The sequence below is a fragment of the Streptomyces sp. NBC_01750 genome (genome assembly GCF_035918095.1).
Taxonomy (GTDB): domain Bacteria; phylum Actinomycetota; class Actinomycetes; order Streptomycetales; family Streptomycetaceae; genus Streptomyces.
The window spans coordinates 7,261,233-7,318,273 of the sequence record NZ_CP109137.1 but is presented as its reverse complement, the minus strand read 5'-3'; the positions used below and the strand labels follow the sequence as shown (position 1 = coordinate 7,318,273).

The following is a 57,041-nucleotide window of genomic DNA, read 5'->3' as shown; positions in this document are numbered from 1 at the left end:
GCGGCCGGTCGCCGCGCAGCCGCGCCCGCGTCGACTGGCCGATCTCGCGGGCGACTTCGGCGACGAAGGACATCGCGGTGCGGACGGCGTTGGCTGGATCGGAGAAGTACGCGAAGTAGCCGGCCCTGGAGCGGTTGGCCCGGCCGCGCCTGACGGCCACCGACAGAACGAGGGCGACCTGGTCGGCGCCGCCGCTGAAGAGATTGCCGCGGCTGGCGCCATCGACGGTGAGCAGCCCCCCGTCGCCGGTGCGCTCGACGGCACGGCGCTGCAGTTCGGCGGCGCTCGAGGGCCGGTTGCTGACCATGACCCGGCCGCTGTCCTTCTCGTACCAGCGGAAGGCGGGCACATCGTGGTTGGAGCCGTGCAGGATGCCGAGCTGGCCGGCGCCGGTCTGGCTGGACCAGTCGGTGCGCCAGGGCGTGAGCCGGTGGTTCTCGTCCATCCAGGCGGCGACGGTCGGCATCACGCCGTCCTTGGCCGCACGCCGCAGCACCTCGTACCCGACGCCGTCGAGCTGCAGGAAGACGGTGCCGGGTGTACCCGCGCGGCCGTCCTCGCCGCGTCTTCGCCGGCGGCGGTCGGCGAGCCGGGAGAGCCTGCGCCGGTAGGCGTCGTCGTCCCCGACGGCGAGAGCCGTGGAGGTCGCCGACGCCACGGCGGACATCACCGCGGCGACGACCACCGCAGTCACCGGGTCGGCCGCGCCGCGCCCGTCGGGAATCAGCCAGAGGGCGATCAGCAGCAGTGAACCGTTGAGGAAGAAGACCAACAGGCCCAGCACCAGGGCGGATACCAGCAGCAGCGCCCGTACGGCGACCGGCCAGACGAGCGCGCTCAGCAGACCGAAGGCGCCCGCGCCCAAGGCGGCGGTGACCGCGGTCCTGGTGATGCTGTCCCCGTCGTCGGACTGGAGCTGGAAGTCGGGCAGCAGCCCGGCGAGCGCCAGCATCGTCAGCGTGGAAACCGCCCACACCACGATCACGCGCAGCAGGGCCCTGCCGGACGTACGCCATCGCCGTTCCACCACGCCGCTTCACCTCACCCCTGGAGCAGATCTCCAGCGTGGCACAGCGGCGGGCGCGACCCGGTGGAGCGCCGTCGGGCCCTGGACAGGGCGGGCGGCGGGCGGTCAGCAGCCGTCGTAGCCGGCCGTCGGCATCGAGAGCCTGCGATGGACGTTGGCCTTCATCGCCGCGTCGTAGACGGGCTCGTCCAGGCCCGCAGTCTCCAGCCGGACACTTCTGCGCCCGCATTCGGCGATGAAGTCGGACACCGAGGTCAACGCCCGTGACAGCACTCGTTGGTTGGGGGCGACGAAGAGGTCGACCTGGCCCGCATCGACATCGGACCAGAGTCCGCGGTGGTCGGGCCGCAGGCCGTAGAAGAGCAGGTGACGGGTGACGACATAGCCCTTGTCGGCCGCCCAGCGGGCGCACATGGCGTGCTGACTGCGGGTGTCGACCAGGAAGGGGTGGCGGTCCAGTTCCTCGAGAGGGGTCAGGCTGGCGATCGCCGCCACTCGTACGCCGTCCATGGCCGTCCCCCGGTGCTCGATGTCCCGCCGACCCTACTCCCGGTCGCCTGCGCCCGAGGAGGCGCGCACCGGCGCACTCAGCCCGCTTCGGCCGCGCTTCGGCCCGCGCTTCGGCCCGTTTCAGGGCGCCTCACTGCGCTTCTCGGCGGGGAGGAGCAGGCGCGGGAGCGGGCAGATCGTCCAGCCGTCCTGGCTGCCGGAACACCGCCGCAGCGCGGGCACATCTACGCTCGTACGGGAACAGGGGAACGGGAGCGGGGAGCGGGAACGAGGAGGCGCCGCGTGCCGGTGGAGATCACCTGGTGGGGCCATGCCACCTGCACCATCGAGGACTGCGGGGTCCGGGTGCTGACCGACCCGCTGTTCGTACGCCGACTCGCGCATCTGCGCCGACGGCGCGGTGAGCTGCCACCGGTCGAGGCCGCGGCCGCCGATGCGGTCCTCGTCTCCCATCTGCATGCCGACCATCTCCATCTGCCGTCGCTCGCAAGGCTCGCGCCGGGTACCCGGCTGCTGCTGCCGAGGGGCGCGCGCCGCTCCGTGCCGGGGCTGAACAGGCTGGCGAGCGCGGCCGGGCTGCGGGTTACCGAGCTGGCGCCCGGCGACGAGGTACCGGTCGGCGAGCTGCGGGTGCGGGCCGTGCCCGCGCTGCACGACGGGCGGCGGCTGCCGCTGGGGCCGCACCGTTCGCCGGCGCTCGGCTATGTGATCAGCGGCGATGCGCGTACGTACTTCGCAGGGGACACCGGGCTCTTCGACTCGATGGCCGAGGAGGTCGGCCCGGTCGATGTGGCGCTGCTGCCGGTCGGCGGCTGGGGGCCGTATCTCGGGCAGGGTCATCTCGACCCGGGCCGGGCGGCGCGGGCGCTCGCCGCACTCGCACCGCGCGCGGCCGTTCCGGTGCACTTCGGCACCTACTGGCCGATCGGCATGGACTGGATCCGGCCGCACGAGTTCTACGCGCCGGGCGAGGAGTTCGTACGGAAGTCGGCGCGGCTGGCTCCGCAGGTGGCGGTGCATCTGTTGGAGCACGGCGAGCGGGTCGGACCGGAGGCCGCCCGATGAGCTCGCAATTGTCGCGGGCGCTCGCGCACCTGTCCGAGGTCGTGGGGAGGCTGCCGCCGGAGTCAACACAGCAGGCAGTCGGCTACCCGTCGCTGTTTCTGCTGGTGGCGCTGGGTGCGCTCGTGCCGGTGGTGCCGACGGGAGCACTGGTGAGTTCGGCCGCGGTGGTGGCCCTCCATCAGACGGCTCCGCTCTCGCTGCTGTTCGTCTTCCTCGTGGCTTCGTCCGCCGCCTTCCTCGGGGATGTGGGGCTGTACTGGCTCGGGCAGCGTGGAACCCGGTCCAGGAGCGGTTCGCGCTGGCTGGCGGCGCTGCGGGGCCGCGCCGCACCCGACCGCCTCGAGCAGGCGCAGCGCAAGCTGGAGGAGCACGGCGTGACGGTGCTGGTGCTCTCCCGGCTGATGCCCGCCGGGCGGATCCCGGTGATGCTGGCGTGTCTGCTCAGCAAGATGCCGCTGCGCCGGTTCGTACGCGGGGACATCCCGGCGTGTCTCGCCTGGGCGGCGACGTATCAGCTGATCGGGATCCTGGGCGGTTCGCTGTTCGACGAGCCGTGGAAGGGCGTGGTCGTCGCGGTGGCGCTCACCGTGGTGATCAGCGGGGCGCCGACGCTCTGGCGCAGGGTGGGACGAGCGCCGCGGGCCGGGTCTTCCGGCTCGTCCGGCCCGTCAGATTCACCCGGCCCGTCAGATTCACCCGGCTCATCCGATTCACCCGGCTCATCCGATTCACCCGGTCAGCACGCGTGAGCCGCCGACGGGCAGGTCCCACAGCTGTCCGCGCGGGCGGCCGGTGCGTTCCCAGGCGGCACGCAATCGGGTGAGCGGCTCAAGGACCGGCTCTGCGGAGAGCACGAACGTCGCCCAGTGCATCGGTGCCATGTACCGCGCGCCGACGTCCTCGAAGGCGCGCACCGCCTCCTCCGGATCGGTGTGCACATCGCTGAGCCACCAGCGCGGTTCGTAGGCCCCGATCGGCAGCAGCGCCAGATCGAGGTCCGGGTGACGGAGGCCGATCTCCTTGAACCAGTGGCCGTAGCCGGTGTCACCCGCGAAGTACACCGACTGGCTGTGCTGGTCCGTCAGAACCCAGCCGCCCCAGAGGGAGTGGCAGGTGTCGGTGAGGGTGCGCTTGGACCAGTGGTGGGCCGGTACGAAGTCGAAGCGGACACCCCTGAACTCCGCTCCCTCCCACCAGTCGAGTTCCGTCACCCGGGTGAAGCGGCGGCGCCGGAACCAGCGTCCGAGGCCGGCCGGGACGAAGAGCGGGGTGCGGCGCGGAAGTTTTTTCAGGGTGGGGGCGTCCAGATGGTCGAAGTGGTTGTGGCTGATGACCACGGCGTCGACGGGCGGCACATCCTCCCAGCGGACGCCGATGGGAGTGATCCGGACCGGAGTGCCGAGGATCCGGCGCGACCAGACGGGGTCGGTGAGCACGGTGAGCCCGCCGATGCTCAGCACCCAACTGGCGTGTCCCGCCCAGGTGACGGCGACCGTTGCGGTGTCCACGGCGGGCAGCGGTCCCGGCGCGAACGGCAGCAGCGGAATGTCCTGGAGCCCGTCGGGGCCGGGGCGTACGGCGCCTTCTCTGGCGAGGCGGGCCATGGCGCGTACACCGGGGAGCGGAGCGGTGAGGCGGTCGGCGAAGGATCTGGGCCAGTGCCGGATCTCGCCGAGAGGACGGGTGCGGGGGCGGGGCCGTACACCTGCGGTGGTGCCCTCGGAGGGGCTCGCTGCCGCGGTGCGGCGCGTCACGCCCGCTGTACCCGCCGCTTCCGCCGTACGCTCCGTTTCCGCCGTACCCGCCGCTCCTTCTTGCCCTGCGTGCCCTGTCTGGCCCGACTGTCCCGAGTGCTCCGCCTGCTCCGTCATCCGGGGCTCCGTTCAACGCAGTTCGTCGAAGGCCGTTCCGAAAATCCTCAACGCCTCCGCCACATGCGGCAATTCCAGGGGTGCCGGAGAGGTGAGAGATTCCAGGCGCTGCTCCGGAGTCGTTCCCAGCAACGGCCCGGTGGCCAGCCGTACGCGCAGCGCGCCCAGCTCGTCGCCGAACCGGTGGCCGCCGGGCACCGGGGTCCCGAGGCGGTCCGTCAGATACTCCTCGAGCTCCATGGAGTCGCTCACGCCCCGTTCCGCGAGACGGGCGCGCAGCGGTCCGAGGTCGGCATACAGATGGCGGCCCGCCTGCGGCGGTCGGGCCAGGGCTCCGGAGGTGAGCACCGCGCGGTGCGCCGCGGCCGCCACGCGCGCGTGCAGTTCGGCGGCCTGATCCGTCCTGGCGGTGACCTGACCGGGCTCGCCGAGTGCGTGGGCGGCGGCCTCGGCCACCGGCGCCGACAACACCGCGCCGAGGGCGGTCAGGATGTCGAGAGTCCTCGCGCGGCGGACGATCCCTTGCTGGGTGGGCGGGAATCGGGCGACGGCGACCGGCCAGGAGGCGGGAGTGAGCGCGCCGGCCAGGTCGCTGATGACGGTCACGTCCGCGGGCCACATCTCGGCCGGACTGAGCAGCACCGTCTCCTGCGGCCGGTGCAGGGTGTCCCGCCAGGTCTCGTCGCTGATGATGTGCAGACCCTCGCCGACCGCGGCCTCACATGCCTCACTCACGGTCTCGGGCGGCGCGACGGTCGCGGTGGGGTCGTCGACGACGGAGAGCAGCAACAGCCGGGGCTTACCGCCCTCGGCGCGCACTCTGCGTACGGTCTCGAGGAGCGCGAACGGATCCGGCACGCCACCGCACTCCGCCGGGGTCGGCACATGGTAGGCGGGGCGCCCCAGCAACCGCGCCTGCGGAGTCCACCAGGCGGGGCACGGACGGGGCATCAGCACATCCCCGCCGTACGCGCCGAGCAGGGCGAACAGCAGCGGCTGCGCGCCGGACGCGGCGGCCAGCTCGTCGGGCCTGCTGCGCAGACCGCGCCGCCACCAGTAGCCGCAGGCCGCCTCGCGCAGCTCGGGACCGCCGCCGGGCGGCTCCCCCTCGGCACGGCTCGCGGCGGACGCGAGCACGGTGGCGAGCTCGGGCAGCACGGGCAGTCCCGGCTCGGGCGCGGGCGGACCGTAACGGACGGGACCACGGCCTTCCGGAGCCGTCCGCTGCATGCCGTCACCTCCGCCGCTCGGTCCCGGGACCTCTGACCCGGCCCACGAGCCCTTTATACGGAGGTTTGGGTGAGCTCGCCGCGCGGGAGCGGCAGGCGGCCGGGCCTGGGACCACTGCGACCCGGTGGCGGACCACGGCACCGAAGAGAGCGCCCGGCTGTTGTGGACCGTACGCCCGGCCGGTGTTGCCGGCCCGGTCCGTCGTACGGGCCGTCCGGCCGGGCCTGGCCGGGCTCCTGGCACGGTCGCCCCTTCGGCGGCAGCGGCGGGAGCGGCGGCCCGCGACGGCGGGGGGCGTCGCGACCGACGGGTGGCAGCCCTTCCCCGGCCCCGCCTCGGGCGCCGCGACAGTCCCCGTTTGGTCCTCGTCCCGAGTGGCAGCCGGCTCCGCTGGGTACCCGCGATGCATGTCAGACGCTTACACACAGGGAAGTCCGCAGGTCCGTGCACGGGTCACGGCGCTGCTCAGTGGCTGGGACCGGCAGATCCTGCACACCGTCGCCGCCCGGCGATGGCCGGGCGCGGAGCCGGTGCTGCCGCGGCTGAGCCGCAGCGCCAACCACGGGCTGCTGTGGTTCGGCGTGGCCGCCGGAATGGTGGCGCTGGGGCGCGGGGCCCGCTCGCGCCGGGCAGCCCTACGGGGTGTGGGGTCCCTCGCACTCGCCTCCGCCACCATCAACACCATCGGCAAGCGCTCGGTGCGCAGGGCACGGCCCGTGCTCGACACGGTGCCGGTGATACGGCGGCTGAAGCGGCAGCCGTTCACCACGTCCTTCCCTTCCGGGCACGCCGCCTCGGCTGCGGCCTTCGCGACCGGCGTCGCGCTGGAGTCGAAGAGCTGGGGCGCGATCGTCGCACCGGTGGCCGCCTCGGTCGCCTTCTCCCGCGTCTACACGGGCGTGCACTACCCGAGCGACGTGCTGGTGGGCGCGGCGCTGGGCGTGGGTGCGGCGTTCGCGCTGCGCGGGGCCGTGCCGACCAGGTCGCAGCTGCCCGCGCCGGGCCGGCCGGCCGCCGAGGCGCCTGCCCTGCCCGGCGGCGAGGGCCTCGTGGTCGTGGTCAACCAGCGGGCGGGCACGGCGGACTCCGCAGCTGTCGTGCGTCAGGCGCTGCCGCTCGCGGAGGTCGTGGAGTGCGCTCCTGACGAACTGTCGGCGGAGCTGGAGAAGGCGGCGAGCCGCGGCCGGGCGCTGGGCGTTCTCGGCGGAGACGGGACGATCAACCGGGCGGCGGCCGTCGCCGTCGCGCACGACATCCCGCTCGCCGTCTTCCCCGGCGGCACGTTCAATCACTTCGCGTACGACCTGGGCATCGAGTCGGTCGACGACACCTGCCGGGCCCTGATCGGCGGCGAGGCCGTCCGGGTCGATCTGGGACGCTTCGCACCGGGACCGCAGAGCGGCCCGGACAGCGGCAAAGAGTCGGGGATTTTCCTCAACACCTTCAGCCTGGGCGTCTATCCGGAGCTGGTGCGGATCCGCGAACGCTGGTCGCCGCGCATCGGCGGCTGGCCGGCCGGGGTACTGGCGGCGGCGCTGGTGCTGCGCGGCGAACACCCGCTGGAGGCCGAGGTCCAGGGCCGGCGCCGCCCCATGTGGCTGCTGTTCGCCGGGAACGGCATCTACCAGCGGGTGGGGCCGACGCCCGGCCACCGCCTGGATCTGGCGGATGGCCTGCTGGATGTCCGGGTGGTGCACGGCGGCAGGTGGCCGGGGGTGCGGCTGCTGGCCGCGGCGCTCGCTGGACCGCTGAGCCGCTCACCGGTGCACGCGGCGCAGAAGCTGCGGCAGCTGCGGATCGGCGGGCTGGCACCAGGGACGCCGATGGCGTATGACGGTGAAGTGGCCACGGCCCCACGGGAGTTGCTGGTGGACAAGGCTCACGAGGCCCTCACGGTCTACCGTCCGCAGGCCCTGCTCTGACGGGGCCCTTCCTCGAGAAGGGCCTGTCGGAAATCTGATCGACGGGCCGCGGTCGCATCCCGCACCATGAGCGCATGCAGATCCGGCGCGCGCAGAGTCATGACGCGGCCGGGATCGCCGCGGTCCACGTACGGTCCTGGCAGGCGGCGTTCCCCGGTCTCGTACCGCAGCACCATCTCGACGCGCTCGACCCGGGACAGAAGGCGCTGGCCTGGGCGGGCCGGCTCACCGAGCCCCGCAGGCCGGCCGCCGGTGTGCTGGTCGCCGAGACGGGCGAGGGGATCGTGGCCTTCGCCGGTTACGGGCCGACCGGGCACGCGGGCATCGTGGAGATCGGCGCTTTCTACTCGCTGCCCGAGGTCTGGGGCACCGGAGTCGGCACACGTCTGCTGGCGGCCGTCCTCAAGGAGCTCATCGCGGCCGGCTGCACCCGGGCGACCTTGTGGGTGCTGGAGGCCAATGAACGTGCGCGGCGGTTCTACGAGGCCGCGGGCTGGCGTCCGGACGGCGCGATCGAGGTGGAGGTGACCGGCGGCCGCCCGCTGACCAAGCTGCGTTATCAACTCCCGCTCCTCGGAGCCGTCACCGCCGGGCCCATCCACACCGACCGGCTTGTGCTGCTGCCGCTCGCTGTCGCGCACGCGGAGGAGATGGCCACGGTCCTGTCCGACCCGGTCCTGCACACCTTCATCGGCGGTGAGCCCGACACTCCTGAAGCCTTGCGCTCGCGCTACGCCCGCATGCTGGCGGGCGCGCCCCATCCCGCCGTGTCCTGGTGCAACTGGGTCATCAGACTTCGGGACGAGTCCTGCCTCGCGGGCACTGTCCAGGCGACCGTCAGCCCCTCCGGGCGCGGCCGCAGCGCCGAGATCGCGTGGCTGGTCGGCACGCCGTGGCAGGGGCGGGGCATCGCCACCGAGGCGGCGCGCGGCCTCGTCGGCTGGCTCGCCCGGCAGTCGGTGCACACCGCTGTGGCCCATGTGCACCCGGACAACCTGGCCTCCGCGGCCGTCGCCGCGGCGGCCGGGCTCACCCCCACCGACCGGGTGCAGGACGGCGAGGTGCGGTGGGAGGGGCGGCTCGGCGTGAGGTGCAGGGCCTAGGGGTATTGCTCCGGAGCTCGACGCTCTCCCCCGGCTCAGCAGGTACAGCCGCTCGCCGACCGGCCGCTCGCCGGGACCGGCCGCGGCGAACGCCTCGGTGAGCGTCTGCGGGCCCCGGCCGAAGTGCCCCCGCTTGCTCCCGGCTCCGGCACCGCCTTGTTCCCGGCCGCCGGAGCTTGTCCATATAGCAAGATGATGGTCTCGCCATACGAAACGTCGGCGTACGCTGGCCGCACTCGCCTCAGGAGAAGGAGCTCGGCCATGTCGAAGGAGACCGCCGTCTACACCCACGGGCACCACGAGTCGGTGCTGCGCTCGCACCGCTGGCGGACCGCCACCAACTCCGCGGCGTATCTCATCGGTGAACTCCACCCGGGCCTGGATCTGTTGGACGTGGGGTGTGGTCCCGGCACCATCACCGCCGATCTGGCCGAGCTGGTCGCACCGGGGCGGGTGACGGCGGTCGACGCCGCCGAGGACGTACTGCGCCAGGCACGTGAGACCGCCGTCGAACGCGGCCTCGACCATGTTGGCTTCGCGGTCGCCGATGTCCACGCACTGGACTTCCCCGATGACTCCTTCGATGTCGTCCACGCCCACCAGGTGCTGCAGCACGTCGGCGATCCGGTGCAGGCGCTGCGCGAGATGCGGCGGGTCTGCCGGCCCGGTGGCATCGTCGCGGCACGCGACAGCGACTACGGCGCGTTCACCTGGTTCCCCGAAGTCCCGGCCCTGGACGGGTGGCAGAGCCTGTACCAGCGGGTCGCGCGTGCGAACGGGGGCGAGCCGGACGCCGGTCGCAGGCTGCTGTCCTGGGCCCGCGCCGCGGGCTTCAGCGACATCACCGCCACCGCCGCCACATGGTGTTTCGCCACACCCGAGGAGCGTGCCTGGTGGAGCGGACTGTGGGCGGACCGCACGACCGCTTCGGTGTACGCGAAGCTCGCGGTGGACGGCGGCCATGCCAGTGCGGAGCAGCTGGCCGCGGTCTCCGACGCGTGGCGCGAGTGGGGCGGCGAGGACGACGCCTGGTTCATGGTCCCGCACGGCGAAGTGCTCTGCCGGGCGTGACGTCCGGCGTGAGTGAAATGACGCTGATCAGGACCTTGGGGGCAGGAGACCGGACGACTGGGCCGTTCACGCCGGGACCATCGCAACCCGCCCACAGTCGGGCAACCGATTTCGCGTCCGGTCACCGCGAACTACGCTCGCCCGTATGGAGATCCTCGGAACCACGCTCCGCATCTGCGTCGACGACCTGGAGGCCGCTGCCGCCTTCTACGAACGGCTCACCGGTGCCACGCCGCTGCGCTTCGAACGCGCCGGGGTCTCGGTCGCCGCGGTCGGCTGCTTCCTGCTGATGAGCGGCCCGGAGTCGGAACTGGAGGTGTTGCGCAAGGTGACTGCAACCATCGCGGTGAAGGACGTCGACGACGCGTACGCCACGCTCACCGAGGTGGGCGCACGGATCATCGCGGGCCCCGTGCCAACGCCGGTGGGCCGCAATCTGATCGCCGTCCACCCGGACGGATCGGTCTTTGAGTACGTCGACAGGAAGGCAGCCGAATGAGCGGCCGAACGGCGGGGCGCGCAACACCGCTGACAGAGCTGCACCGGCGCGTCATGGATGTCACCACGGCCGTCGTGAACACCGTCGGATCCGGCCAACTGGCCCTGCCCACACCGTGCGCGGCCTGGAACCTGGGACAGCTCCTGGCGCATATGACCGGCCAGAACCACGGCTTCGCCGCGGTGGCGCGCGGCGAGAAGGAGGACGCGTCGGTCTTCGCCGACCGGCCGGTCGGCGAAGATCCGGCGGGCGTCTTCGCCGCCTCCGCGTGCGAGGTGACCGCCGCGTTCGCCGAAGAGGGGGTACTGGAGCGGGAGTTCTGGCTGCCCGAGATCCGCAAGGACGGCGGATTCCCCGCCCGCCTGGGGATCGGCTTCCACTTCATCGACTACGTGGTGCACGGCTGGGACGTCGCCGTGTCCATCGGTGCCGGTATCCGCTTCGACGACGAGGTGCTGACCACGGCGCTCCCCATCGCCGAGGCCGTCCCGGACGGCAGCCTCCGCACCCTGGCGGGCGCCGCCTTCGCCCCGGGCCTCGCCACTGCCCCGGACGCGGTCCCGCTGGACCGTGTCCTCAGGCTGCTGGGCCGCGACCCGCTTTGGGCAGCGCCTCAGCTCTGAGGGGCCGCTGATCCGTTGCCGGTGGCAGCAGCACCCGTGCCCGCGAGCTCTTCCGGACGCAGCAGGGCAGCGAGCCGGTCGGCCGGGAGCAGCCCCCGCTCCAGCACCAGTTCGGCGACGCCGCGCCCGGTGGCGAGGGCCTCCTTGGCGATACCGGTGGCCGCGGTGTAGCCGATGTGCGGGTTGAGGGCGGTGACGAGCCCGATGGAGTTCTCCACGGTCGCCCGCAGCGTCTCGGTGTTGGCGGTGATGCCGGATACACAGCGTGCGGCGAGGGTGAGGCAGGCTGCCCGCAGGTGGGTGATGCTCTCCGACAGCGAATGCAGGATGATCGGTTCGAAGGCGTTGAGCTGCAGCTGCCCCGCCTCGGCGGCCATGGTGATGGTGACGTCGTTGCCGATCACTTCGAACGCGACCTGATTGACGACCTCGGGGATCACCGGGTTGACCTTGCCGGGCATGATGCTGGAACCCGCCTGGACCGGCGGCAGGTTGATCTCCCCGAACCCGGCGCGCGGGCCGGAGGAGAGCAGTCGCAGATCGTTGCAGATCTTGGAGAGCTTGACGGCGATGCGCTTGAGCACGCCGGACAGATGAACGAAGGCGCCGCAGTCCTGGGTGGCCTCGACCAGGTTGGCCGCGGTGACCAACGGCAGGCCGGTGATGGCCGCGAGGTGGCGGCGGGCGGCTTCGGCGTAGCCCGTGGGGGCGTTGAGGCCGGTGCCGATGGCGGTCGCGCCGAGGTTGATCTCATGGATGAGAAGGACAGCCTCGGCCAGACGGCTCTGGTCCTCCTCCAGCATCACCGCGTACGCGGAGAACTCCTGGCCCAGGGTCATCGGTACGGCGTCCTGGAGCTGGGTACGACCCATCTTGAGGATGGTGCGGAACTCCTCGGCCTTTGCGGCGAAGGCCTCGCGCAGGACCGCCATCGCCTCGATCAGTTCATGCACGGCGATGATCGTGGCAACGTTGACGGCGGTCGGGTAGACGTCGTTCGTCGACTGGCTGAGGTTGACGTCCTCGTTCGGATGCAGCCGGCCGTAGTCGCCCTTGATATGCCCCAGGATCTCCAACGCCCGGTTGGTGATCACCTCGTTGGCGTTCATATTGGTCGACGTACCGGCACCGCCCTGGATCACGTCGACGACGAACTGGTCGTGCAGCCGTCCGTCGTCCCGGATCTCCCGGCAGGCGGCGGCGATGGCGTCGGCCTTCTCCGAGGTGAGCAGCCCGAGGTCCTCGTTGGCGCGGGCCGCGGCTTCCTTGACGGCGGCGAGCGCGTTGATCAGGTGCGGGTACGCGGCTATCGCCGTACCGGTGATGGGGAAGTTCTCCGTGGCGCGCAGGGTGTGGACGCCCCAGTACGCGCCTGCGGGGATGTCGCGGTCGCCGAGCAGGTCGTGTTCGCGGCGATGTCCGGCAGTCATGGCGCAGGTGTTCCTTCGTGAGGTGGTGAGAGTGGGAAGCTGCGGATACGGAGGGACCGCGTCGCTGTGCGCGGCGCTAGGCGACGGAGGAGGCCGCCGATCCGGAGAGGCGGGCCAGCGCACCCACCGCCCGCAGGCACCCGACCGCCACGCCGCCTCCGATGACGGGCACTTCGGCGAATCCGGCCAGGATCTGCGGGTCGACTCCGCACAGCGCGAGGGCCGCCGCCGTCACGGGCATCCGGGCGCGGTCGGCGCCGTCGGCTATCTTCACGCCGACAGCCCGCCCGTCCGGGAGCGCCGCGACCTGCACGCCCTCGAACCCGTCCTTGGCGAGCAGGCCCGGCACCGCGCGCATCAGGCGCGCGACGTCCCGCCCGCTGCCGGAGACCATCTCCGGGTGCTCGCGCATGGCGTGCGCGACCCGGCCCTCCTGGGTGCCGGGCGCGGCCGTCGCCAGCCGGGCGACGGCCCTGGTGAGGCCGTGCAGCGATACGGAGAACAGCGGCGCGCCGCATCCGTCGACCGTCACCCCGGCGATGCCCTGCCCGGTGAGCTCCTCCACGGTCGCGGCGATCGCCCACTGCAGCGGATGTCCGGGATCGAGGTAGTTCTCCAGGGACCAGCCGCGGGCCCGCGCCGTCATCAGCATGGCGGCATGCTTGCCCGAGCAGTTCTGGGCGAGCCGGGTGGGTCCGAGGCCACGGCTGATCCACTCCTCGCGCACCGCCGGGCCGTACGGCAGATCGGGGACATTGCGCAGGTCGTCCTCGGTCAGCCGGGCGGTGTGCAGGATGCGCAGGGCCGCGGCCAGATGCCGGTCCTCACCGGAGTGGCTGGCAGCGGTGAGAGCCATCGCCTCGGCGTCCAGCGGCGGCAGTCCCGCGCGCAGCAGACCGACCGCCTGGACCGGCTTGAGCGCCGAGCGCGGGTAGAAGGCGACCTCGATGTCGCCCGCGCTGAACTCCACGCTTCCGTCCGCCGCCAGCACGACGACGGAGCCGTGGTGGACGCCCTCGATGACGCCTCCGCGCACTACATGGGCGAGCGGGACGTGCGCGGGTGGGCGAACGGCGGGCGGCTCCGCGGGGGTGCGGCGGAACGGGGTGGTGTGGGTCATGCTCAGCTTCCGGTGTTCTCGTCGCTGTCGCGCCGGATCTTCTCGTCTCCGTCGCGCCTGGTGCTCTTGTACTCAGGAGGCTCTTGCGCGCCGCTCCGGTGGGGCGGCCGCACGATGGTGGTCAGCGTCGACTCGACGCGTGCCAGATGGTGCGTCATGGCTTCCACGGCGTCGCGCTCGGAACTGTCGAGAAGCGCCTCCACGATCGCCCGGTGCTCTCTGTTCGACTGCTCGCGCCGGCCGCCGAGCTCGTTGAGGAACGCCGACTGGCGGGCCAGCGCGTCGCGGATCTCCTCGATGACTCTGCGGAAAACCGGGTTCTGGGCCGCCTGGGCGATCGCGAGGTGGAAGAGCGTGTCCATCGCCACCCACGCGGTGGTGTCCGTCTCCCGTTCCATCCGCTCCAGCAGATGAGAGATGTGGTCGAGGTCCTCGGGGGTGCGCCGCAGAGCCGCGTACCCGGCCACCGGGATTTCCACGTGCCGGCGGACCTCGAGGAGGTCGCTGGCCGAGTAGTCGCCGAAGGTCGGGTCCTCCACCGGACCGTTGGAGAGGACAAAGGTGCCCTTGCCGGTACGCGAGACGGTGAGGCCCATCGTCTGCAGAGCACGCAGAGCCTCACGCAGTACGGGCCTGCTCACTTCCAGACGCCGGCAGAGTTCCGCCTCCGAGGGCAGCTTCTCCCCCACGGCGTAGTCGCCCCGCTCGATGGCGCCGCGCAAGTGCGCCAGCACCGCTTCGAGCGCGCTGATCCGCCGGGGCACATCGCCAGCTGTCTGGCTGTCTGACAGGTTCACCCTGGAATCGTCAACCGTGCAGGGGGCAACTGTCAAGGGGCGGTACGACTCGCCGCGGCCGGATCGCGCGCGGCGCCACCGGGGACGGGCAGGCCGGACACCGCCCGCCCTTCCGTCCCCGGCAGAACCCGGAAGTCACCGCGGCCGCCCCCGACGCCCCCGGGCTAACTCGCGCGCGGCCGCTGAGGCCGCATCCGGTAGTCGTACGCGTCCGGCAGCGGCTCGTCGGTGAGCGCCGACCACACCTCGTCCAGGATCTCCGTCCCCTCGCGCAGGTCCGCCACCTCGAAACCCGCCTCGAAGACGGCGCGGGCCTCGTCCGTGCGGCCCTCGGCGATCAGCAGCTGGGCGTCGATGAGACGGAAGCGGCCGCGCTGCTGCACCGCCGGACGCAGCCGGGACCAGACCGCGCGGGCCTCGACGGTACGGCGGACTGCGAGCAGTGCGGCGATCGCCTCCCGGCCGAGGGCCGCCGTCGCCGCCGTCCAGGACTCGCCGTCGTCGCGGCGCTCCTCGCAGAGGTCGTCGAAGGCTTCGGCATAGCGCTCGGCGGCTCGTACGGCATTGCCGCCCTCCTGGTCGGCGACGGCCAGGCAGCGCAGCAAGGGCCAGCGGGACGGGGCGAGTTCGAGGCCGCGTTCCCAGCTGCGGACGGCCTGGGCGAGGTCGCCCGCTTGCCACTGGGCGATGCCGAGGTGGTACTCGGTCAGCGGGTCGGCGGGGGCGGTTTCCAGCATGTCGCGCCAGTGCTGTGCGACGAGCGAGGGTCCTGGCGGGGCGACCCTGCGGGGCGCGGGGAAGACACCGGTCATCAGCAACTCCTGCCAGGGCGCCTGCTCTTCGCCGAGCGTCGACGCGGCGAAGGGCGTGCCGGGCAGCTTGTGCCGTTCACGCAGCACCTCGAGCGCGCCCCAGCCGGAGCCGGTGGCGAGCCAGTCGGTCGGCTCGGTGTCCGCATACGGCCGCCATGCCTCGTACGCGGCGTCCACCGCCGCGCGGGGCAGCGCCTCGGACAGCCGGGTCTCGACCTCGGCGCGCGCCGCGCCCCAGTCCTCGCCGTGCACCGTCTCCGGGTCGGCGTCGAGCGGTCCGTACGACTCCAGCCAGCTGAACTCCTCGCCCCCGTCCAGGCGTAGGTGCTCCAGCTGGGTGCGGGCGAGCCCGGCCTGGATCTCGGCGTAACCGGTCGAGCCGGGCTCGGTCAGCCACCGCTGCCAGCGGCGTCCGCCGCGCCCCGAGCCCCAGAGGAAGAGCTTGCGGCCGCGCAGCACATCGGTCGAGGTCTGTACGAGCCCCTTCCCGGCAGCGTCGAGCGAGGCGATCCACTTTCGGGCCTCGGCCGGCACCTCGTAGAAGTAGTCGGCGGGATACTCGCTGCGCAGCGGGTACGTGCGGTCCTCACCCTCGAACTCCGGCACCGGAACCCGGCGCAGGCTGCGCTCGTATCCGAAGTGCCAGGCTTCGTCGGCGGGTGCGAGCACGCGAGTCGTCCCGTGCTCCTCGACGGCGATGTTGGACCACCAGTAGACGGGCGCGGGGCGTTCGTGCGGATTCCGGATCCGCACGCCGACATGGAGGAACTCGGAGTCCGCAGGCAGCCACAGATCGACCTGGAACGGCAGATCGCGCAGCCGCTCCCACTCCCAGAGCCGGACCATCCGACCGCCGTCGGGGGCCGGGACGAGTGCGGCATGCAGCGGGGCACAGGAGAGCGTGGTGTGGCCGGTGGCGCCGATGTTCCACTCGATGCCACCGGAGAACCAGGCGCCGTTGAGCGCGAAGTCCGCGGGCTGGAACACCGGGTTGCGGTAGAGGAGTTCACGCCCGGTCGGCTTGTGGTGCAGCGAGTGGATCCGGCCGCCGAGGCCCGGCAGCACAGTGGCCCGCAGCCGTTCGTTCTCGATCACGATCGCGTCGAGGTCCGTCTGCGTGCGCTCACGTCCGTACCCGTCGAGCACCCGCACCGGCAGCAGGGTGCGCAGCGGCTCGTACCCGATCTGGCGTGCCATCTCGCGCGGCAGCTCCTCTTTGGCGCGCTCGTCGAGAGAGTGCATCTCGTCCAGCGGCCGCAGGGCGGGCAGCGGATTCGCCGGCCCCACCGGGGCTGCGGGCAGGGTCAGGACGGTACGCCGCACAGTGGTGGCCAAGGCAACCTCGCTTCACTCGCGCGGGCGGCCGGCAACTCCTGATGGCCGGCACCCCCGACGACCATGGAACACGGTGGGCTCTGCACTGACCAGGGGCTCAGTGGGTCAGTCTTCGGCAAAGGCGCCCACGATCAGATCGGCGAACATCTCGCCCGCCGTGCCCTCCGGGTCGAGGTCGGGGTCGTAGACGGTCACGTTCAGCCCCACGCAGCGCGGCGAGCGCAGCAACACCTTGAGCAGCTCGCCGAGTTCGGGCGGCAGCAGTCCTTCCGGATCGGGGCTGTCGACGGCGGGCATCACGCTCGGGTCCAGCACGTCCGCGTCCAGATGCACCCAGAATCCGTCGAGCACCGGTACTTCGAGGGTCTGTACCACGGCCCCCGCGAGTTCCGCCGGGCCCCATTCGCGCAGTCCCCGCACGGTCACCGTCGGGATCTTCAACTCCGCGAGCTCGGAACGGTCTTCGTCGAAGCAGTCCCGGATCCCGAACAGCCGCACATCCTCGTCGCGCAGATAGGGCCTGAGCCCCTCCAGGTTCGTCAGATCCTCCTGGCCGCGACCGGTCGCCAGCGCCAGCTCCTCACCGGCGGCGGCCCCGACGCGATCGGAGTTGCCGGGGTGTCTGAAGTCGGCGGACGCGTCGACCGAGGCCAGCCCGTATCTGCCGAGACGGCGCAGCGCGAGCGATGCGCCGAGCTGGATCGAGCAGTCTCCGCCGAGTACCAACGGGAAGTCACCCGCCCGCACATGATGCTCGATCCGGTCGGCGAGACGACGGGTGTACGAGGCGATGGCGGCGGCGTTGAAGACCCCGTCGCCCTCCTGCCAGTCGCCGCGGTCGTAGCGCGGTGGTACGACGACGCCGCCTTCGAACGCCCCGAGCCGCTGCACGATCCGCTGCTCACGCAGGGCGCCGGCGAGCTTGTAGCAGCCGGGAACGGCGCCCGGGGCCGGGGGCCGCAGGCCCAGATTCGAGGGGGCGTCGACGACCACGATATTCCGCATGCGGTCCATCCTCACCGCCGCACTCCGCATCTTCAATGCGTTCCACGAGCGGAAGCAGCGAGAGAGATCGCGGGACCTGGGCCGCGCCCGCGACTCCCGCCGGCCTGTTGTTGGGGGCTCCCGAACACGCTGCAGAGGACCGCGGTCCGACTATGGCCCGGTGAAGGTCCGCCCGGCCGTGGGCGAGACGCAACACGGCAGCAGGAGCGCCACCGAGCACAGTCGGCTCCTCGCCGGGGGCACCGGTCTCGCACCGGAAGCCGGTGCCGGCCACTGGCATGGTCAGTGCCCCGCGTCAGTGCCCCGCGCTCCGGCCGCCGTCGACGTGCAGGATCTCTCCGGTGACGAACGAGGCGTTCTCGAGGTAGACGATCGCTTCGACGACGTCGTCGATCTCGCCCATCCGGCCGATCGGCTGGAGCTCGGCGAGGGCCTCGTACGTCGCGGCCGGGTACGTCTTGGTGCGGATGGTGCCGAGCGCGACAGTGTTGACCCGGATGCCACGGGCCGCGTACTCGATCGCCAGTGCCCTGGTGACCGCGTTCAACCCCCCTTTTGTCAGCGACGCGAGCGCTGAGGGCCGCTGCGAGTCGGCATGGTCGACCAGACTGGTGGAGATGTTCACCAGGTGGCCGCCGCCGTCGCGGGAGAGCATGGCGGCGACGGCGCTGCGGGAGAACTCGAAGAAGCCGCGCAGGTTCACCCCGGCCACGGCGTCGTAGTCCTCGTCGGTGTAGTCGGTGAACGGCTTGGCGATGAAGATTCCGGCGTTGTTGACGAGTGTGTCGATCCGGCCGAACCGCGCCAGAGTCGCGTCGACGACGCGGGCGCCGACGCCCGGCTCGGCCACATCGCCACGCACGGTCAGTACCTCGGGATCGCTCGAGTCGCCGATGGAGCGGGAGGTCGCGGCGACCCCGTAGCCGAGCTCGCGGTAGGCGGTGACAAGGGCGGCTCCGATGCCTTGGGATGCGCCGGTGATGACGGCGACCCTCTGCGCGGTACTCATGACTGCAGGGTCACCGACTTCTGTATCGGCAGCACCTGCAACCTGGATCGCGGCGGGCGACACCCGCACCGCGGAGATCAAGGCTGCGGGCGACCGGGGCCGGCACCGGCCGGTGTCCGCCCGGCGACATGTCCGTGGCCTCGTTCTCGGCGCGGTTCAGCGCCCGTACCCGGCGCCTGACGCCGAGCGTTCACCGGCTTGTTTCGGCGCGCGTGATCAGGCTTGAGCTGGTCTGCTGGTTCTGGGGGCGCCGTCGTACCCGTACCCCGGAGAGATTCAGATGAGTACTTATCGAGTGGCGCAGGTGGCCGCTTCCGGCGGTCCGTTGGAGATCGTCGAGCGTGAGGTACAGCGTCCAGGCCCAGGCCACGTACGGATTGCCGTGGAGGCCTGCGGGGTCTGCCACAGCGACGCCGCTTTCGTGAACGCCATGCTGCCGGGCGTCCGGTTTCCGCTGGTCGCCGGGCATGAGATCGCCGGGCGCATCGAGGAGCTCGGCGAGGGAACATACAGCGGCTGGCGGGTGGGCGACCGGGTGGCGGTGGGCTGGTTCGGCGGCAGCTGCGGCCACTGCAGGCCCTGCAGACAGGGCGACTTCATCGTGTGCGAGAACCTGAAGGTTCCAGGATGGGCGTACGACGGGGGGTACGCCGAGAAGGTGGTCGCACCGGCCGACGCCCTGGCCCGGATCCCCGACGCACTCCCGGCGACCGATGCTGCGCCTTTGGGCTGCGCGGGCGTGACGACGTTCAACGGGCTGCGGCGCAGTTCGGCACGACCGGGCGATCTGGTCGTCGTACTCGGCATCGGCGGCCTCGGCCACCTGGGGGTGAAATATGCGGCCGCCATGGGCTTCGAGACCGTGGCCATCGCGCGGGGCGCGGACAAGGCCGACTTCGCCAGGCAGCTCGGCGCGCACCACTACATCGACAGCACGGCGGACATCCCCGTCGCGGACGCGCTGCTGTCCCTCGGCGGCGCCAAGGTCGTCCTGGCGACCGCCGCGAACTCCGAGGCCATCACGGCGACCCTGGAGGGGCTGTCTCCCCGCGGCGAGCTTGTGGTCATCGGCGCGGCCGCCGAGCCGCTGGGCATCAGCCCCAACCAGCTGCTTCTGAGCGGCAAGATCATCCGCGGCCATCCCTCCGGCACCGCGCAGGACGTGCAGGACACCATGGCGTTCAGCGCCCTGCACGGGATCCGCCCGATGACCGAGATCGTGCCGTTGGACGAGGCCGATGAGGCGTACCGAAAGATGATGTCCGGCGCCGCCCGCTTCCGGATGGTGCTCACCACCCCCTGACGTTGCAGGTGCTCGGTTGGATGAGAATCCTTGGGCTTCACCCGAGACGGACTGACAGACCGCTTGGCCGTGGTTGTCCCGCCGGCGGGACAACCACAGTCGCCCGCATGGACACGGAGAAGGTCATGAAGGAGTTCCTGGTCGAGATCACTACCAGCATCCCCGAGGACACGGCCCCGGCCGAAGTCGACCGGCGCCGCGCCGCCGAAGCCGTCCGCGCCAAGGAATTGGCCGCTGCCGGCCATCTGGTGCGGCTATGGCGCCCCGTCGGCGAGCTGCGCAGCATCGGCCTGTGGCGCGCCGACGATGAGACCGAGTTGCACGCGAAGGTGCTGGACACGCTTCCCCTGCGCTCGTGGATGACGACCGTGGTCACCGCGGTCGAGTCCCACCCCAATGACCCGGGCAGGGCCGACATCATCGCGTGACCATCCCACCCGCAGCGTCGGTGGCCGGCGCCGGCGGGAGGCCGGCGGAGTGGCTTCGGGCCGGAGCCGCCATGGGGCGAGAGATCATGGCCCATGACGCCGGCCGCGGGGCGGCAAGACGTACTCGTCCCGCGTATTCGTCCCGCGCGAACCGTGCCCCTCCACGTCGGCCCGGGATCCGCTGCACGACCCCGGAACCGGCCGCAAGGCGCCGCCGAGGGGCAGGACTCCTTGCGCTTCAGCCCTTCAGCATCTCCGTGGTGATGGCCCAGCGCTGGTGGTCGCGCCAGGCCCCGTCGACGAAGAGGAAGTCGGGCGAGAAACCCTCGAGCCGGAAGCCCGCGCCGCGTACGAGGCCGATCGAAGCCTCGTTGCCCGGCTGGATGTTGGCCTCCAGCCGGTGCAGACCCATAGGGCCGAAGGCGTGGCGCAGAACCAGGCCGAGGCCTTCGCGCATCAGACCTCTGCCGACGGCGTGCGCGAAGGCGCCGTAGCCGATCGCCCCGCTGCGGAACCCGCCTTCGACGATGTTGTTGACGTTGATGAAGCCCGCCATCCGGCCGGAGTCGCGCGCGCAGACCAGGAAACCGGCCTTCGTCGGGTCCTCGATGAGTTTCCGCGCGTACACCGCGTACATCTGCGCCGAGACGGGCGGGAAGAGCCAGGGCCGGTGGTGCTCGCCGCTCCGGCTCGCCAGCTCCGTGAACTCCTCGCTGTCCTCGTACTCGTAGTGGCGTATGCCGACCCGCGGACCCGCGGCGAGGTAGGGAGTGGCGGTGGAGGTCTCGGGCATCGCGCCGGACTAACCGGGTGCTTTCACCGGGAGCTCCGGCGGAAGAAGATGCCGCCGCACAGGGCGCCGAGCACGAAGGTCGCGAGGAGGCCCAGATAGAGGGGCATGGTCACTTCCGGAATCAGCAGACGGATCCTGACCTTCTGGGTGTTCTCGAAGATGAAGACGACGGCGAGGATCGCGAGCACGCCGCCAGTGATCCTGGCGGGCGTGAGCCGGGGCCTGGCGCCGGCCTTCCTGCTGCTCGGTGCTTCCCTGTAGCTCATGGGACCAGCATGAACGGATCCTGGTCCCCTGAGGGCGCTGGAGCGGGCCGTACGGGTGAGCCGTGCCGTCCGTCAGTGGCGGGCGAGGACCGGCTGCGGCTCGCCTTGTCAGACAAGCTACGCTCAGAAAGATCGAAGATCCGCAGGTGCAGAACCGAGGAGGACCGGTGGCAGTCACCGGACAGCAGCGTAGGCCGGTCGTCGTCCTGTACGAGCGGATCGCGGACGCCATCCACGAAGGCACCTATCCCCCGGGCTCCACGCTCCCGTCCGAGCCCCGGCTCGCCGCCGAACTGGGAGTCAGCCGGCCGGCGCTGCGCGAGGCACTGCTGCTGCTCCAGGAGGACGGGCTGCTCACGGTACGCCGCGGGGTCGGCAGGACCGTCAACGACCGGCCGCCGCGGCGCGGTTACGAACACATCCAGCCGCTGGAGGACCTGTTGTCCACCGGCACCCCGCTCCGCCTGCGACCGCTGCTGCGCGCCGTCGAGGAACCCACGGACTTCACCACCCAGCATCTGCTCGCACCGGCCGGTGCGGAGCTGCGGTTCTGGGAGTCACTGCTGATCGGAGAGGGTACGGCGGCGGCGCTCAGCCAGGAGTGGGCGGCCGCGGAGCAGGTGCTGGACGAGGTGCATCCGGCCTTCGCCGCGGCTCTGCGGGCCGTCCCCGCACCGGCCACCTCGATGCTCGCGGTGCTGTCCGCGGCCTCTCGCGGTGTGATGCTCACCGCACACAGCGGGGTGAGCGCCACGCTGCTCGGACAGCGCCGCGGAGAGCAGCTGGGCCGGCCGGCCGACACCCCTGCCGTGCTGGTCACACAGGTGGTACGAGTCGAGGACACGCCGATCATGGCGGCCAAGCACATGCTGCCGAGCGGGGCGCCCGCCCTGCCCGTGATCCAGTCGAACTGACAGCTCGACCGACGGCCGGCCGAGCCGGGAGACGGCTGTCACGGCGCCGTGGCCGGACGTGCCGTACACTCCCGGGCCATGCACTTGTCTGACATCTCGCGCGCGCCCAAGGCCGTGCTCCACGACCACCTGGACGGCGGTCTGCGCCCCGCCACGATCATCGAGCTGGCCCGGGAGTGCGGCTACCGCGAGCTGCCCACCGAGGACCCGGCCGCTCTCGCGATCTGGTTCCGCGACGCCGCGGACTCCGGCTCGCTCGAGCGGTATCTGGAGACCTTCGCCCACACCTGCGCGGTGATGCAGACCCGCGAAGCGCTGCGGCGGATCGCGGCCGAGTGCGCGGAGGACCTGGCGGCGGACGGAGTCGTCTACGCCGAGGTGCGCTACGCCCCCGAGCAGCACCTGGAGGGCGGTCTGACCCTCGACGAGGTCGTCGAGGCGGTCAACGCGGGCTTCCGTGAGGGCGAGCACCGCAGCGGCGGCCGGATCACGGTGCGGGCACTGCTCACCGGCATGCGCCACACCGAACGCTCACTGGAGATAGCCGAGTTGACGGTGGCACACCGCGAGCGCGGGGTGGCCGGCTTCGACATCGCGGGCGGCGAGATCGGCAACCCGCCGGCCCGTCATCTGCCGGCCTTCCAGCATCTGAGGCGGCACAACTGCCACTTCACGATCCACGCCGGCGAGGCCGTCGGCGCCGAATCGATCCACGAGGCGGTGCAGATCTGCGGCGCCGAGCGGATCGGGCACGGCGTCCGCATCACCGACGACATCACGGTGCACGACGACGGCACGGCGACCCTGGGCCATCTGGCCGCGTACGTACGCGACAGCCGCATCACCCTGGAGGTCTGCCCGACGTCCAACCTCCAGACGGGGGCGGCGAAGGACTACGCCACGCACCCCATCGACCTGCTGCGCCGCCTCGGCTTCCGTATCACGCTCAACACGGACAACCGCCTGGTCTCCGGCACCACCATGAGCCAGGAGTTCCAGCACATGGTGGACGCCTTCGGCTACGGCCCCGAGGTCTTCGAGGAGTTCACCGTCGCCGCGGTCGAGTCGGCGTTCCTGCCGCTGCCGGAGCGCCGTCGGCTGATCGACGAGGTGATCCGGCCGGGGTACGCGTCGCTCGGCCGGTAACCCGGAGGACCACGCCCGGCGGCTGATCCGCTGATTCAGCCGCCGGTCCGGCTGCGGATTCGTTCACCGTCCCGCCCATGAGGTCCCCAACCTCTGCTTCGCCGACGGGGAGTTGGAGCGCGCGACGGTGTCATACCAGGGCGGGCACCTCCAGTGTCAGCGTGCACGCGTCCGCGTCCAGCACCGCCGGCACCCCGAACGGCAATGTCAGCGCGTTCACCCCGTGCCCGAAGCCGAACTCCTCCACGACCGGCACGCCAAGGCCGCCGAGCCGGTCCTGCAGCACCGCACGCACCTGCTCGTACGGACCGCAGTCCACCCACGAGCCGAGCGCGACACCCGCCACGCCCTCCAGCCAGCCCGAACGCAGGAGTTGGGTGAGGATCCGGTCGAGCCGGTAGTCCTCCTCCCCCACGTCCTCGATCAGCAGCAGACCACCGCGGGCCGAGGGGCGGGCGTGCGGAGTGCCGAGTTCGGCGGCGAGCAGACTGACACAGCCGCCGAGCGTGATGCCTCGGGCCCGGCCGGGGACCATCGTGCGGGCTGTTTCCAGGCCGAGCGTCCGGACCGACTCGGGCTCGAAGAGCGTGGCACGCAGCGACTCCTGGGTGCGGACGTCCTGGTGGAAGGCCTGCGCGCCGACCATGGGACCGTGCAGCGTGGCCAGGCCCATCCGGACAGCGAAGGCCTCATGGAGGGCCGTTATGTCGCTGTACCCGACGAGGATCTTGGGCCCGGCCGCGCGGATCGCCGTCCAGTCGAGGAGCTCGACCATGCGCTGTGCGCCGTATCCGCCGCGGGCGCAGATCACCGCGGAGACGGACGGGTCGCACCAGGCCTCGCTCAGGTCCCGGGCCCGCTCCTCGTCCGCGCCGGCGAGATACGACAGCTCCGGGTGCCGGCCGAGGACATGAGGCATCACGACCGGAACCAGGTCCCAGCTCCGCAGGATCTTCAGGCCCGCTTCGAGCCGCTCTTCGGGGACGGGTCCGCTGGGCGCCACGACGGCGACCCTGGCACCCGGCCTCAGCCGCGCGGGCCGGGCCAGGGGCCGGGGGTTCGGCGGTTGTACCCCAGGAGGACTCGGCAGGGTCACTTCTTGAGCTCCAGCGGGGGGACGTCGCTGCGGACGATGCCGAAGGTCTGGGCGTAGAGGGAGAGTTCGGACTCGAGCGCGCGGACCATCGTTTCGGCCCTGCGGAAGCCATGGCCCTCACCCTCGAAGGCGATGTACGCGTGCGGGATGCCGCGCCCCGCCATCTGTGCCAGGAACCGCTCGCACTGCACGGGCGGGCAGATCACATCGTCGAGGCCCTGCAGCAGCAGGAACGGCGTGGTGATCCGGTCGACATGCTGCAGCGGCGAGCGCTCGCGGTAGCGGCCGGGGACGTCGGCAAGCGGGCCGATCAGCGATTCCAGGTACTGGGACTCGAAGTCATGGGTGCCGTCGGTGGCCCAGCTCGTCAGGTCGAGGATCGGATAGATGATGGTGCCGCAGGCGTACACGTCGGTGGTGGTGAGGGAAGCGGCGGTGGTCCAGCCGCCCGCACTGCCACCGCGGATCGCGAGCCGCGCCGGGTCCGCCGTGCCTTCGGCGGCCAGCGTCTCGGCGACGGCCGCGCAGTCCTCGACGTCGACGACGCCCCACTGTTCGCGCAACCGGTTGCGGTACTCCCTGCCGTAGCCGGTGGAGCCGCCGTAGTTGACCTCGGCGACGCCGATGCCGCGCGAGGTGAAGTAGGCGATCTCCAGGTCGAGGACGAGCGGGACATGACCGGTGGGGCCGCCGTGCGCCCACACCACGAACGGGGGCAGTTCGTCGTCGGGCGCGATCCGGTCCGGGCTGTGCGGCGGATAGATATGGGCGTGGATCTCGCGGTTGTCGGGACCGACGAAGGTACGGATCTGCGGCTCCGGGTAGTACACCGGGTCCACCGGGTCGTCGTGCGCCGAGCCGATGACCCGGGTCCGCCCGGTCCTGGTGTCGAGCTCGACGACCTCGTAGGCGCTGCGCGGGCTGGCCGCGACCCCGATCGCCCGGTCGCCGTGCACGGCGAGGGTGGACGACCACTCGGTCCAGGGTCCGGCGGCGTCGACGAGCTCACCGGTCTCCGGGTCGAGAATCCCCAGCGCGGTGGCGCCCTTGCCGTGAATGACGGCGATCAGCCCGTTCTCCAGGGGATGGAACCACTTGAGGCCGATCTTCCACAGCGGTCCGCCGAACTCCTCCCCGCGGCCGGGACAGAGACTCGTGCGCGCTGCGGCCCCGGGCGTCGGCCCGTCGAGCCGGATGCGCTGCAGCTCCCACCAGTTGCCGAGGTCGGAGACGAAGAGCAGGGAGCCGTCCGCGGCCCAGTCGACCTGGGCGACCGACTCGTCCGTATCGCCGACGACGGGCCGCACAGCACTGAACGGCCCGCCCTCCGTCACCTCGCCGAGCATCACCACCGTGCCGTCCCAGGGCATCTGGGGATGGTCCCAGGCGATCCAGGCCGCGTGCCGCCCGTCCGGCGACAGCCGGGGCCCGGTGACGAAGCGGTGCCGGTCGTCGGAGAGCTCCCGCACCGCTGCACGGTCCTCGGCGGCCGAGCCGTCCAGCGGCACGGCCGCGATCACCCGGCGTACGTCCGTGGGCGCCGCGCCGGTGAACTCCTCCAGCACGCACCAGACTTCACCGCGGTCCAGCCGGAGCTGCGGGTCGACCCAGCGCAGCCCGCCGCCGAGTGCCGACACCGGCGTGAGCGGACGGGGCGCGGCCTCGGGCGTGTCCGGCTCGTACACGTACAGCCGCTGGTCGGGGAAGTGGACGAAGACGATGAGCGGGGTGCCTTCGGCGCGCAGGTCTCCGGCCCAGGGCCGGCCCCCGTACTCGATGACTCTGCTGCGGACGTTCCACGGGGCCGGGAGCACCGACTCCTCGCCGCCGTCGGCCCGTCTGCGTATCAGGGCCCGCCGGCCGCCCTCGGTGGGGCGTGGCGCGGTCCACCACACCTCGTCGCCGACCATGCCGAGGTATTCCGGGCGCCCGTCGTGCGAGGCGGCCAGTGCCGCGTCGATCGGTGACGGCCAGGTTCCGTAGGCTCCCGTGGGTACCATTGCCGACTCCCCCTATGCGGACCGCAGATAGTGGTCGAGAACCTTCACGCCGAAGTGCAGTGCCTCGACCGGGACGCGCTCGTCGACCCCGTGGAACAGTGCCGCATAGTCGAAGCCCACGGGCAGTTTCAGCGGCGAGAAGCCATAACCGGTGATGCCGAGCCGGGAGAACTGCTTGGCGTCGGTGCCGCCCGGCATGCAGTAAGGCACGACATGGCCGTCCGGGTCGAAGCGCTCGACGGCCGCACGCAGCTTGGCGTAGGTCGGGGAGTCGACGGGTGCCTGCAGCGCCGTCTCGCGGTGGTGGAACTCCCACTCGACATCCGGTCCGGTCAGCAGGTCCATGGTGTCCTGGAACTCGGCCTCACCGCCGGGCACCATCCGCCCGTCGACGTACGCGGTGGCGTTCCCGGGAATGACATTGATCTTGTAACCGGCTTCCAGCATGGTCGGGTTGGCGCTGTTGCGCACGGTCGGCTCGACCAGCGCGGCGGCCCGGCCGAGCTTCGCCATCAGCGCGTCCGGGTCGAATCCTGCCGCGTACGCATCGATCTCGATGCCGTGCAGTACGGCGAGCTCGGCCAGCGCGGCCCGCACGGTCGGGGTGAGCCGCACCGGCCACTGGTGCTCGCCGATCCGGGCGACGGCCGCGGCCAGCCGGCTCACCGCATTGGCGCGGTTGACCTTCGAGCCGTGGCCGGCCGTGCCGCGCGCGGTGAGCTTGAGCCATGCCGTGCCGCGCTCGCCGGCCGCGATCGGGTAGAGCGTCATCCCGTGCCCGGCGTGGAAGCTGAAGGCCCCCGACTCGCTGATCCCTTCCGTGCAGCCCTCGAAGAGGCCGGGATGGTGGTCGGCGAGGAAGCCGGAGCCGTCGACGGCGCTGGCCTCCTCGTCGGCGGTGTACGCGATGACGATGTCGCGCCGGGGCCTGATGCCCGCGCGCGCCCACGCCCGTACGACCGCGAGAACCATCGAGTCCATGTTCTTCATGTCGACCGCGCCCCGGCCCCACACCACGCCGTCGCGGACCTCTCCCGAGAAGGGGTGCACGGACCAGTCGGCGGGCTCGGCGGGCACCACGTCCAGATGGCCGTGGACGAGCAGCGCATCGGCGGACGGGTCGGTGCCCTCGATCCGGGCCACCACATTGGTGCGCCCTGGCGTGCGCTCGAGCAGGGTGGGTTCGAGGCCGGCGCCGGCCAGCCGCTCGGCGACGTACTCCGCGGCGGGCCGCTCCCGGCAGTCCCCGCCGCCGCGGTTGGTGGTGTCGATGCGGATCAGCTCGGAGGTGAAAGTGACCACCTCGTCGAGTGCATGGCCGTCCATGGGCGTTGTCACGTCAGCCATACTGCTCCTCCACCGCCGCGGACACGATCGTCGTGACCGCTTTAAAGGTACGAATAGCCTCATACATCGTCTCGCTGGTGTACGCGACCCGCCGCTCACCGCTGCTTGTCACCCCGGGGACGACCGTAGCGGCCCCCGCGAGATGGGCCGCGTCGAACTCCAGCTCCACGCCGAACGGGCCGCCGCGCACCGGCTCGTGCCGTACGGCGAGCGCCGCGGCCTCCTTCGCGGCGGCGCGGATGTCGGAGGCGGTACGTGCCGGAGTGCGGCACACCGCCGCGTACCGCGACACATGGTCCTTCACGGCGACCGTGCGGGCGTCCGGCGCATAGCCGCCGGCATCCACGCAGGTCAGATCATCACCGGTGACGAGCACCACCGGCACGCCGTACTCCGCGACGACATGGGCGTTGAGCAGTCCCTCGCTCGCCCGCGCGCCGTTCAGCCACACGCCGGTGATGGAGTTGGGGAGGTAGGTGTGCGCGAGCACGCCCTCCGTGCCCGCGCCGGTGTGGTAGCCGACGAAGGCGATGCCGTCCACGTCGCCGTGCTGCACGCCTTCCACCATGGACAGTGACTTGTGCTTGCCGGTGATCATCTGAGCCCGCTCGTCGAGCCGCTCGAGCAGGAGATTGCGCATGGTCCAGTGCGCTTCGTTGATGAGCACCTCGTCGGCGCCACCGTCGAAGAACCCGAGGGCCGCCGCGTTCACATCGGAGGTGAACATGGACCGGCAGCGCTCCCACTGGGGAGTGCCTGGCAGTACATCGGCCGGCCAGGTCACTCCGGTGGCGCCTTCCATGTCTGCGCTGATGAGGATCTTCACGGCATCACGGTACGCGCCGTCGAACGACGCGGCCAGGACCGCAGCTCCGAGTGAGCCCGCCCGGCATTGCCCGGCGGGCTCGCTTCGCCGCCCGGCGTCTTCATCGGCAGCCGCCGGCTCCGTCCGTCGGGGCGCTATCCCTCCCGGCCGAGGACCAGCCATTTCGACGGCAGCTCGATACGTGAGCCGTCCGGCGCGTACTCCGTTGTCGTCAGCGGCAGTTCACCGCTTGCGAGCACGGCGAGACCTGCCCTCCGGAAGAATTCCGCCACGTCCGCGTCGGCCACCGCACCCGGCTGGATGCCGTGCCGGAACACCGGCTTCAGCTTGGGCGGCGGTCCCGACGAGGCCTGCGCCAGAGTCCTCAGGTGCTGCCCGGCCGCCTCCGCGAGCTCCACCACGAAGGCGCGTCCGCGCTCACCCACCAGTGTGGCGATCGAGTCGGCCAGCGGCTGCCGGTCCTGCGCGTCGCACTGGTGGAGCACCCCGCGCATATAGACATTGGTGTCGCCGAGCTCGGCGTGCAGCTGCGCCACCATCGCCCCGTCCACCGCGTCGATCTCCCGGAACCGTGTCTCGCTCCGTTTGTCCTGCTGTCTGGCCAGCTCGATCGCGGCGGCCGAGAGATCCACGCCGAGCACCTGAGGGAAGCGATCGGCCAGGAATCGGGTCTGTGTGCCGTTGCCGCAGCCGAGATCCACCAGAGTCAGCCCGGGATCCATCACATGCGGTTCGTAGACCGCGAGATGGGGCCCCGCGGTGAGGGCCGGCTCCGCATCCCAGAAGACCGCGCCCGGCTCGCCGGGGGCCTCGCTCCAGAAGCCCTCCCAGGCGTCCTTGTACCGACTCGTCACGCTCATGACCAGCTCCCCAGGTGTGACACGACGTCAAGATCGGTCTATCGCGCCCGGGTTGCGGCGACAAGTACCCGGCACATTCCTTCACCTGGCGTTCGAGCCCGCGGCCGAGCGCTCGGACGTCCCGAGAGCCGCTACGGCAGCGCCATCTCGAACCAGACCGTCTTGCCGTCGGCAGTACGGCTGGTGCCCCACTCCCGCGCCAGGCCGCTCACCACGCGCAGTCCGCGGCCCAGCTCGGCGTCCGGGCCGGCGTCGAGAAGCGTCGGCAGGACGTGGTCCTCGTCGGCCACTTCACACAGCAGGGATCCGGCGCGTACCAGCCGCAGCTCCGCGCGACGGCCCTGCGCGTGGCGCACCGCGTTGGTGACCACCTCGCTGACCAGCAGCTCCACAATCTCCGTCACATCACCGAGACCCCAGGACCGCAGCTGTCCACGGACCAGCCGCCGGGCCCGCGCCGCTTCGCGCGGCTCCAGCGACAGCTCCCAGACCGCAACCGACTCGGCCTCGATACCGTTCAGCCGGGCCATCAGCAGGGCGACGTCGTCCTTCCGTCCGCCACGGACGTTCAGCGAGCGGATTATGGTGTCGCAGGCGTCGTCCATGGAGGCGGCGGGATGGGCCGCGGATTCGCAGAGCGTCGCAAGCCCGACACCGATGTCCTCGCCACGGACCTCCACCAGGCCGTCCGTGCACATCACGAGACGGTCGCCGGGTGCCACGGGCACTCGCACGCTCTCGAACGGCACTCCGCCGACCCCGATCGGAGCGCCGGTCGGCAGTTCCAGCAGCTCGCTGCGCCCGTCCGCCGCACGGACGATCACCGGCGGCACATGGCCGGCGTTCGCCATCCGGAGCTCATTGCGGATCGGGTCGTAGACCGCGTACAGACACGTCGCGAGGTAGTGCTCGCCGAGACGCTGAGCGAGGTCGTCGAGGTTCCGCAGGAGCTGCTCGGGCGGCAGGTCCAGGGCGGCCATGGTCTGTACGGCCGTACGCAACTGGCCCATCATCGCGGCGGAGTTGAGTCCGTGTCCCATCACATCGCCCACCACGAGCGCGGTCCGCGAACCGGGCAGCTTGACGGAGTCGAACCAGTCGCCGCCGACCCGTCCCATCAGGGTCCCCGGCAGATAGCGGGTGGCGGTGTCGCAGCCGGCCATCCGCGGGGTGACCTGCGGCAGCATCGAGTCCTGGAGGGTCTCGGCCACACTCTCCTGGTAGGTGTACATACGGGCGTTGTCGAGGACAAGCCCGGCGCGGGCTGCCAGTTCGGCCCCGGTGACCCGGTCCATGTCGTTGAACAGCGGGCGCTCCGCATGGCGCAGCAGGATCATGAAGCCCAGCACCACATTGCGCGCCTTCAGCGGCACGACGAGCATCGAACGGTTGTTGATCAGCGGCCGGATATCGCGTTTTTCGAACTGCGAGGCGATGGCATTGCCCATCTGCTCGCTTATCCGGGGCACCAGCACCGGATCGCCGGTGGTCATGCACTGGAAGAACGGGGTGTGCTCGGGGAACGGCATGGATTCGCCGACCGGCACCACATCGTCCCAGCGGCCCGGCTCGTCCACATGCTCGAGGGCGACGCGGTGCCACATGGTGGTGGCGTCCGGAGGTCCGTCCGGGAAGCCTTCGCCCGCGATGACCTGTTCACGCAGATAGGTGCCGGCGACATCGGTGAAGCGCGGCACGACGGCCGCGCTGACTTCCTGGATCGTACGGGCGAGGTCGAGGGAGGAACCGATGCGGCCGCTGACCTCGTTGAGGAATTCGAGCCGCTCGCGGACCGCGGCGTACTCGAGATCCTGCTCGAGGTCGGCCGTGTCGACCGGTTGCCCCGCCGCTGCCGCCTCCTCGGCGGCCCGCTGCCGCGCCTTGCGCTCCGCACGCCTGGGCACACCCCAGTCCGGGGTGACCGGCACCCGGTCGTGATGGCTGAACTCGAGCACGGGATAGCCCAGGTCCAGGATCTGGGAGACGATCCGTGTCGACTGGTGGACGCTCATGCTCGGCAGGATCTCGGGGAGCCGGCGCGCCAGTTCTTCGAAGCCGGGGAACTCCGTGTGCAGGGCGAATCCGGGCGCGATGCGCTCGACGCTTTCGTCCTCGCCGCCGAACTGCGCGGCGTCCGCGGCCAGTACGAGCAGCCGCTCGTGGCCAGGTCCGACCATCGGGTACGCCCACCACAGCACATCGACCCGGTCGCGTCCGGGTTCGGAGAGCCGGGCCCGGCCGGCCGCGGGGTAGGAGGTGAGGCCGTTCAGCGAGGCGTCGAGTCCGGGGCCCAGACCGCCGTAGTCGTCGTACCTTTGGTACTCAGTGTCCTCCGCGAGCGCGCCGGAGACCGGAAGCAGTTCAACGGCGGGCTGGCCCACCGCCTGCTCCCTGGTGGGGCCGAAGAGGCGCTTCGCACCGGTCGACCAGTGCGACACCAAGCCGTCGCCGTCCACGACGACCACGGCAAGCGGAATCCGGCCGGCCACGGCGTACTCCCGCGGCGGTGTCGGCGGAACACCACTGTCCATGGGTGGGAGGCTCCTTCCCTGCCGCCAGGATCTGCGGCCCTGCCACTACGGTACGGCGCGGCGCGGGCAGCGCGCGGGGCAACGCCGAAATGGGTCGTGCGCGGGGCGCGAAACTGACGAGCACTCAATCCTCGTGTCCCAGCTGGAGATCGCGCTCGGAACGTCCGCCGCCCGCGACCTGCAGGACTGTCGCGACCGGCGGATAGCCCGCAGCGATCACCGTGTACTCCCCCGAGGACAGATCCACGAACCGGAAGGTGCCGTCGGGGCCCGTGGTGAGGGTGTCCACGACATTGCCCGCCGCGTCGAGCAGCGTGACCCGCGCGTCCTCGACGGGGCGGCCGCCACCGGCCCGTACCGTGCCGCGCAGCACGGCTCCGCCCGCGAGCTCGATGTCCTGCCTGGTCTCGCGGGACGCCTGCACGCTCACCGTCTGCGCGGCGGGGCGGAAGGCGGGCGCGCTGGCGGCCAGCGTGTACTCCCCGGCCACCAACTCCGTGATCGCAAAGCCGCCTTCGCGGCCGCTGCGGGTGGTGACGACGACGTCGCCGCGTACGTCGGTGAGGGTGACGGCGGCGTCGCGCACCGGCGATCCGTCGGCCGTGACGACGGTCCCGGCGAGCCTGCCCGCGCCGCCGAGGACCACATCGAGCTCGACGGGCCGCTCGCCGACAGTGACGGTGACGGCCTGCGGCTGGTGTCCGCCTGCCGCCGCGATCATGACGTACGAGCCGGAGCCCGGCACGCTGAGCGCGTACCGCCCGTCCTCGCCACTCGCGCCACGTCCGATCTGCTGTCCCTGTACGTCGATGAGGGTCAGGGCGGCGCGCGGCACGATACTGCCGTCGTGGTGCTGGACGGTGCCGCAGACCGGGACGCCGGAGGTGTACGCCGGCGTGGTGCGGGCGGCGCGATCGGTGCGCGCGCTGCGGGCCGGCGGGACCGAGGCGGAGGCGACAGAGGGCTCGGCGGCCGGGGCATTCTGGGACACCAGCGGTTTCTCCTTGAGGAAGAAGGCGATGAGGAGGCCGAATGCGAGCACCGGCACGAAGTAGAGGAAGATCCGCGGCATCGCGTCTGCGTACGCCTGGATGTAGCTGTCACGCAGCGCCGGCTCCATCGCGTGCACCATCTGCGGAGTGAGGGACTCCACGCCGGGAAGGGATGCGGTGGGCAGGCCCGCACCGGCCGGGAGGCGGTCGGCGAGCGCGTCCGTGAGCCTGTTGGCGAAGAGAGTGCCGAAGATCGCGGCGCCGACGCTGCCGCCGATCTGCCGGAAGTAGTTGTTGGCGCTGGTGGCGGTACCGAGGTCGGCGGCCGGTACGGCGTTCTGCACGGCGAGGATCAGCACCGGCAGCACCAGTCCGATCCCGACGCCGAGCACGGCCTGCCAGATGCTGAGCTCGAGCCGGGGTGTGTCGGCCTCGAGGCGCGACAGCAGCCACATGCCGACGGCCGAGATCGCGCTTCCGAGAACGGGGTAGATCTTGTAGCGCCCGGTACGGCTGATGAGCCGGCCGGAGATGATCGAGGCACCGACGATGCCGCCCATCATCGGCAGCATCAGCAGCCCCGACTCGGTGGCGCTGGCTCCGTCGACCATCTGGAGGAATGTCGGCAGATAGCTGGCCGCGCCGAAGAGTGCGACACCGACGACGGCGCCGACGAGGCTGGTGACGGTGAAGACGGAATCGCGGAACAGCCGGAGCGGGATGATCGGTTCGGGAGCGAAGGACTCAACGACCAGGAAGAGCAGGGCGGTTCCCGCCGCCCCGGCCGCCAGACCCAGAATGACGCGCGAGTCCCACGCGTACTCGGTACCGCCCCAGCTGGTCAGCAGTACGAGGCAGGTGGACGCGGCGGCGAGGAACAGCGCGCCGAGGACGTCGAGTCGGGCTCTGGCAGCGGGCTTCGGAAGCTTCAGCACCACGGTGACCACGACCAGGGTGACCAGGCCGAAGGGGACATTGAAGTAGAAGCACCAGCGCCAGGATGCGTGGTCGGTGAAGAAGCCGCCGAGCAGCGGTCCCGCGACGGAGGCGAGTCCGAAGGCGGCGCCGATGAGACCCATGAAACGGCCGCGTTCCCGGGGCGGCACGATGTCGGCGATGATCGCCTGCACGCCGATCATGAGGCCGCCTGCGCCGATGCCCTGAATGGCGCGGAAGGCGATGAGCTGGTCCATGCTCTGCGACCGGCCGGCCAGCGCGGAGCCGATCACGAAGACGACGATCGCGAACTGGAAAACGCCCTTGCGGCCGAGGAGATCGCCGAGTTTGCCGTAGACGGGGAGGCCGATGGTGGCGGTGAGGAGATAGGCGGTGATCGCCCACGACATCCGGTCCAGGCCGTGCAGTTCGCCGACGATTTTCGGCAGGGCGGTGGCGACGATCATCTGCTCGAGCGCGGCGAGCAGCAGCGCGAGCATCAGTCCGGTGAAGACGAGGCGTACGCGGCGCGGGCTGACCGCGGCGGCTTCGGCCGGTCCGGCAGGCGGAGGCGGTGCAGCCGCGGCCGGAGCCGCCTGCTCGTCCTTCACCAGAGTGATGCCGCCCACGTATCTGCTCCCCTCGTCACGCCTGCGCGGCGTAATTCTTCGCATTACGCGCCAAGGGGGAGCAAGCGGGACGTTATCCGTGCCGGGGCGTGCGACGGGGCCCAACTGGCTCTGGCGGGGCGCACTTCGGGCGCTCATCAGGGGCTTTCCCCCGACCCATGGCGCGCGGGGCGCATCACGGGCCGCGGGAAAAACCACTCGAAACGGTGAGAGCCACGGCAACCCCACAGGGCTACTTCACGGGCTACTTCTCGACCTCGGCGGCCAGCTTGGCGAGCAGCGCGTCGTAGATCCGGCCAAGTCCCTTGGGGGCGAAGGTCTTCTCGAAGAAGCCGCCGATGCCACCCGCGCCGTTCCAGACGGTGCTGACGACGGCCTTCGACCTGCCCTCGCCGGCCGGGGTGACGGTCCAGGTGGTGACCATCGAGGAGTTGCGGTCCTTCTCGACCAACTGGCCGTCGGTCGGCTCGGTCACCTCGAGCAGGCAGTCGCGGATCCGCTTGCTGGTCGCCTGGAGCTTCCAGTGGACGAGGGTGCCCTCGCCGTCGCCGCCCTCACGGACCTCGTACTCGCTGAAGTGCTCGGGCAGGAGCTTCGCGCGGGTGTTCTCGTAGTCGGCCAGCGCATCGAACACCTTCTCCGCGTCCGCCGCGATGATCCGTTCCGTGGTGGCCTCGACCTGCGCCATTCGCGTTCCTCCAGCACTCGGTTCTTCGGGGTGCCGCTAGCCAATCACCTCGGGGTCGGCGCCCCAAATCAGAGGCGTACCGCAGTCGTGGTCCACCGGTGGGGCAAGCGATCAAGGGAACATGTGTTCTATTATGTGGTCAGTGCTATCGAGGAGGCGCGCATGCGCTGGGACAATCTGGCCGAGAACCCCACGACGGCCGGGGACACCGCGCTTTTCGGTGCGTCCGCGGTGACCACCAGGACCTTCGACACCCCCGAATTCCGGGGCATCACCTTCCACGAGGTCCGCGCCCGCTCGATCCTGAACCGGGTGCCGGGCGCCTCGCGGATGCCGTTCGAGTGGACGGTCAATCCCTATCGGGGCTGCTCGCACGCCTGTGTGTACTGCTTCGCCCGCAAGACCCACAGCTATCTGGACCTCGACACCGGGCTCGGGTTCGACTCCCAGATCGTGGTGAAGATCAACGCGCCGGAGCTGCTGCGCCGGCAACTGGCGTCGCGGCGGTGGCAGGGCGCTCATATCGCCATGGGGACGAACGTCGACTGCTATCAGCGGGCGGAAGGGCGCTACCGGCTGATGCCGGGCATCATCACCGCTCTGCGCGATCATGCGAACCCGTTCTCCATCCTCACCAAGGGCACGCTGATCCTGCGCGATCTGGAACTGCTGCGACAGGCGGCCGAGGTGACCGAGATCGGGATCTCCGTCTCCGTCGGATTCACCGACCCCGAGCTGTGGCGCACGGTCGAGCCGGGCACGCCCTCGCCCGAGCGGCGCCTCGATGTCGTACGCACCCTCACCGAGCACGGCATCGGCTGCGGGGTGCTGATGGCGCCGGTCATCCCGTTCCTCGGCGACCACTCGGACCAACTGCGCGCGACGGTACGGGCGATCGCCGCCTCCGGAGCGACGTCGGTGACGCCTCTCGTCCTTCATCTGCGACCGGGAGCGCGCGAGTGGTTCATGGCGTGGCTGGCACAGCACCATCCGCATCTGGTGCGGCGTTACGAGCGGCTGTACGCGGAAGGAGCGTATGCGCCGAAGTGGTACCAGCGCCGCATCACGCGTCATGTCCATGAACTGGCCGCGGAGTTCGGCATAGGCCCGGCGGACCGGGGTGTGCCGCGGCGGATCCCGGTACCGCAGGAGCCGGAGCTCTCGACGCCGGAGCCGACCCAGCTGACTCTGCTCTGAGGCGGGCGGCCGGGAAATCTGTCGGGACTGTCAGTGGTGTGGGCGAGGATGAACGCATGACTTCACCACTCACGCGTATTCACGCACCCGAAGGCGTGGCTCCCGGCACCGGATACAGCCATGTCGTCTGGGGCACCGGCCGGTTCGTGGCGATATCGGGGCAGTGCGCCTTCGACGAGGACGGCAAGGTCGTGGGTGAGGGGGACCCGGCGGCGCAGGCGCGACAGGTCTTCGAGAACCTCCGCCGCTGTCTGGCCGCGGCGGGCGCCTCCTTCGACGACGTGGTCAAGCTGACGTACTTCGTCACCGATGTCGCGCACCTTCCGGCCGTCCGTGCGGCGCGGGACGAGGTGATCGACCCCGGACGGCTGCCGGCGAGCTCGGCGGTCCAGGTGGCGGCCCTGTTCCGGCCCGAACTGCTCGTCGAGATCGAGGCGTTCGCGATCACCGGCGAGGAGGGTTAGCGGATGACGGTCCGTATACGGGACATGGGCATCGACGACTGCGATGCGGTCGCGACCGTCCGGGTCCGGGGCTGGCAGCACGCGTACGCCGGGTTGATGCCGCCGTCGTATCTGGACGCGATGAGCGTCGAGGAGGACGCGGCGAAGCGCCGCGCCTTCCTCGCGACAGGCGGCAGACGCATCACCAATGTGGTCGCCGAGCGCGACGGCGAGGTTATCGGGTGGGGCTGCTGCGGACCGAGCCGGGACGAGGACAGGACGGCGAGTCGGTGCGAGCTGTACGCGATCTACGTGCTCCCGGAACAGATATCCACGGGTGCGGGGCAGGCGCTGATGGCGGAGCTGACGGGGCGGGCCACGGCCGACGGGTTCGGTGAGATGCGGCTCTGGGTCCTCAGGGAGAAGGAGCGCGCCCGCCGCTTCTACGAGAAGGCGGGCTTCGCACCCGACGGCGCGGAGGAGCCTTTCGAGGTGGACGGCGTTGCGGTCCCGGAGGTTCGGTACGCCCGCGCCCTGACCGCGTAGAGCCATGGGCGGTCGGGCGTGAGCCCCTCGGCCCGTAGGCACGGCTCGCACCCGGCCGCGCGGCCGGGGCCTCTCCGCCGCGAGGGCCGGCCCACCCGGTGAGCTCGGCCCTTCCGCCCGGGCGCTCAGCCCAGCCGGGCCAGTGCCGCCTCCGCCGCCGCGGTGAGCCGGGGGTGCGTGCGGGCCGAGCCCAGGATGCCGGCCGCTCGTTTGTCGCCCAGTGCACCGAGGCCCTCGACGCAGGCCAGGGCCACCCGCCAGTGCGGGTCGCCCGGAGCGAGCCGGCGTCTCAGGACCGTGATCAGCGCCGGTACGGACTCCGGCGCGCGCAGCCGCGTGAGCAGCCGGACCGGAAGCAGGGCGTAGGCGACCCGAAGCTCATTCGTGGCGAGCGCGGCCGCCGCCCGGGGTGTGCGGGGGTCGTTCAGCCTCGCCAGAGCGTGTGCCGCCGAGACACAGCGCGCGGGATCGCGGTGGTTGAGGAGCAGTACCAGCGCCTCGAAGGACCGCCGGTCTCCCGCGCAGCCCAGCCGGAAGGCGGCGATCTCCCGTGCCCACAGAGGCCGTTCGTTTTCGATGAGGACTCCGGCGAGCTCCTCCTGGTCCTCGGTCACCAGCAGCCGCTCATACGCCACCGAGCCGCCCGACTCACCGCGCAGCCGCCCCGCGAGCGACCGTAACTCCTCGTCCATGGCGGTCAGCGTATCGGCGGGAGACAGGCGACGGACCGGCCAGGACAACCAGGACCGGCCAAGGACTGGACAAGGACCTGCCACGGCCGTGCGAGAGACCACGAACGACCGGCGATCCAGATCACACCCGCTCAGGTATGGCGCGCTCGTTACCGGCGGGTTAAGCTCAAGTGAGCGGGTAACCCCCGCAGCTCACGGTGGCCTGGTGACGCAGCCGCCGCGAGTGCTTTGTCGGTTCGGTAGTTCTGCATTACGTACGACGTGACTCCGGGACAGAGTCCGTCGGCCCGCACCTCGACACGCAATTCCGGTGCGCCGAATTTCCGTGCGCCCGTTCTATGCAGCCATGCCGCCAGGCACGCGCCCTTCGGCGTTCCCGCTCGCGCGCGCTCCTCATCAGTCGTCACTCATCCCTGGAGTCCCCCGATGGACACCCCTCTCCACACCATTGCCGTCGTCGGCCTCGGCACCATGGGCACCGGCATCGCCGAAGTCCTCGCCCGCGCCGGCCGTGAGGTCATCGGCATCGACATCAGCGACGCCGCCGCCAGCCATGCCGTCACCGCGCTCGAGGCCTCCACCGCCCGTGCCGTGGAGCGCGAGCGGAGCACCGAGGAGGAGCGCCGGAACACTCTCGCCCGATTCCGCACCTTCTCCGATCTGCAGGCCGCGGCCGAGGCCGACCTCGTGATCGAGGTCGTGCCCGAGTCGTACGAGGCCAAGCATCAGGTCTTCCGGGCGCTGGACGGCATCGTCCGCCCGGACGCGATCCTCGCCACCGGCACCAACGCCCTCTCGGTGACCCGGCTCGCCGCCGACTCCCAGCACCCGGAGCGCGTGCTCGGCCTGCACTTCTTCAACCCGGCCCCGGCCATGAAGCTCGTCGAGGTCGTCTCCTCGGTGCTGACCTCCCCGCTCGCCGTCGAGGCCGTCACCGCGCTCGCCCGCGAGCTCGGCAAGGAGCCCGTCGCGGTCGGCGACCGTCCCGGTTTCGTCGCGGACGGTCTGCTGTTCGGCTACCTCAACCAGGCCGCCGCGATGTACGAGGCCAAGTACGCCTCCCGCGAGGACATCGACGCCGCGATGAAGCTCGGCTGCGGACTGCCGATGGGCCCGCTCGCCCTGCTCGACCTGATCGGCATCGACACCGCCCGTACCGTGCTGGACGCGATGTACTCCGAGTCCCACGACCGGCTGCACGCGCCCGCCCCCATCCTCAAGCAGCTCAGCGAGGCCGGCCTGACCGGCCGCAAGTCGGGCCGCGGTTTCTACTCGTACGCCACTCCCGGCAGCGCGGTCCCGGTGCCGGACGCCCTGACGCCGCAGGCTGAATCGGCGTCGGCGGGCGGCCGCGAGGTCCGGTCCGTCGGCGTGGCCGGCTCCGGCACCATGGCGAGCGGTATCGCGGAGGTCTTCGCCAAGGCCGGTTACGACGTCGTGCTCGCCGGCCGCAGCCCGGAGAAGGCGGAGACGGCGAAGGCACGTATCGCCAAGTCCCTTGCCCGCTCGGTGGACAAGGGCCGGATGACGGCCGAGGCGCGCGAGGCCACGCTGGCCCGGATCACTCCGGCCGGTTCGCTCGACGCTTTCGCCGAGGTCGACCTGGCCGTCGAGGCCGTGGCCGAGGATCTGGAGATCAAGCAGGCTCTCTTCGCCACCCTCGACAAGATCTGCAAGGAGGGTGCGGTGCTCGCCACCACCACCTCCTCGCTGCCCGTCGTCGCCTGTGCCCGCGCCACCTCGCGCCCGCAGGACGTCATCGGGATGCACTTCTTCAACCCGGCCCCGGCGATGAAGCTGGTCGAGGTGGTCCGTACGGTGCTGACCTCCGACGAGGTTCACGCCACCGTGCGCGAGGTCACCACGAAGATCAAGAAGCACCCGGTGGACTGCGGCGACCGGGCCGGCTTCATCGTCAACGCCCTGCTCTTCCCGTACCTGAACAACGCGATCAAGATGGTCGAGGAGCACTACGCGACGCTCGACGACATCGACACCGCGATGAAGCTGGGCGGCGGCTACCCGATGGGCCCCTTCGAGCTCCTCGACGTCGTCGGACTCGATGTCTCGCTCGCCATCGAGAAGGTTCTGCACCGCGAATTCCGTGACCCGGGCCTGGCGCCGGCGCCGCTGCTCGAGCACCTGGTGGCCGCGGGCTGCCTCGGCCGCAAGACGGGACGTGGCTTCCGCGAATATGCCCGGCGCTGATCACGGCGCGGGCTGGGGCGGGCTGCTCGGCCCTTCGGGCGACCCGCCCCCGCAGGCGCGATCTCCTGCACGAATGCAGTACGTTCAGGTCATGCCCCAGCCCGCCAAGCCCAGCCGTACGAAGGCCACTACCGACGCTCCGGAGAGTGCCGCGGGCAGTCGCGCCGCCGCGCAGCGCCTCAAGATGCGGCGCGAGCTGGCGGCCGCGGCGATGGAGCTGTTCGCGACCAAGGGGTACGAGGCGACGACCGTCGACGAGATCGCGGCCACGGCCGGGGTCGCCCGCCGGACCTTCTTCCGCCACTTCCGTTCCAAGGAAGAGGCGATTTTCCCGGACCACGACGACACGCTCGTACGGGCCGAGGCGGTGCTGAACGCGGCCCCGGCCCATGAGCATCCGCTGGACACCGTCTGCAGGGGAATCAAGGAGGTCATGCGGATGTACGCGGCCTCTCCGGCGGTCTCCGTCGAGCGCTACCGGCTGACCCGTGAGGTTCCCACACTGCGGGAGCGGGAGATCGCCTCGGTGGCCCGCTACGAGCGGCTGTTCACCCGCTATCTGCTGGGCCACTTCGACGAGCGCGAGCACGACGCCGGCAACGACGACCCACTGCTGGCGGAGGTGGCCGCGTCCGCCGTCGTCACGGCGCACAACCATGTGCTGCGCCGCTGGCTGCGGGCGGGCGGCCAGGGCGATGTGGAGTCACAGCTGGACCACGCGTTCGCGATCGTCCGCGACACCTTCGGCACGGGCATCGGGGCGGGCCGCTCCCAGGCCGGCCGCACCCCGGGCGCCACGTCGGACTCGGCACCGGCCGCCTCGGTCAGGACACAGGGCGAGGTTCTGGTGGCCGTGGCACGTACCGACGCCCCGCTGAGCGAGGTCATGCGCACGATCGAGCGGGCGCTGGGCGACCACAGGGGCTGACCGGCCAGGGCAAGCCCCTGACCGGGGCCTCCGCCCCGGAGACCGCCACCCCTCAGCCCTGGCGGGCGCGGGGACCCTCCTCAAATCGCCGGACCAGCCGGAAGTCCGGCCGGTCCGGCGATACACGGGGTGGCTGCTCGGCACGCTGCGTGAACGGGCGGCGACTGGGCGGCGCCACGCGAGACGCTGAAGCGAGGGCGACTTCTGTCGGTATACGCGCGGCGGAGAGTCTCGGGGTGCACCGCAACACATGCGGTGCCGGCTGGACACGATCGAGCGGCTGTCGGGGCGGGGCGCGAGCCGAGTGCGGCGATCGCGCTGCATCCGGCACTTCCGGCAGACCTGTCGAACTCTCCGCATCGGATCCGGCAAGTCCCCCGGAAACAGGCCCTCTTGACGCTCCATCACCCCGCGCGCCGGCCGACGCCATCACCAGGGTCACCGGAGGGGCGGTCCTGGCACATGCCTCCAACCTCCCCCGGAGAGCGGGGGCCGACCGCACACAAGAGCACACGGACTGTGACGACCGCCCCCTTCCAGGTGGCCGTTTGTTGCTCGTACGTGCCCGCCAGATGACAAGCGAGAGAAATTGTTGGCACCGAGTGTCTTGCGGCCTGGCACGGGGTGCCATACGTTGATGGTGTCCGGGCGGCCGGCGTGCAGAGACCATTCGTACGCCGGCTGTCCCCGCAAACCATCGGTTTGTGCGCCCGGACGCCTGCGTCACAGGCAACCTCACGCGCACACCAGCGCTGCCACCAGCACCACCCGCCGAACCGACGGCACACCTCCACAGCAGCAGCACCCCGACGTTTCCCCTCAGCGTTCCCTCAAACGCGCTTCGCCGGAGGCACCCCGTGAAGGAAATCCTGGACGCGATCCAGTCGACCGACAGCAAGTCTGCCGACTTCGCCGCACTGCCCATCCCCGAGTCCTACCGCGCGGTGACCGTGCACAAGGACGAGGTCGACATGTTCGCCGGTCTCGAGACCCGCGAGAAGGACCCGCGCAAGTCCCTCCATCTCGAGGACGTGCCGGTGCCCGAGCTCGGCCCGGGCGAGGCCCTCGTCGCGGTCATGGCGAGCTCGGTGAATTACAACTCCGTCTGGACCTCGATCTTCGAGCCGGTGTCCACCTTCGGCTTTCTCGAGCGCTACGGACGGCTTTCCGAGCTCACCAAGCGCCACGACCTGCCGTACCACATCATCGGCTCCGACCTGGCGGGCGTCGTGCTGCGCACCGGCCCCGGCGTCAACGCCTGGCGGCCGGGCGACGAGGTCGTCGCGCACTGTCTCTCGGTCGAGCTGGAGTCCTCGGACGGCCACAACGACACGATGCTCGACCCCGAGCAGCGCATCTGGGGCTTCGAGACGAACTTCGGCGGCCTCGCCGAGATCGCTCTCGTCAAGTCCAACCAGCTGATGCCCAAGCCCCAGCACCTCAGCTGGGAGGAGGCAGCGGCTCCGGGGCTGGTCAACTCCACCGCGTACCGCCAGCTCGTCTCGCGCAACGGCGCGGGCATGAAGCAGGGCGACAACGTGCTGATCTGGGGCGCCAGCGGCGGTCTCGGCTCATACGCCACCCAGTTCGCGCTGGCCGGTGGCGCCAACCCGATCTGTGTGGTCTCCAGCGCGCAGAAGGCGGACATCTGCCGGGCGATGGGCGCCGAGGCGATCATCGACCGCAACGCCGAGGGCTACAAGTTCTGGAAGGACGAGCACAACCAGGACCCGCGCGAGTGGAAGCGCTTCGGCAAGCGCATCCGCGAGCTGACCGGCGGCGAGGACGTGGACATCGTCTTCGAGCACCCGGGCCGCGAGACCTTCGGCGCCAGCGTGTACGTCACCCGCAAGGGCGGCACCATCGTCACCTGCGCCTCCACCTCCGGCTACAACCACGAGTACGACAACCGCTACCTGTGGATGTCGCTGAAGCGGATCATCGGCTCGCACTTCGCCAACTACCGCGAGGCGTGGGAGGCCAACCGCCTGGTCGCCAAGGGCAAGATCCACCCGACGCTGTCGAAGGTCTACTCCCTCGAGGACACCGCCCAGGCCGCGTACGACGTGCACCGCAACCTCCACCAGGGCAAGGTCGGCGTGCTGGCGCTGGCACCCCGCGAGGGCCTGGGTGTGCGCGACGAGGAGCTCCGCGAGAAGCACATCGACGCCATCAACCGCTTCCGGAACATCTGAGGCCCTTAGATGACTGAACGTCAGAAGGACCGGCCCTGGCTCATGCGGACGTACGCGGGTCACTCGACCGCCGAGGCGTCCAACGAGCTCTACCGGCGCAACCTCGCCAAGGGGCAGACCGGCCTGTCGGTCGCGTTCGACCTGCCGACGCAGACGGGCTACGACCCGGACCACATCCTCGCCCGTGGCGAGGTCGGCCGGGTCGGGGTCCCCGTCTCGCATCTCGGTGACATGCGCCGGCTGTTCCAGGACATCCCCCTGGAGCAGATGAACACCTCGATGACCATCAACGCCACCGCGATGTGGCTGCTGGCGCTGTACCAGGTGGTCGCCGAGGAGCAGGGCGTCGACATCACCAAGCTCCAGGGGACGACGCAGAACGACATCGTCAAGGAGTACTTGTCGCGCGGGACGCATGTCTTCCCGCCCGGTCCTTCGCTCCGCCTGACCACCGACATGATCACGTACACGGTGGCCAACATCCCCAAGTGGAACCCGATCAACATCTGCAGCTATCACCTGCAGGAGGCGGGCGCCACTCCGGTCCAGGAGATCTCGTACGCGATGTCCACGGCGATCGCCGTACTGGACGCGGTGCGGGACTCCGGCCAGGTGCCGGCGGAGAAGTTCGGCGATGTGGTCGCGCGCATCTCCTTCTTCGTGAACGCGGGTGTGCGCTTCGTCGAGGAGATGTGCAAGATGCGCGCCTTCGGCCGCATATGGGACCAGGTCACCCGCGAGCGCTACGGCATCGAGAACGAGAAGCAACGCCGTTTCCGCTATGGCGTCCAGGTCAACTCCCTCGGTCTGACCGAGGCTCAGCCGGAGAACAACGTCCAGCGCATCGTCCTCGAAATGCTGGCCGTCACACTCTCCAAGGACGCGCGCGCCAGGGCCGTACAACTCCCGGCGTGGAACGAGGCCCTGGGTCTCCCCCGGCCCTGGGACCAGCAGTGGTCGCTCCGTATCCAGCAAGTGCTTGCGCACGAGAGCGATCTGCTTGAGTACGAGGACATCTTCGAGGGCTCGCATGTCATCGAGGCCAAGGTGAAGTCCCTGGTCACCGAGTGCCTGGCCGAGATCGGCCGGATCCAGGAGATGGGCGGCGCGATGGCGGCCGTCGAGTCCGGTTATCTCAAGTCGCAGCTTGTCTCCTCGCATGCCGAGCGCCGGGCCCGGATCGAGGGCGGTGACGAGAAGATAGTCGGCGTCAATATCTTCGAGACCACCGAGGAGAACCCGCTCACCGCGGACCTCGACACCGCGATCATGACGGTCGACCCCGCGAACGAGGCACGTGTCGTCGCAAAGCTCCACGAGTGGCGCGACAACCGCGACGAGGCCCGGGCGACCGAGTCCCTGACCGCGCTGAAGAAGGCCGCCGCGGGCTCCACGAACCTGATGGCCGCCACCGTCGAGTGCGCCCGTGCGGGTGTCACCACCGGCGAGTGGTCGTGGGCGCTGCGCGACGTCTTCGGCGAGTTCCGCGCGCCGACGGGCGTGAGCAGCGCGCCGGTAGCGGTCACCGCCGAGAAGGGCACGCCGCTCGCTCTCGTACGCGAGAAGGTGTCCCGTACCGCCGACGAGCTGGGCTCCGGAAGGCTGCGGCTGCTGGTCGGCAAGCCCGGCCTGGACGGTCACTCCAACGGCGCCGAGCAGATCGCCGTACGTGCCCGTGACGCGGGCTTCGAAGTGGTCTACCAGGGCATCCGGCTCACGCCCGAACAGATCGTCAACGCCGCGCTCGCGGAGGACGTCCACTGTGTGGGCCTGTCCATCCTCTCCGGCTCGCACGCCGAGCTGGTCCCCGATGTGCTGGACCGGCTGCGCGAGGCCGGCGCGGCCGATATTCCGGTGATCGTCGGCGGAATCATCCCCAACGCCGACGCCGCCGATCTGAAGGCGGCGGGTGTCGCCGCCGTCTTCACCCCGAAGGACTTCGGTATCACCGAGATCATCGGCCGTATTGTCGACGAGATCCGGAAAGCGAACAAGCTCGACCCTCTGGAGGTCCCCGCATGACCGCCCACCCGTCGCCCGCCACCGCCCTGCCTGACGGCCGCTCCGCGACCGACTCCCCGGGTTCCGTGAACCGTCTCCGTCCGCGGCGTTCCTGCCTCGCCGTGCCGGGCAGCAACCCGCGCTTCCTGGAGAAGGCCCAGGGCCTCCCGGCCGACCAGGTCTTCCTCGACCTGGAGGACGCGTGCGCACCGCTCGCCAAGGAGGGCGCCAGGCACACCATCGTCGACGCGCTCAACAACGGCGACTGGACGGGCAAGACCCGGGTCGTGCGGGTCAACGACTGGACGACGCACTGGACGTACCGCGATGTGGTGACGGTCGTCGAGGGCGCGGGCCCCAATCTCGACTGCATCATGCTGCCGAAGGTCCAGGACGCCACCCAGGTCAAGGCGCTGGACCTGCTGCTGACCCAGATCGAGAAGACGATGGGCTTCGAGGTCGGCCGGATCGGCATCGAGGCGCAGATCGAGAACGCCAAGGGCCTGGTGAACGTCGACGAGATCGCCGCCGCCTCGCCGCGACTGGAGACCATCATCTTCGGCCCGGCCGACTTCATGGCCTCCATCAACATGAAGACCCTGGTCGTCGGCCAGCAGCCGCCCGGCTACGGCGCGGACGCCTACCACTACATCCTGATGCGGATCCTGATGGCGGCCCGTACACACGACCTCCAGGCGATCGACGGCCCCTTCCTGCAGATCCGCGACGTGGACGCGTACCGCGAGGTCGCGGGCCGTGCGGCGGCGCTGGGCTTCGACGGCAAGTGGGTGCTGCACCCCGGCCAGGTCGACGCGGCCAACGAGGTCTTCTCGCCCTCCCAGGAGGACTACGACCACGCCGAGCTGATCCTGGATGCCTACGAGTGGTGCACTTCGGAGGCCGGCGGTAAGAAGGGCTCGGCGATGCTCGGCGACGAGATGATCGACGAGGCCAGCCGCAAGATGGCACTGGTCGTCGCGGGCAAGGGCCGCGCGGCGGGCCTGCAGCGCACGTCCAAGTTCGAAGCCCCGGAGGCGTAAGCGATGCAGTTCGGACGCACGTACGAAGAGTTCGAGGTCGGCGCGGTCTACCGGCACTGGCCCGGGAAGACGGTCACCGAGTACGACGACCACCTCTTCTGTCTGCTCACCATGAATCACCACCCCCTCCACATGGACACCAACTATGCGGAGAAGACGACTGATTTCGGGAAGAACGTCGTCGTCGGGAACTACATCTACTCGCTACTCCTCGGCATGTCGGTCCCGGATGTCTCCGGCAAGGCCATCGCCAACCTGGAGGTCGAGTCGCTCAAGCACGTCGCGCCGACCTTCCACGGCGACACGATCTACGGCGAGACGACGGTCCTCGACAAGACTCCGTCAAGGTCCAAGAACGACCGCGGGATCGTCTACGTCGAGACCAAGGGCTACAAGCAGGACGGCACCCTCGTCTGCGTCTTCCGGCGCAAGGTGATGGTCCCGACCGAGACGTACATCAAGGAGCGCGGCGGCGAGCAGCCCGGCCGCCCGGAGCTGAAGGCACAGGAGAAGTAGCCATGAGCCGACTCGCCCAGACCCACGGTCTGACCGACGTCCAGCAGGAAATCCTGGCCACCGTCCGGGATTTCGTCGACAAGGAGATCATTCCTGTCGCCACCGAGCTGGAGCACCGCGACGAGTACCCGACACAGATCGTCGAAGGACTCAAGGAACTCGGCCTGTTCGGGCTGATGATCCCGGAGGAGTACGGCGGCCTGGGCGAGTCGCTGCTCACGTACGCGCTCTGCGTCGAGGAAATAGCGCGTGGCTGGATGTCCGTCTCGGGCATCATCAACACGCATTTCATCGTGGCGTACATGCTCAAGCAGCACGGCACGCAGGAGCAGAAGGACACCTTCCTGCCGCGGATGGCGCTGGGCGAGACGCGTGGCGCGTTCTCCATGTCCGAGCCGGCTCTCGGCTCCGATGTGTCGGCGATCACGTCCAAGGGCGTCAAGGACGGCGACGAGTACGTCCTGACCGGCCAGAAGATGTGGCTCACGAACGGCGGAACGTCCAATCTGGTCGCCGTTCTGTGCCGGAGTGACGAAGGACACCCGGAGGGCACAGCCCCCCATAAGTCGATGACGACCTTCCTGGTCGAGAAGGAGCCCGGCTTCGGAGAGGTCCGCCCCGGCCTCACCATCCCCGGGAAGATCGACAAGATGGGCTACAAGGGTGTCGACACCACCGAGCTCATCATGGACGGACTGCGCATTCCGGCCAATCGGGTACTCGGCGGCACCACCGGTCGAGGGTTTTACCAAATGATGGACGGCGTCGAAGTCGGCCGGGTCAACGTCGCGGCACGTGGCTGCGGAGTCGCGCAGCGTGCCTTCGAGCTGGGCGTCTCCTATGCGCAGCAGCGTCACACCTTCGGCAAGGCGATCGCCCAGCACCAGGCGATCCAGTTCAAGCTGGCCGAGATGGCTACCAAGGTCGAGGCCGCACATGCGATGATGGTTAACGCGGCACGCAAAAAGGACTCCGGGGAACGAAACGACCTGGAGGCAGGGATGGCGAAGTACCTCGCCTCCGAATACTGCAAGGAAGTCGTCGAGGACGCCTTCCGCATCCATGGCGGTTACGGCTTCTCCAAGGAGTACGAGATCGAGCGCCTCTACCGTGAGGCTCCGATGCTGCTGATCGGTGAAGGTACCGCCGAGATCCAGAAAATGATCATTGGTCGTCGGCTGCTCGAGGAGTACCGCTTCCAGGGTTGATGTCACGTTCGGGTCGATATGGCCGCGAAGAGGATCACACCCTGTCATCATCTTCCGGCCGCCGACTCGGCTGCTGGCTTACCCAGTTGCGGCTGGCAACCGATATCATCGCCCGAAAGCCGCCGTCCCCCGTTGCCAGCGCGGCATCATCCGCTACGAAGGTCATCCATGCCCCACAGCCAAACCTCTGCACCACGCGGCCGCGTCCGCCTCGCGCGCGGAGCATCGCCGTGGCTTCTGCCGACCGTCGCCACCGCCGCACTCAGCCTGGTCCGCGCGCGCCGCTCCAGGCGTGCCGCGGCCATTGCCGTGCCCACCACCGCGCTCGCGGCGGGCATGCTGTGGTTCTTCCGCGACCCGGAGCGCGAGATCGCCCAGGGCCGCGTCATCTCACCCGCCGACGGTGTGGTGCAGAGCATCATGCCGTGGAAGGACGGACGCACTCGCGTCGCGATCTTCATGAGCCCGCTGAACGTGCACGTCAACCGCGCTCCCCTCGCGGGCACCGTGACATCCGTCGAGCACATCCCCGGCGGTTTCGTTCCCGCGTTCAACAAGGAGAGCGAGAACAACGAGCGCGTTGTCTGGCACTTCGACACCGAGCTCGGCGACATCGAGATGGTGCAGATCGCGGGCGCGGTTGCCCGGCGGATCGTGCCGTATCTGCCGCAGGGGACCAAGGTCGAGCAGGGCGAGCGCATCGGTTTGATCCGTTTCGGATCGCGCGTTGACATCTACCTTCCGGAAGGTGTCGACGTCGCTGTCGAGGTCGGCCAGACCACGACTGCGGGGGTGACTCGAATTGACCGTGATTGATCCTGATACACAGGCCGGCTGGGTCGCCGAGGCTGAGGACGACGCGGAGGACATGCCGCTCTCACTGCGGCTGTCAATAGCGGACACCCTCACGCTCGGTAACGCGACGTGCGGCTTCATGGCGGTGTACTTCACCACCACCGGCATCCTCATCCCGCACCTCACCGGCAGCAACGAGAGCGGTATGGCGCGAAACAGCGCCGCCACCGCCGTCATCCTGATGCTGCTCGCGGCGATCTTCGATCTCTGCGACGGACTCGTGGCGCGCAAGCTGCGCAGTTCGCCGATGGGCGCTGAGCTGGACAACCTCTCCGACCTGATCAGCTTCGGGCTGGCCCCCGCGTACTTCGTACTCGTGTACGGAATGGTCGCGGACGACGCCCAGCAGAAGGTCTCGGCGGTGGCCGCGATCGTGGTGCTGCTGGCGGTGGTGCTGCGGCTTGCCAGGTTCTCGTGCGTGACCATGAAGGATGGCATGTTCCAGGGCATGCCGAGCCCCTTCGGGGCGCTCACGGTCGTCTCGATCGTGCTGCTCGAGCTGCCGTTCATCCCGACGCTGCTGGCGATCATCGGCACGGCATGGCTGATGGTGAGCCGGGTCGAGTACCCCAAGCCGCGAGGTGTCCTCGCGGTGGCGATGCTCGGCTGGATCGTCGCGGCGATGGGGATGCTGGCGGCGTGGGCATTCGACGCTCCGGGCGGTCAGGTGCTGCTCCAGACCGGCTGCGCGCTGCAGATCGTGATGGCCGCGACGATTCCGCTCTTCGCGACGGCGCGGCGTGTGAACACGTTCCGCGACAACCGCCGCGAGCACCGCCGCGAGGCGAGGGCGGCGCAGCTCCCGTAGAGCAGTGCATGTGCATGACGAGGGCCCGGGTGCGATACGCACCCGGGCCCTCGTCATGTCCCGTGGCCGACACCGATCGGGTCACCCCGGCCTCGCTGCTGGACGACGGCACGGACTGTAGGAGCTGCGGCCGGTCGCGATCGGCGGAGAACGGCTCCGGCTCGACGCGCAGATGCGGCTGGGGCGGGGGCGGGGGCTCGCCCCGGGCGCGCGGCCGATCGGAGTGTACGGGCCCACCGAGGTCGCCGGGTGCGAGACCTGGTTCGAGACCCGGCCGGCTGCCGGGGCCGGTCGAGGCTCCCGCGCGGCTGCCGGTCGAGGATCCCGCGCGGCACGCCTGTCTCGGGCAGCCGTTCCCCGGCTGCGCAGCGCGGATCCGCAAGGGGCAGATCTGGCTCACACCGCCCGGCGGCGGTGACGCGGTGCCCACCCGGGATCTCGAGCGGCAGGACGGCTCGGACCCGCTGGAGTTCCGGGGCCGGATGGCACACCGTGTCACGGCCGGACGGCTGATCGCCTTTGTGGACGCGCCTCAATCGCCGGACCGGCTTGATTTTCAAGCCCGTCCGGCGATTGAGGACATGCGGCCGAAGGCCGCATACGGGGGTCTGGGGGCGTAGCCCCCTGGTCCGCGCCGCTGAGCGACGCAGGGGGCGGGGGCGGGGGCTTGCCCCCAGACGGGTGACTCAGCCGCCCGTCTTGTACGACTCCGCCGACTTGGACACCGTCGCCGGCCGCACCACCTTCAGACCGCCCGGCACCTTGAGGTCCGGCTTCATGATCAGACTCTGCCGGGTCGACGGTGCCGCCGGGTCGGAGAAGTTGTTCGTGATGCCGAAGCCGTTGTCGTACGAGGAGACGGTGAGCAGCGCCTTGTCGATGCCCTCCCTGGTCAGGTCCTTCGCCGCGCAGGCCTTCTTCAGCACCTCGCCGTAGACGCTCGCGGCGGTGTAGCCCGCGACCACTCCGTTGTCGAGCCCGTCCTTGGGGTAGGCGGCCTTGTACTCCTTTGCGAGCTTCGCCGGGCCGGCGCCCGAGTCGCCGATGGGGAGGGTGGAGGCGGCGACGTAGTAGTCCTTCGTCAGCGCGGGCGCCGCCGCGGTGGCCAGCAGTTGAGGCGCGAAGGCGGAGTTGTTGCCGATCATGGGCACCTTGAAGCCGCCCGCCGCGGCGACGCCGACCAGCGAGGCCGCCTGCCGTGGTCCGGCGCTGATGACGACCGCCTTGACGCCCGCCTTCTTGAGCGCGGCGACCTGGGCGGACATGTCGTTGTCGGTCGGCTTGATCTTCTGCTCGACGATGGTCAGACCCGCCTGCTGCGCCGCGTACTTCGAGCCCTTCAGCGCGTTCTCCCCGAAGTCGCCCTCGAAGTAGACATGACCGATCTTGTCGCCCTTGGCGATGCGCTTCTGGCTGAGCAGATAATCGACCGCGTTGATCGTCTCGATGTCGTACGTCGCTCCCACGACCCGGATGTACGGGCTGCCCAGCAGCGATGCCGACCAGGCCTGCGGGACCACGAGTGCCTTGTCCTGGCCGTCGATACGGCCCTTGACCGCGGCGACGAAGGGCGAGCCGATGAACTGGGAGAAGCCGAGCACCTTCGGTTCGAGTTCGGTGTACGCGGCGACGGCCTTCTGCGGGTCGTAGCCGTGGTCCCGGACGGTGAGCTCGATGGTGCGGCCGCAGATACCGCCGGCCGCGTTGGTCTGCTTCGCCCACAGCTGCTGCGCCTGGGTAACGCTCTTGCCGAGCGAGGCGTAAACGCCGGTCATGTCGGTCAGCACGCCGAGGTTGATGGTCTTGGCCGTGACGCCGTCACCGGTCTTCACCCCTCCGGCGTCCTTCTCGCTCCCGCCGCCGTCGGTGGCCTTCGAGCTGCATCCGGCGAGGCCGGCGCTGGTCAGGGTCAGGGCGGCGGCCAGCGCCGCCGCGTACAGACGTGGCTTCATGTCTACTCCTGAGGGGTCTTGCGTGAGGTGATGAGACGGGTGAGTCCGCCGGGCAGGAAGAGGACGACCGCGACGATCGCGGCCCCGTACAGATAGCGCGATGCCTCGCCGGGTGAGACACCGCCCGTACCAGGGGCGGAGACCAGCGGGAGGGCGTCGCTGTAGTGGGTGAGGAGCTGGGGCAGCAGGGATACGAAGGCCGCGCCGACGACGGCGCCGGCGACCGTTCCGAGGCCCCCGATCACGATCATCGCGAGGAATTCGAGCGACAGGATCACACCGAAGTACTCGGGGACGGTCCGCTGGAAGACCAGGGCGATCAGTACGCCGGCGAGTCCCGCGTACATCGAGGACAGGACGAAGACGGCGGCCCGGTAGCGGGCGACCGGGACGCCCATGACACCCGCGGCGATGCGGTGGTCGCGGATGGCGTTCATGGCGCGGCCGGGGCGGCCTCGTAGCACTCCGCGGGCGAACAGGCCGCAGCCGATGAGGGCGAGGAGTGCCACGTACCAGAGCTTCTCGGCGGACTGGAACGGGACGGCTGCGATGACGGTCTCGCTGTCGTCGAAGTCGATGCCGAAGAGCGAGAGTGGCGGAACGGCCCGGCCGTTGAACCCTCCTGTCAGATCATGGGCGTTGAAGAGGACGTGCTGGCCGATGAAGATCAGCGCGAGCGTGGCGATGCCGAGATACGCGCCGCGCAGCCGTCCCGCGATGGGGCTGAACAGGCCGCCCGCCGCGCCCGCGACGAGCACCGCGAGTACGGCGGCGAGCCAGGTCGGAAGTCCGAGTCCGATGAGGCGATGGCCGTTCTCCACGCCGCTGTCGCCCGCCAGGACGCAGTAGCTGTACGCGCCCACCGCCAGGAAGAAGGCGTGCCCCATGGACAACTGCCCGGTGGCGCCGGTCAGGAGGTTGATGCCGATCGCGCCGATCGCGGCGGCCATCGCGAAGAGTCCGGCCTGCAGCCAGAAGCGGTCGAGGTAGAAGGGCAGGGCGAGGAGCAGGACGGTGCCGGCGATCCAGACGTATGCCTTGGGACTCTTCACGTACGTCCTGGGACTCTTCACGTACGCCTTGAGACTCTTTGCCGCGTCTGCCTCTGGGGTATTCAGCGTCTCAGACACGGGCGGGCTCCTTGGTGCCGAAGAGCCCGGCGGGCCTGAGCAGCAGGACGAACACCATCACCAGATACGGCGCGAGATCGCCGATCCCCCGGCCCAGGAAGGACAGTTCGCCCTGGTAGCCGGTGGCGAAGGACTCGGTGACACCGACGATCAGACCGCCCGCGAGCGCGCCGGTGGTGGAGTCGAGCCCGCCGAGGATCGCCGCCGGGAAGGCCTTGAGTGCGGCGAGCGAGGTGGCGCGTTCGAGCCCCGGGGTCGGGAACACGGTGAGGAAGAGCGCGGCGACCGCGGCAAGCGCGCCCGCGACCGCCCAGGCGGCGAGCGATACCCGGCCCAGGCGTACTCCCATCAGCGCGGCGGTCTCGGGATTCTCGGCCGCCGCGCGCATCGACACGCCCCACGAGGTGTACCGGAAGGCGAGCAGGAACGCGGTGATCAGCAGGGCCGCCGAAACGAAGGCGGCGATACGGGTCTGCGCGATGGTGATGTCCCCGATGGTGACGACGCGGTCGCCCCACGGGTCACCGAGCGCAAGGACGTCCGTGCCGATACGCCGGGTGAGTTCGGTGGTCAGGAGGATGTCGACGCCGATGGTCACAATGGCCAGGACACTGTGGTCGGAGCCCCGGTAGCGGCGCATGACGAGGAATTCCACGGCCGCGCCGACGAGGGCCGCGCCCGCGATGCCGACGGCGAGCGCGCCCCAGAAACCGATGTCGTCGTGGAGTACGGCGGTGACATAGCCGCCTGCGAGAAGCAGGGACGCGTGGGCGAAGTTGACGACTTCGGTGGCCTTGAAGATAACGACGAAGCCGAGCGCGATCAGCGCGTAGACGGCGCCGATGGAGAGTCCGCCGAGGAGTAGTTCGGTGAAGGTCGTCATGCCTGGGCCTCCGTTCCTAGATAGGCCTGTACGACGGCCGGGTCGCTCTGTACCTGTGCGGGGGTGCCGTCGGCGATCCGACGCCCGAAGTCGAGTACGGTCACGGCGTCCGCGAGCCGCATCACCATCCCCATGTCGTGTTCGACGAGCACGATGGATATGCCGAGGCTGTCGCGTACGCCCGCGATGACGGAGGCGATCTGCCGCCGCTCGTCCGCGGTCATTCCGGCGACGGGCTCGTCGAGGAGCAGCAGCCGCGGCTCCATGCACAGGGCGCGGCCGAGTTCGACGAGCTTCTGCTTTCCGTACGGGAGTGCTCCCGCGAGCCGGTCCAGATCGCCGCCGAGTCCGGTGAACTCCGCGATCTCCCGTACCCGCTCGAGGTGTTCGCGCGCCTCGCGGGCGGCGGACGGCAGCCGCAGCCCGGCGGCGAGGAACCCGGCGCGGGTGAGCCGGTGCCGGCCGAGCAGCAGGCTGTCGGCGACCGTGGCGTGCGGCGGGAGCGCGAGGTTCTGGAAGGTACGGGCGATGCCGAGGGCGGCGATGCGGTCGGGAGGGAGCCCGGTGAGCTCGCTCTCGCCGAAGCGAACGCTGCCGGACGTGGCCCGGTAGACGCCGGACAGGACGTTGAACGAGGTGGACTTGCCGGCGCCGTTGGGGCCGATGAGGGCGTGGACACTGCCGGGCTGGACGGTGAAGGAGACGGAGTCGAGGGCGGTGAGCCCGGCGAAGCGGACGGTGAGGTCGGTGACCTCGAGGGCGGGCACGGCGCCGCCGGATGCGGTGTCGGTCATCGGTGCCCCCCGCCGGATGCGGACTGCCGCCCGCGAACCGGGGACCCGAGCCGGATCTCGCGCCGAACATGCCGGCCGGATTCCAGAATGCTCATGCCGGCCACCTCCTCAGCGTCTGCGCCGCCGCCTGGGCGCGGGAAGCATCCGCGGCCGCGTCCTCGTCCACCACACCCAGATACCGCCGGCGCACCTCGTCCGAGGCGGCGAGCTCGTCCGCAGGTCCGGAGAGGACGACCTCGCCCACGTCGAGTACGTACGCCGACGAGGCCAGCCGCAGCGCGATCGCCGCGTTCTGCTCGACCAGCAGGACCGATGTGCCGGTGGCGTTGATCTCCTGCACCGTCTCGGCGATCCGGGCCGCCATCAGCGGAGCGAGGCCGAGCGACGGCTCGTCGAGCAGCAGCAGCCGTGGCCGGGCCATCAACGCCCGTCCCATCGCCAGCATTTGCTGCTCACCGCCCGACAGCAGTCCGGCCCGCTGGTGGGCGCGGTCGGCTAGGACGGGGAAGAGCTCATGCACCCGGGCGAGGGCCTCTGCGCTCGACCGGCGCCCGCCGGCCGAGCCCAGGGCGCCCGCCCGGAGATTGTCGGCGACCGTCATGCGCGAGAAGACCTGCCGTCCCTCAGGGACCTGGACGACGCCCGCGGCGACGACCCGAGCCGCGCTCAGTCCTTCGAGCGGGCGGCCGTCGAAGCGGATACTGCCGGACGTGACGTGTCCGCGCTGAAAACCGAGGGTGCGGGAGACGGCGCGCAGCAGGGTCGATTTGCCGGCACCGTTGCCGCCGAGGACGGCGACGATCGCGCCCTCGGGTACATCGACCGTGACGTCGCGCAGTGCCCGCACCGGCCCGTAGCCGACGGACAGCGCACGCACTTCGAGTGAGGCGGCTGCCATGCAGACCCCCTTTCCGGGCTTGTTCGAAATTGCCTGTGGGGGCACACATCAGCACCGGCCCGACGTACCGTCCAGGCGGTATGCCCGAATCGCTGCGGATGACCAGCGGTGCGGCGGGCGCATTGTGCACCGGCACAAGGGCTGGCATCCTCACAGGTCATGGGTGGTCGCAGAGCGCGCACCGAGCGTGAGTGGTCCGTCCTGGTGAGCGCCTCCCAGGTGCTTCTGGAGCGCGTGCCGCGTCTGACGGACCTGCTCATCGAGCAACTTCAGGCCCATTCACCGCAGTTCGATCTCGCTGTGCCGCCGGACGAGCACTGGCAGCAGATCAGCGAGGCGATGCGGTACGGCATCGAGGCGCTGGCCGCGACCCGGTCTGCGCCGCGGCGGGACCTCCAGTACGCGGCTCGGCTCGGCCGGCGGCGGGCGGAGCAGGGGCTTCCGCTGGATCTGCTGCTGTATGCGTACCGGCACGCGGGCTATCTCGTCTGGGACGAGCTGCTGGAGATAGTCTCCGCGAAGGATCCGGAGGCACTGCCGGTGCTGGTGCATCTGGCGTCCGCCATGTGGGCGGGAGTGGACCGGCAGTCGTCGACGGTCGCGGAGGCGTACCGCAGTACGGAACAGGGGATGCAGCGGCGCAGCGACGAGCGCGTGCAGGCGCTGCTGGACGCGCTGTTGGAGGGCAGGTCCACGCCGGGGCTGGCGGCCAGTGCCGCGGCGGGCCTGGACCTGCCGGAGCAGGGGCGGTACGCGGTGGTTGTGGTTCGGGTGGAGCGCGCGGCGGGGCGTGAGCCCTTCCGCCGGGTCGCGGCGTCGGAGGGGTTCCGGTTCTTCTGGCGGATGCGCACGGATTACGAGATCGCGGTCGTCGCGCTGGAGGCGGGGGTGGGGCTGACGGAGCTCGCGGAGGTGCTGCACCGGCACTGCCCGGGTCCGGGCGGGATCAGCCCGGTGGTGCCGGGCCTCGCGGACCTGGGCCTGGCGCGGCGTCTGGCGGAGACGGCCCTGCGTACCTGCGGCCCCGACGCGCAGCGGATCGTGCGCCTCGACGAACGCCTCCCGGCGGCGCTGGTGGTGAGCCAGCCGGAACTGGCGGCGCGCCTGATCGCGGACGTGTTCGGCCCGCTGCTGGACCTGGATCCGGCGGACCGTGCGCTGCTGCTGGAGACGCTGGACGCATGGCTGGAGTGCGGGGGCTCGGCGGGCCGGGCGGCCACGCGGCTGTACTGCCACCGGAACACGGTCTTCAACCGCCTGCGGCGCCTGGAACAGCTGACGTCCAGGTCGCTGGGCCGCCCGCGGGACCTGATCGAAATGACCTTGGCGCTGGACGCGTTCCGCCTGACCGGGGGGTGATGGGGGGTGGACGGATGACCGCGCCCTGGGTGCACGGGCTTGTGCGGTGGCCACCCCCGGGGTGACCGGTCATGGGGAGGTGGCCGTTTGTCTCTGCTGGTCGCTCCGCGGCGAGGCCGGCGCCCTGGGGTGGCCCCCGCGTCGGCCTACAGCCCGGGGGCCGGGGCGGCGCCCCGGCCCCACCGCCTCAGCTCAGGAAGTCCC

General features: G+C 70.5%; 51 protein-coding genes and 1 pseudogene (2 of these 52 cut by a window edge). 25 read left to right on the top strand and 27 right to left on the bottom strand.

Translation table 11 applies throughout. The features are described 5' to 3' along the window. Positions 1-1,030: the 5' end (the start) of a phage holin family protein gene (locus OG966_RS33010; RefSeq protein WP_326653692.1), read on the bottom strand. The gene continues 1,046 nt to the left of window position 1, outside the view; 1,030 of the gene's 2,076 nt are visible here — the first part of the coding sequence; its start codon is at positions 1,028-1,030; the stop codon falls past the left edge of the window. A gap of 102 nt (positions 1,031-1,132) precedes the next feature. Next, the gene (locus OG966_RS33005) at positions 1,133-1,537 is read right to left on the bottom strand and encodes a hypothetical protein (RefSeq protein ID WP_326653691.1); all 405 of its coding nucleotides are present in this window, start codon (positions 1,535-1,537) and stop codon (positions 1,133-1,135) included. Positions 1,538-1,819: 282 nt separating this feature from the next. Here OG966_RS33005 and OG966_RS33000 point away from each other — a divergent pair, with 282 nt between their 5' ends. Beyond that, a complete protein-coding gene (locus OG966_RS33000; RefSeq protein WP_326653690.1) occupies positions 1,820-2,602 on the top strand; it encodes an MBL fold metallo-hydrolase in 783 nt (260 codons plus the stop codon). Continuing rightward, positions 2,599-3,351 (top strand): DedA family protein, encoded by a 753-nt coding sequence (locus tag OG966_RS32995; RefSeq protein ID WP_326653689.1) that lies wholly within the window; start codon positions 2,599-2,601, stop codon positions 3,349-3,351. Before OG966_RS33000 ends, OG966_RS32995 begins: the two co-directional genes overlap by 4 nt. On the opposite strand, the gene OG966_RS32990 is transcribed toward OG966_RS32995, so the two are convergent. Together OG966_RS32990 and OG966_RS32985 are read right to left on the bottom strand one after the other, a co-directional pair. Beyond that, positions 3,331-4,473 carry an MBL fold metallo-hydrolase gene (locus OG966_RS32990; RefSeq protein ID WP_326653688.1) on the bottom strand — a complete coding sequence of 381 codons (1,143 nt, stop codon included), beginning with the start codon at positions 4,471-4,473 and terminating at the stop codon, positions 3,331-3,333. The genes OG966_RS32995 and OG966_RS32990 overlap by 21 nt on opposite strands. 12 nt (positions 4,474-4,485) lie before the next feature. Then, entirely contained in the window at positions 4,486-5,703 is a 1,218-nt protein-coding gene (locus OG966_RS32985) for an aminotransferase class I/II-fold pyridoxal phosphate-dependent enzyme (protein ID WP_326653687.1), read from the bottom strand. 407 nt (positions 5,704-6,110) lie between these two features. Here OG966_RS32985 and OG966_RS32980 point away from each other — a divergent pair, with 407 nt between their 5' ends. From OG966_RS32980 to OG966_RS32955, 6 genes and pseudogenes are all read left to right on the top strand, one after another. Beyond that, positions 6,111-7,625 (top strand): bifunctional phosphatase PAP2/diacylglycerol kinase family protein, encoded by a 1,515-nt coding sequence (locus tag OG966_RS32980; RefSeq protein ID WP_326653685.1) that lies wholly within the window; start codon positions 6,111-6,113, stop codon positions 7,623-7,625. Between the two features lie 74 nt (positions 7,626-7,699). Continuing rightward, positions 7,700-8,125 (top strand): annotated as a pseudogene (locus tag OG966_RS32975) (GNAT family N-acetyltransferase); the annotation flags it as partial. Between the two features lie 51 nt (positions 8,126-8,176). Then, entirely contained in the window at positions 8,177-8,728 is a 552-nt protein-coding gene (locus tag OG966_RS32970; RefSeq protein ID WP_326655472.1) for a GNAT family N-acetyltransferase, read from the top strand. A gap of 261 nt (positions 8,729-8,989) precedes the next feature. Beyond that, on the top strand, positions 8,990-9,799 hold the full coding sequence (locus OG966_RS32965) for a class I SAM-dependent methyltransferase (RefSeq protein ID WP_326653684.1): 810 nt from the start codon (positions 8,990-8,992) through the stop codon (positions 9,797-9,799). 145 nt (positions 9,800-9,944) lie between these two features. Next, positions 9,945-10,298, top strand: coding sequence for a VOC family protein (locus OG966_RS32960; protein WP_326653682.1), 354 nt, complete (start codon positions 9,945-9,947; stop codon positions 10,296-10,298). Then, on the top strand, positions 10,295-10,921 hold the full coding sequence (locus tag OG966_RS32955; RefSeq protein ID WP_326653681.1) for a TIGR03086 family metal-binding protein: 627 nt from the start codon (positions 10,295-10,297) through the stop codon (positions 10,919-10,921). Before OG966_RS32960 ends, OG966_RS32955 begins: the two co-directional genes overlap by 4 nt. Here OG966_RS32955 and aspA read toward each other — a convergent pair. The 6 genes from aspA to OG966_RS32925 form a co-directional block, all read right to left on the bottom strand. Further along, a complete protein-coding gene (gene aspA / locus OG966_RS32950) occupies positions 10,912-12,351 on the bottom strand; it encodes an aspartate ammonia-lyase (RefSeq protein ID WP_326653680.1) in 1,440 nt (479 codons plus the stop codon). The genes OG966_RS32955 and aspA overlap by 10 nt on opposite strands. A 76-nt stretch (positions 12,352-12,427) precedes the next feature. Next, positions 12,428-13,471, bottom strand: a complete 1,044-nt coding sequence (locus OG966_RS32945; protein ID WP_326653679.1) for an asparaginase — start codon at positions 13,469-13,471, stop codon at positions 12,428-12,430. Positions 13,472-13,473: 2 nt separating this feature from the next. Beyond that, positions 13,474-14,268, bottom strand: coding sequence for a FadR/GntR family transcriptional regulator (locus OG966_RS32940; RefSeq protein WP_326653678.1), 795 nt, complete (start codon positions 14,266-14,268; stop codon positions 13,474-13,476). 164 nt (positions 14,269-14,432) lie between these two features. Beyond that, complete coding sequence (locus OG966_RS32935; RefSeq protein WP_326653677.1) at positions 14,433-16,415, bottom strand: DUF5107 domain-containing protein; 1,983 nt, start codon at positions 16,413-16,415, stop codon at positions 14,433-14,435. A gap of 105 nt (positions 16,416-16,520) precedes the next feature. Continuing rightward, positions 16,521-17,420 (bottom strand): arginase family protein, encoded by a 900-nt coding sequence (locus OG966_RS32930; protein WP_326653675.1) that lies wholly within the window; start codon positions 17,418-17,420, stop codon positions 16,521-16,523. A gap of 295 nt (positions 17,421-17,715) precedes the next feature. Then, positions 17,716-18,429: an SDR family NAD(P)-dependent oxidoreductase gene (locus OG966_RS32925; protein ID WP_326653674.1), complete on the bottom strand. Its 714-nt coding sequence runs from the start codon at positions 18,427-18,429 to the stop codon at positions 17,716-17,718. A 280-nt stretch (positions 18,430-18,709) separates the two neighbouring features. Here OG966_RS32925 and OG966_RS32920 point away from each other — a divergent pair, with 280 nt between their 5' ends. Both OG966_RS32920 and OG966_RS32915 read left to right on the top strand, forming a co-directional pair. Continuing rightward, complete coding sequence (locus tag OG966_RS32920; protein ID WP_326653673.1) at positions 18,710-19,732, top strand: alcohol dehydrogenase; 1,023 nt, start codon at positions 18,710-18,712, stop codon at positions 19,730-19,732. Positions 19,733-19,857: 125 nt separating this feature from the next. Continuing rightward, the gene (locus OG966_RS32915) at positions 19,858-20,160 is read left to right on the top strand and encodes a muconolactone Delta-isomerase family protein (RefSeq protein WP_326655470.1); all 303 of its coding nucleotides are present in this window, start codon (positions 19,858-19,860) and stop codon (positions 20,158-20,160) included. Positions 20,161-20,398: 238 nt separating this feature from the next. Here OG966_RS32915 and OG966_RS32910 read toward each other — a convergent pair whose 3' ends face one another. Both OG966_RS32910 and OG966_RS32905 read right to left on the bottom strand, forming a co-directional pair. Further along, positions 20,399-20,953, bottom strand: coding sequence for a GNAT family N-acetyltransferase (locus tag OG966_RS32910; RefSeq protein ID WP_326653672.1), 555 nt, complete (start codon positions 20,951-20,953; stop codon positions 20,399-20,401). A 23-nt stretch (positions 20,954-20,976) separates the two neighbouring features. Then, entirely contained in the window at positions 20,977-21,219 is a 243-nt protein-coding gene (locus OG966_RS32905; protein WP_326653671.1) for a LapA family protein, read from the bottom strand. A gap of 167 nt (positions 21,220-21,386) precedes the next feature. Here OG966_RS32905 and OG966_RS32900 point away from each other — a divergent pair, with 167 nt between their 5' ends. After that, positions 21,387-22,133, top strand: a complete 747-nt coding sequence (locus tag OG966_RS32900) for a GntR family transcriptional regulator (RefSeq protein WP_326653669.1) — start codon at positions 21,387-21,389, stop codon at positions 22,131-22,133. A 78-nt stretch (positions 22,134-22,211) separates the two neighbouring features. Beyond that, entirely contained in the window at positions 22,212-23,279 is a 1,068-nt protein-coding gene (locus tag OG966_RS32895) for an adenosine deaminase (protein WP_326653667.1), read from the top strand. Between the two features lie 130 nt (positions 23,280-23,409). Here OG966_RS32895 and OG966_RS32890 read toward each other — a convergent pair whose 3' ends face one another. From OG966_RS32890 to OG966_RS32855, 8 genes are all read right to left on the bottom strand, one after another. Continuing rightward, complete coding sequence (locus OG966_RS32890; protein WP_406730582.1) at positions 23,410-24,375, bottom strand: S66 peptidase family protein; 966 nt, start codon at positions 24,373-24,375, stop codon at positions 23,410-23,412. After that, positions 24,372-26,375 carry a S9 family peptidase gene (locus OG966_RS32885; protein ID WP_326653665.1) on the bottom strand — a complete coding sequence of 668 codons (2,004 nt, stop codon included), beginning with the start codon at positions 26,373-26,375 and terminating at the stop codon, positions 24,372-24,374. The genes OG966_RS32890 and OG966_RS32885 overlap by 4 nt, the downstream gene beginning before the upstream one ends. A gap of 12 nt (positions 26,376-26,387) precedes the next feature. Continuing rightward, positions 26,388-27,722: a M20/M25/M40 family metallo-hydrolase gene (locus tag OG966_RS32880; RefSeq protein WP_326653663.1), complete on the bottom strand. Its 1,335-nt coding sequence runs from the start codon at positions 27,720-27,722 to the stop codon at positions 26,388-26,390. After that, positions 27,715-28,548, bottom strand: a complete 834-nt coding sequence (locus OG966_RS32875; protein WP_326653662.1) for a M55 family metallopeptidase — start codon at positions 28,546-28,548, stop codon at positions 27,715-27,717. The genes OG966_RS32880 and OG966_RS32875 overlap by 8 nt, the downstream gene beginning before the upstream one ends. A 134-nt stretch (positions 28,549-28,682) precedes the next feature. Further along, complete coding sequence (locus OG966_RS32870; protein ID WP_326653660.1) at positions 28,683-29,408, bottom strand: class I SAM-dependent methyltransferase; 726 nt, start codon at positions 29,406-29,408, stop codon at positions 28,683-28,685. Positions 29,409-29,539: 131 nt separating this feature from the next. Next, positions 29,540-31,939 (bottom strand): ATP-binding SpoIIE family protein phosphatase, encoded by a 2,400-nt coding sequence (locus tag OG966_RS32865; protein ID WP_326653659.1) that lies wholly within the window; start codon positions 31,937-31,939, stop codon positions 29,540-29,542. Between the two features lie 124 nt (positions 31,940-32,063). After that, a complete protein-coding gene (locus tag OG966_RS32860; protein ID WP_326653657.1) occupies positions 32,064-34,496 on the bottom strand; it encodes an MFS transporter in 2,433 nt (810 codons plus the stop codon). A gap of 244 nt (positions 34,497-34,740) precedes the next feature. After that, the gene (locus OG966_RS32855; RefSeq protein ID WP_326653656.1) at positions 34,741-35,184 is read right to left on the bottom strand and encodes an SRPBCC family protein; all 444 of its coding nucleotides are present in this window, start codon (positions 35,182-35,184) and stop codon (positions 34,741-34,743) included. A gap of 162 nt (positions 35,185-35,346) precedes the next feature. Between OG966_RS32855 and OG966_RS32850 the strand changes: the two genes are divergently transcribed. The 3 genes from OG966_RS32850 to OG966_RS32840 are packed head-to-tail and all read left to right on the top strand — an operon-like array spanning position 35,347 to position 37,370. Next, positions 35,347-36,381 (top strand): Rv2578c family radical SAM protein, encoded by a 1,035-nt coding sequence (locus OG966_RS32850; protein ID WP_326653655.1) that lies wholly within the window; start codon positions 35,347-35,349, stop codon positions 36,379-36,381. A 56-nt stretch (positions 36,382-36,437) separates the two neighbouring features. Beyond that, positions 36,438-36,845, top strand: a complete 408-nt coding sequence (locus OG966_RS32845) for a RidA family protein (RefSeq protein ID WP_326653654.1) — start codon at positions 36,438-36,440, stop codon at positions 36,843-36,845. Positions 36,846-36,848: 3 nt separating this feature from the next. Then, positions 36,849-37,370, top strand: a complete 522-nt coding sequence (locus tag OG966_RS32840) for a GNAT family N-acetyltransferase (protein ID WP_326653653.1) — start codon at positions 36,849-36,851, stop codon at positions 37,368-37,370. A gap of 125 nt (positions 37,371-37,495) precedes the next feature. Here OG966_RS32840 and OG966_RS32835 read toward each other — a convergent pair whose 3' ends face one another. Continuing rightward, positions 37,496-38,062, bottom strand: coding sequence for an adenylosuccinate lyase (locus OG966_RS32835; protein ID WP_326653652.1), 567 nt, complete (start codon positions 38,060-38,062; stop codon positions 37,496-37,498). Between the two features lie 426 nt (positions 38,063-38,488). On the opposite strand from OG966_RS32835, the gene OG966_RS32830 reads away from it, so the two are divergent. The 9 genes from OG966_RS32830 (at position 38,489) to pssA (ending at position 49,821) form a co-directional block, all read left to right on the top strand. Beyond that, positions 38,489-40,270: a 3-hydroxyacyl-CoA dehydrogenase family protein gene (locus OG966_RS32830; RefSeq protein WP_326653651.1), complete on the top strand. Its 1,782-nt coding sequence runs from the start codon at positions 38,489-38,491 to the stop codon at positions 40,268-40,270. Positions 40,271-40,343: 73 nt separating this feature from the next. Further along, positions 40,344-41,198 carry a TetR family transcriptional regulator gene (locus tag OG966_RS32825; protein ID WP_326653650.1) on the top strand — a complete coding sequence of 285 codons (855 nt, stop codon included), beginning with the start codon at positions 40,344-40,346 and terminating at the stop codon, positions 41,196-41,198. Positions 41,199-42,055: 857 nt separating this feature from the next. Beyond that, positions 42,056-43,393 (top strand): crotonyl-CoA carboxylase/reductase, encoded by a 1,338-nt coding sequence (ccrA, locus tag OG966_RS32820; RefSeq protein WP_326653648.1) that lies wholly within the window; start codon positions 42,056-42,058, stop codon positions 43,391-43,393. A 9-nt stretch (positions 43,394-43,402) separates the two neighbouring features. Continuing rightward, positions 43,403-45,415: a protein meaA gene (locus OG966_RS32815; RefSeq protein WP_326653647.1), complete on the top strand. Its 2,013-nt coding sequence runs from the start codon at positions 43,403-43,405 to the stop codon at positions 45,413-45,415. Then, on the top strand, positions 45,412-46,434 hold the full coding sequence (locus tag OG966_RS32810) for an HpcH/HpaI aldolase/citrate lyase family protein (RefSeq protein ID WP_326653645.1): 1,023 nt from the start codon (positions 45,412-45,414) through the stop codon (positions 46,432-46,434). The genes OG966_RS32815 and OG966_RS32810 overlap by 4 nt, the downstream gene beginning before the upstream one ends. A gap of 3 nt (positions 46,435-46,437) precedes the next feature. Then, complete coding sequence (locus tag OG966_RS32805; protein ID WP_326653644.1) at positions 46,438-46,950, top strand: MaoC family dehydratase; 513 nt, start codon at positions 46,438-46,440, stop codon at positions 46,948-46,950. A 2-nt stretch (positions 46,951-46,952) separates the two neighbouring features. Next, complete coding sequence (locus tag OG966_RS32800) at positions 46,953-48,158, top strand: acyl-CoA dehydrogenase family protein (protein ID WP_326653642.1); 1,206 nt, start codon at positions 46,953-46,955, stop codon at positions 48,156-48,158. A gap of 168 nt (positions 48,159-48,326) precedes the next feature. Beyond that, the gene (locus OG966_RS32795; RefSeq protein ID WP_326653640.1) at positions 48,327-48,974 is read left to right on the top strand and encodes a phosphatidylserine decarboxylase; all 648 of its coding nucleotides are present in this window, start codon (positions 48,327-48,329) and stop codon (positions 48,972-48,974) included. After that, complete coding sequence (gene pssA, locus OG966_RS32790; protein ID WP_326655467.1) at positions 48,967-49,821, top strand: CDP-diacylglycerol--serine O-phosphatidyltransferase; 855 nt, start codon at positions 48,967-48,969, stop codon at positions 49,819-49,821. Before OG966_RS32795 ends, pssA begins: the two co-directional genes overlap by 8 nt. A gap of 686 nt (positions 49,822-50,507) precedes the next feature. Here pssA and OG966_RS32785 read toward each other — a convergent pair. From OG966_RS32785 to OG966_RS32765, 5 genes are all read right to left on the bottom strand, one after another. Continuing rightward, positions 50,508-51,773: an ABC transporter substrate-binding protein gene (locus tag OG966_RS32785; protein WP_326653639.1), complete on the bottom strand. Its 1,266-nt coding sequence runs from the start codon at positions 51,771-51,773 to the stop codon at positions 50,508-50,510. Positions 51,774-51,775: 2 nt separating this feature from the next. Further along, positions 51,776-52,846: a branched-chain amino acid ABC transporter permease gene (locus OG966_RS32780; RefSeq protein WP_326655466.1), complete on the bottom strand. Its 1,071-nt coding sequence runs from the start codon at positions 52,844-52,846 to the stop codon at positions 51,776-51,778. A 49-nt stretch (positions 52,847-52,895) separates the two neighbouring features. Next, on the bottom strand, positions 52,896-53,786 hold the full coding sequence (locus OG966_RS32775; RefSeq protein ID WP_326653638.1) for a branched-chain amino acid ABC transporter permease: 891 nt from the start codon (positions 53,784-53,786) through the stop codon (positions 52,896-52,898). Next, positions 53,783-54,580 carry an ABC transporter ATP-binding protein gene (locus OG966_RS32770; protein ID WP_326653636.1) on the bottom strand — a complete coding sequence of 266 codons (798 nt, stop codon included), beginning with the start codon at positions 54,578-54,580 and terminating at the stop codon, positions 53,783-53,785. Before OG966_RS32770 ends, OG966_RS32775 begins: the two co-directional genes overlap by 4 nt. Before the next feature lie 91 nt (positions 54,581-54,671). Next, positions 54,672-55,478 carry an ABC transporter ATP-binding protein gene (locus tag OG966_RS32765; protein WP_326653635.1) on the bottom strand — a complete coding sequence of 269 codons (807 nt, stop codon included), beginning with the start codon at positions 55,476-55,478 and terminating at the stop codon, positions 54,672-54,674. Positions 55,479-55,637: 159 nt separating this feature from the next. Between OG966_RS32765 and OG966_RS32760 the strand changes: the two genes are divergently transcribed. After that, complete coding sequence (locus tag OG966_RS32760; protein ID WP_326653634.1) at positions 55,638-56,837, top strand: PucR family transcriptional regulator; 1,200 nt, start codon at positions 55,638-55,640, stop codon at positions 56,835-56,837. Between the two features lie 187 nt (positions 56,838-57,024). Here the strand turns inward: OG966_RS32760 and OG966_RS32755 are convergent, their stop codons facing one another. Next, a protein-coding gene (locus OG966_RS32755) for a glycerate kinase (RefSeq protein ID WP_326655465.1) crosses the window boundary here: on the bottom strand, positions 57,025-57,041 show its 3' end. 1,099 nt of this gene lie beyond the right edge of the window; the window shows 17 of its 1,116 coding nt (coding positions 1,100-1,116); its start codon lies off the right edge, out of view; the stop codon is at positions 57,025-57,027.

Coding starts and splice junctions, on each gene's coding strand:
- OG966_RS33005 (WP_326653691.1), bottom strand. CDS start 1,537: ATGGACGGCGTACGAGTGGCGGCGATCGCCAGCCTGACCCCTCTCGAG.
- OG966_RS32995 (WP_326653689.1), top strand. CDS start 2,599: ATGAGCTCGCAATTGTCGCGGGCGCTCGCGCACCTGTCCGAGGTCGTG.
- OG966_RS32990 (WP_326653688.1), bottom strand. CDS start 4,473: ATGACGGAGCAGGCGGAGCACTCGGGACAGTCGGGCCAGACAGGGCAC.
- OG966_RS32985 (WP_326653687.1), bottom strand. CDS start 5,703: ATGCAGCGGACGGCTCCGGAAGGCCGTGGTCCCGTCCGTTACGGTCCG.
- OG966_RS32980 (WP_326653685.1), top strand. CDS start 6,111: ATGTCAGACGCTTACACACAGGGAAGTCCGCAGGTCCGTGCACGGGTC.
- OG966_RS32965 (WP_326653684.1), top strand. CDS start 8,990: ATGTCGAAGGAGACCGCCGTCTACACCCACGGGCACCACGAGTCGGTG.
- OG966_RS32960 (WP_326653682.1), top strand. CDS start 9,945: ATGGAGATCCTCGGAACCACGCTCCGCATCTGCGTCGACGACCTGGAG.
- OG966_RS32955 (WP_326653681.1), top strand. CDS start 10,295: ATGAGCGGCCGAACGGCGGGGCGCGCAACACCGCTGACAGAGCTGCAC.
- aspA (WP_326653680.1), bottom strand. CDS start 12,351: ATGACTGCCGGACATCGCCGCGAACACGACCTGCTCGGCGACCGCGAC.
- OG966_RS32945 (WP_326653679.1), bottom strand. CDS start 13,471: ATGACCCACACCACCCCGTTCCGCCGCACCCCCGCGGAGCCGCCCGCC.
- OG966_RS32930 (WP_326653675.1), bottom strand. CDS start 17,420: ATGCGGAATATCGTGGTCGTCGACGCCCCCTCGAATCTGGGCCTGCGG.
- OG966_RS32925 (WP_326653674.1), bottom strand. CDS start 18,429: ATGAGTACCGCGCAGAGGGTCGCCGTCATCACCGGCGCATCCCAAGGC.
- OG966_RS32920 (WP_326653673.1), top strand. CDS start 18,710: ATGAGTACTTATCGAGTGGCGCAGGTGGCCGCTTCCGGCGGTCCGTTG.
- OG966_RS32915 (WP_326655470.1), top strand. CDS start 19,858: ATGAAGGAGTTCCTGGTCGAGATCACTACCAGCATCCCCGAGGACACG.
- OG966_RS32910 (WP_326653672.1), bottom strand. CDS start 20,953: ATGCCCGAGACCTCCACCGCCACTCCCTACCTCGCCGCGGGTCCGCGG.
- OG966_RS32905 (WP_326653671.1), bottom strand. CDS start 21,219: ATGAGCTACAGGGAAGCACCGAGCAGCAGGAAGGCCGGCGCCAGGCCC.
- OG966_RS32895 (WP_326653667.1), top strand. CDS start 22,212: ATGCACTTGTCTGACATCTCGCGCGCGCCCAAGGCCGTGCTCCACGAC.
- OG966_RS32885 (WP_326653665.1), bottom strand. CDS start 26,375: ATGGTACCCACGGGAGCCTACGGAACCTGGCCGTCACCGATCGACGCG.
- OG966_RS32880 (WP_326653663.1), bottom strand. CDS start 27,722: ATGGCTGACGTGACAACGCCCATGGACGGCCATGCACTCGACGAGGTG.
- OG966_RS32870 (WP_326653660.1), bottom strand. CDS start 29,408: ATGAGCGTGACGAGTCGGTACAAGGACGCCTGGGAGGGCTTCTGGAGC.
- OG966_RS32865 (WP_326653659.1), bottom strand. CDS start 31,939: ATGGACAGTGGTGTTCCGCCGACACCGCCGCGGGAGTACGCCGTGGCC.
- OG966_RS32855 (WP_326653656.1), bottom strand. CDS start 35,184: ATGGCGCAGGTCGAGGCCACCACGGAACGGATCATCGCGGCGGACGCG.
- OG966_RS32850 (WP_326653655.1), top strand. CDS start 35,347: ATGCGCTGGGACAATCTGGCCGAGAACCCCACGACGGCCGGGGACACC.
- OG966_RS32845 (WP_326653654.1), top strand. CDS start 36,438: ATGACTTCACCACTCACGCGTATTCACGCACCCGAAGGCGTGGCTCCC.
- OG966_RS32840 (WP_326653653.1), top strand. CDS start 36,849: ATGACGGTCCGTATACGGGACATGGGCATCGACGACTGCGATGCGGTC.
- OG966_RS32835 (WP_326653652.1), bottom strand. CDS start 38,062: ATGGACGAGGAGTTACGGTCGCTCGCGGGGCGGCTGCGCGGTGAGTCG.
- OG966_RS32830 (WP_326653651.1), top strand. CDS start 38,489: ATGGACACCCCTCTCCACACCATTGCCGTCGTCGGCCTCGGCACCATG.
- OG966_RS32825 (WP_326653650.1), top strand. CDS start 40,344: ATGCAGTACGTTCAGGTCATGCCCCAGCCCGCCAAGCCCAGCCGTACG.
- OG966_RS32815 (WP_326653647.1), top strand. CDS start 43,403: ATGACTGAACGTCAGAAGGACCGGCCCTGGCTCATGCGGACGTACGCG.
- OG966_RS32810 (WP_326653645.1), top strand. CDS start 45,412: ATGACCGCCCACCCGTCGCCCGCCACCGCCCTGCCTGACGGCCGCTCC.
- OG966_RS32805 (WP_326653644.1), top strand. CDS start 46,438: ATGCAGTTCGGACGCACGTACGAAGAGTTCGAGGTCGGCGCGGTCTAC.
- OG966_RS32800 (WP_326653642.1), top strand. CDS start 46,953: ATGAGCCGACTCGCCCAGACCCACGGTCTGACCGACGTCCAGCAGGAA.
- OG966_RS32795 (WP_326653640.1), top strand. CDS start 48,327: ATGCCCCACAGCCAAACCTCTGCACCACGCGGCCGCGTCCGCCTCGCG.
- OG966_RS32785 (WP_326653639.1), bottom strand. CDS start 51,773: ATGAAGCCACGTCTGTACGCGGCGGCGCTGGCCGCCGCCCTGACCCTG.
- OG966_RS32775 (WP_326653638.1), bottom strand. CDS start 53,786: ATGACGACCTTCACCGAACTACTCCTCGGCGGACTCTCCATCGGCGCC.
- OG966_RS32770 (WP_326653636.1), bottom strand. CDS start 54,580: ATGACCGACACCGCATCCGGCGGCGCCGTGCCCGCCCTCGAGGTCACC.
- OG966_RS32765 (WP_326653635.1), bottom strand. CDS start 55,478: ATGGCAGCCGCCTCACTCGAAGTGCGTGCGCTGTCCGTCGGCTACGGG.
- OG966_RS32760 (WP_326653634.1), top strand. CDS start 55,638: ATGGGTGGTCGCAGAGCGCGCACCGAGCGTGAGTGGTCCGTCCTGGTG.